The sequence below is a fragment of the Pelosinus fermentans DSM 17108 genome (assembly GCF_000271485.2).
Classification (GTDB): Bacteria; Bacillota; Negativicutes; order DSM-13327; family DSM-13327; genus Pelosinus; species Pelosinus fermentans.
Window position 1 is genome coordinate 4,395,515 of the sequence record NZ_AKVN02000001.1, and the last position, 57,671, is coordinate 4,453,185.

Below are 57,671 nucleotides of genomic sequence, written 5' to 3' on the forward strand. Positions count from 1 at the left end.
ATGTCTACATCCAGACCGCCGCCGCCTACTGCTTCCCCAATGTAGAGCATAGGAGCTTCATCCATCTCGCCTTCACCGATAACAACCTTACCATTGATATTAACACTATCAAAAGCAGTTCTCATTGCATCAACAGCTGCCTGATCTGCTAAATTCTTTTCACCTTTTCCCATCCAGCGTCCTGAAGCAATAGCAGCCGCTTCTGTAACACGAACAAATTCCAATGCAAGTTCACGATCCATTTTGTAGCATCTCCTTTTCCTATAATAATCTATTGTTCTATGAATAAGCAATAAAGAAGACCCGGCTTATGCCAAGTCTTACGAATTGCTGATTGGAACCAAATATCTGCTTCAACGCGTAAATGATTGGTGATATGATGCCAATTATTAATGTTTCCGATGTGAACGCCGGGGAGGAATAATTTCAATGGATTCTAATCCTTCAACATACGCTAAATCTTTTTCACTTTGCGCTGGAATTATAAGATAGCCGCCACATTGCCCACATTCTAGCTCAATACCTTCCGGCAATACTTCAGCACCAATTGCATTACTGCCGCAGCGGCAATACACTTTTCCCTTTTCGGCAATGTCGTGTATTTTATTTAATGTTTCAAACATTACCTGAGGATTTTGAATATAATCATCATATTCATCGATATCCATGCCTAATGACATTTTTTCAAATTCTATTTTATATTTGTCAATGGTTTCAGAAATGACTTGCCGATTTCCAATGAATCCCAATTCAAAATTCTCCTGCACACAATATATTTTATCCATGGTTGCATGCCAAAAACGATTATGTTCAAGACAAATTACATGATTTCTCTGGCACAAGACGCAGGGAATATCCAATAAACACTGACGTTCGCCAACACTTGTAATAGAGGCTTGTATTTGACCACAACTGCAAAACAGCTTTCTGCCAGCCGTATTCTTTAGGTCGAACCTTGAAATATCATGCATGTGCAATTTCCCACAACGCGGACAATATAAAGCCAGTGTTGCGACCGTGTTGATAATCATATACATCCCCCTTTCGATTATTCATTTCGCCAAACAATAAAAAAATCCTGCCTCTATTCAAAAAACCCTCTAACGCAAAGAATACTAAAAACCATGTTTTTCTAGCGAATTTCTTTTTATACTACAGTATAGTCTGTTATTTTCCTAAGAAAAACACCCAAAGAAAATTCTTTGGGTGCATGCTACTATCCAATTTTCAATTCACATTCTTTATTATTTCCAGAAATCAAAGTAGCAATCATAGAACATAAGTCAATAATATCAAAAGGTTTGGTAATATATGCATAGGCTCCTAATTCCTTGGCGATATTAACCAATTCTAACTCACCATATGCAGTCATCATAATCACTTTATTTGCTTGATTTAATCGTTTAAGCTCCCGTAGTGTTTCAATTCCGTCCATGCCTGGCATTTTCATGTCCATCAAAATCAAGACAGGTTTGAGATCTTTCACTTTTTGTATGCCTTCATAGCCATTAGCTGCTGTATGAACTGCATACCCTTCTTCGCTTAGAACTTCCATTAATAATCTTCTAATGCCTGGCTGATCATCAATAACCAATACTGTATGTTTGATATTAGACATTCTTAGCCTCTCCTTATTTACTTTATATCCGTTTATGTTCTATGTTATATGTTTATTCGCACAAATCTAAAAATATCCTCCTATATAATGGGAAAAAATACTTTTTGTCAATTTTTTTTGAATATTTTTTCATTTAGTGAACGAATTTGCGTTATAAACTTGGCAGCAAGTTCATTATGATATATTTTTACAGTATATACAGCGCTTTTATCATCTACTGTAAATATTATATCATTAAAGGGAGTAGGCAGCCCCCAAGTACTATAAATAGTTTGTCCATTTTTTAATATACTGATTCGATAGGCACTATCACGTAAGTACAACGGATATTTCATAGTTACACTATGAATATGATTCGCATCAGCAGGAATATCCCGCCCTAGCATCCGGATGTTATACTCAGCAACACCAAATCGATCGGATTGTTTTGCACCGTATACCGCTAATAACTGAGGTGTATAATAATCCAAATAATCAGCCACCAATTCACTAGCAGTTCCGAAGGTTAATAACCCTTTATTGACATAAGATTCTTTTATATAGGCTAAATGATCATCTAAAGCTTGAAACTGCCCTCCTTCAAGGCTTTGCCAATCTGTCTGCCCCATAATAAACATAGCGTGTGTGAAACCGACAATGGCATGCACCCCCGGCTTTATATTGGAACTGCCCCCAGTAAAATAGTTCATGCCTTGATCTGTTTTTTTATTCATGATGGATGCGCTTTGACTATCATATGCAATAGGTTCTTTTGGTGTGGGGCGAAACTCCACTACCCCTAACTTTAGAAGATCCTTTGCAGGAGCATTAATATCATCAGCAGCCCCAAAATAAATTTCCCGTCCGTATTCACCTGAGGTGATGCCTCCTGCATTTCCATCAGCATCACTTGACCCCCATAGACCAACTTTTTTGTACGCATTCGTACTCATCGCCTCTTGTGCACTGCCATTGCCAAAATCAAAAGAGCCTGCCCGAGCTGTTAGTAATTGTCCTTGGGAAGAATTGGCCGATAATTGATCTACGATTGACTGATACTGATATAAGATGCCAGCTCGGCTGTTATAGTCGCTAAAATTTCCTTCATGTTTTATAGAATGAGCCCAACCATGTTTTAAATGATTGGCCCAAAATCCGTCAACTGCAGCATTATAAGACAGCGCATTGCCAGGCAGATACGGATCATAATCAGAATGCATATGAATTCCATATTCATGACCTTTTCCAGATTCTTGGATGACAGAGTTTTTTATTGCTGCTACTACCTTAGACCACTCACCCAAGGTTGACTGACCTGCAGCCCATTGAGCAGCTTTAACAGCTGGCCAGGCAATATAATGGGTCCACTTTGCCCCATGCTTTTCAGCTATTTCATTGATTTTTTCCGCTTTAAAAACCATTTGTCCCAAAAATTCCTTTGGGTCCAGCCATCCATTGGCATTTCCCCATGCTTTGGCATAACCAGCACCATCAATAGGTTCTAAATCTTCAGTCATTACATAAAAGATTTTTCCTGGTCTTGTATCTGCTACCTTCACACCGATTTTTGACGATAGCAGAACTTCATTTACACAAAAGCCAACGGACCAAGGCTGATTTAAGTTTACGCTATCAGGTCTTTGGGCTTGAATCTGCCAGCTAAGGCATTGTTTCTCCCCTGGGGCTAAACGTGGAATCATCTTTATAACTTGATCTACTGCGACTAGACCGTAACCATAAGGTTCCTGAAGACGCACTGCCACATTTTCCAGAAGTTCTTGACTTTGATTTTCCACATCAGCTTTAATCGTGAACCAATCGCCCTGGTTGACAGCATATTGCAGCGTACTAGGAGTCAGTGCTACAGCTTTCGCAATATCGATGCCCGTCGTAAACTGAGAAATAAGAGCATGCTGCCCTTCACTCACTTCTACACTGAGACGATAAGTCACTGCATCAGATGAAACAGCCTGCGGCAAATCAGCTAACAGTTGGGAGAAATAATGAGTTTCCTCGATCCAGCCTCCTTGATAATTGTTATAATAACGCCGATCCTGCCACTTTTGGCGAGCAGTGTCAGAAGGCAACTGTCCTGTAAAAATAGAGCCCGTTTCTCCGAGAAGATTTCCCTTATTGTCAAAAGCTGCGAATGTAATCCGCCCTCCCCCTTGCGTAGACAAAAATTCTAGTCTTATATCCGCAAAGGCTGCCGCATCGGCCTTAATCTCCACGAAGTATTCAATCTTGCCCTGGTTTCCTGCTGCAAGTTCCAGCATCGTTCCTTGACCTTGTGCTGCCATCACTCGATAGGAATTTCCTGCTCCCTCTTGCTGTAATTGTTGGGAGAGTCCCCACTTCATGCTTTCCTCTGGTGCAGCTGCGCTAAGACCAGCAATTGGCGCTGGCGCCTGACTCGCACATCCTCCAAGCAGGAATGCCAGTACGAGCACAAGGATTGTAAAATTACCTTTCATTTCATCCTACCCTTTTCTATCCATATATTGAAATCAATATGTTACATGGCAATTGTCAGGAATGAAATCCCTGGATTTCATTCCTGACAGATTGACGATCATACGAAACTGTTACTGCTCCCACATCTATCGGTTACAGCCACATGGGCATCTGTGTCACAGCACTGCCGATAAAGGTAAAAGCAATTGCACATACCACCAGAATGACTAAAATCGGAGTGATCATAACCAACATTGCCTTTGCTGTGGAAAATTCATACACTGCTTTAATCGCTGTTATCGTCAAGAAAAATGACCAGCTAAAAATTGTCAAGGCAGCAACCGCCATCATTATGCTTTTCAAACTGACTGGCAATAATGCAGCAATTACCCACAAGGGAACGATAAATACTTGTGGAAACTGAGCAAATCCCAGTGTCGTAAATAGCCCTAATCCTGTACCTCTGCCGCCAAGAAATTCAGCAATCAAATGCCATACAGCAGCTCCCATAAACCACATGAGCATACTGCTGACAATTTTAAACCCGATGACAAAGGGAACCATGGCAGACATGCCAACATCCTGCATGCCAAAATACAAGGCCCATAAGGGTATCACCAGACTCAGAAAAAAGACAATCACAGCCTGTGATATTTTTTTCTGCTCAGCAATCATCTTCATTGCTATTTTAGGTTGGAATAGCACATCATATAAAGCGTCGAAGACATTCCCCATTTATTTCACCTGCCATTTTTCTGGCGCCGCTTCCAAAGGAACACCTAGATTCAATTGATTTCCAGCCTTTTGAAATAAAAATTGTTCTAGCAGCATACTAATTTTCTCACTAGGACCAAACACCATGTTCCAAGGAGATGTCTTGCCAAATTCTTTTATGGTTGGTTTCCCTTCAATACCTGCCAACTGGCCGGCACCATCAATCGCATCATACATATTGCCTAATTCATCTACTAATCCAAGCTGCTTGGCCTGATTACCTGTATAAATACGTCCGTCAGCCAATTTTTTCACTTGTTCTTTGTCCATCTTGCGCCCTTGCGCTACTACGTCTACAAATTGATTATATATATCATCCACCATAACTTGAATAATCTCTCGTTCTGCATCTGTCATCTGCCGTTCAGGAGACAAAATATCCTTATGGGGTCCGCTTTTAATTTTCTCTTGATAGATGCCGACTTTTTTGTATAACTCCTCCCAATTGGCATAAGGCATATAAACTCCAATGCTTCCTGTCATCGTAGTCGGGTTTGCATAAATTTTATCTGTACATGCTGCCAGCCAATATCCGCCAGAAGCAGCAACATCCGCCATGGACGTTACTACGATCTTGCCTTGAGCTCGCAGCTTCTTCAATTCTTCTCCTACTTCCTGAGAAGCGGCCGCGCTGCCTCCCGGACTATTTATCCGCAAAACAACAGCCTTTACGGATGCATCATCTCTAGCCTGGTGTATTTGTTTAATAATTTGATCGGTACCGCCCTGCTCCATGAGCACACTGCTTTGGCCTCGCCCGCCGATAATTACACCATCCACGTAGATGATACCAATCTTATCGGACTGGCTGACTTTCCCCTTATTCTTAGCACCCAATCCATGAAAAGCCAACCCAATTAATGAAAGTACGATCACAATTCCAATCACAATGATCACTGACTTTTTATACATAGACAAACCTCCTTATTTTGCAAAACCATCGACATAAACACACCTATGCCAAGAACGCTTCGCATCCTTTAAAACAGATAAAACATTACCGAACCACAGAGGCACAGAGAACACAGAGAAAAGATGGATAGAATAAAAACATCCCCACATCGTACACCCTCTGTGCTCTCTGTGTTCTCTGTGGTTCAGTATTTTTCAAAAAAACTTATACTTGCTAAGCTTACAAAAAAGCAACTGCCGGAAATAAGTCCAACAGTTGCTTTTTTTTACTACTTGCCGTTCAGAGCAGCCTTAATAAATTCTCTGAATAATGGATGCGGGTTGGTCGGACGTGATTTAAGTTCTGGATGAAATTGAGTACCAACAAACCATGGATGATCCTTAACTTCTATAATTTCTATTAATCGACCATTTGGCAAAATACCACCAATCACAAGACCAGCTTGAGTGAGCTGTTCACGGTAGGCATTATTAAATTCCCAGCGATGACGATGACGTTCATAAATGATTTCATCTTGATAAGCCTGACAGGTTAAAGTATCTTCCGACACCTTACATGGATAAATCCCTAAACGCATAGTACCGCCCTTTTCTTCTACGGCCACTTGCTCGGACATGAGATCAATTACCGGATACGGAGTCTCAGGATTAAACTCTGTACTATGAGCATCTGCCAAGTTGCATACATGACGGGCAAACTCAACAACAGCACATTGCATACCTAAGCATAAACCGAAAAATGGCACTTTGTTTTCCCGGGCATACTGAATGGCTTTGATCTTGCCTTCTACACCCCGATCACCGAAACCGCCTGGTACCAAAATACCATCAACATCTGCAAAACACTTTTTAAGATCCACAGATGCAGCCTCGATTTCTTCTGCATTGATCCAATGAATTTGAATGGCAGTATCATTGGCAATACCTGCATGTCTTAAGGCTTCTGCCACGCTCAAATACGCATCAGGCAAAGCCACATACTTACCGACAATTGCAATTTTCACTGATTTTGAAGGATTAATGATTTTATGAACCATTTCGCGCCAATCTGCCATATCGGCATCACCAGCATCAATTTTAAGCTTCTCTAAGACAATACGATCAAGGCCTTCCTCTTGCATCATCAAAGGCACTTCATAAATGCTGGCTGCCGTTTTATTTTGTATTACAGCATCGGAATCAATATCACAGAAAAGAGCCAATTTATCGCGCATATCAGATGAAATATCATATTCCGTACGACAAACAATAATATCAGGCGTAATACCAATACTTCTCAGTTCTTTTACGCTATGCTGTGTAGGCTTGGTCTTAAGCTCTCCTGCAGCAGCAATATAAGGCAGTAAGGTAACATGAAGATACAGTACATCATTGCGTCCTACTTCTTTTTTTACCTGACGGATCGCTTCCAAAAAGGGAAGGCTTTCAATATCGCCGACAGTACCGCCAATCTCAGTGATGACTACGTCCGCATTATCTTCTTTGCCAACACGATAAACACGCTCTTTTATCTCATTGGTAATATGAGGAATGACCTGCACCGTACTCCCCAAATAATCACCTTTACGTTCTTTATTAATAACAGACAAATATATTTTTCCTGCTGTTACATTGGAGCTTTTACTCAAATTAATATCAATAAAACGCTCATAATGTCCCAAATCCAGATCAGTTTCCGCTCCATCATCGGTAACAAATACTTCACCATGCTGATAAGGACTCATGGTTCCTGGATCAATATTTATGTATGGATCAAACTTCTGGATCGTTACCTTTAGCCCGCGATTTTTTAGCAACCGCCCCAAAGAAGCAGCAGTAATACCTTTACCAAGTGAAGATACAACCCCCCCGGTAACAAATATATATTTTGTCATAGTCCTATTTCCTCCTAAAAATGCCTTTAACAGTGTATGTCATTTAGTACGCTAAATTAGTTCAAGTACGCCAATCATTTTATACTTTACTAAAGGGCAGTGTCAAGTACTTATTCTCGTTCACCAGGCTCTGCCGCGGACGCAACATATTCTTGTTGAATTTCCTCAAAAAGTTTTTCACGGCGGGAAGAAAAAGAACTTGGTGCACTGTCAGTATCCTCACTGGCAGAATGAGCACTCAGCTGCTGCGGCGACCATTCTACAAGACCCCACATGCCTTTTCCCATATGGACAAATCGGCTGTCCATATTGATTTGTGTATGCACTTCCGACATGGCATGAGCTAAAGAATGAATTCTGCGACCTTTCAGTTCTAAAACCTCTGTAATTAACTCTCTAAAATACATGGAGTGTCCTGTTTTTTGCAAAATTTTATAAGCTAATTCTACCTCTGAAACCTGTTTCATCATATCTGTCATATTATTTTATTCCTTCCGCACGCAGCGTTTAATTTCTTTTACTTTTACACACCAACTTGAGCTTGAAATCATTTTTGCTGGTAATGATTCACCATATTTAGGAAAATCCCTTTTTTTAGTAAGAATTTTTCAAAAAAATCCCTACATTTTTTCTGGTACACTAATCCCCAAAATACCTAATGCATGCCTAATGGTTGTTTGCACAGCTTTAGCCAGCCCCATACGCGCCAATTGCAAATCCTGTTCAACCCCTTTAATGCGGCATTGGTTATAAAAGGTGTGAAACTGTCCTGCCAAATCATGAGCATAACGGGCAATACGATGAGGCGCCCTTTCTTTCGCAGCATCTGCGATTTCTTCTTGATATTCACCCAACTTCTTAATTAAATCAACCTCACACTCGCTGGTAAGCAGACTTAATTTCGCAGCATCAACCCCCTCGAGTATAATCCCATCTTCTGCAGCTTGACGAAAAATACTGGCGATGCGCGCATAAGCATATTGTATATAATACACGGGATTCTCATTGGATTTTGACTTTGCTAAATCAAGATCAAAATCTAATTGACTATCAAGAGACCGCATAATGAAGAAAAATCTTGCAGCATCTGTACCAACTTCTTCAATCAACTCCGACAACGTTACACTTTGCCCTGTACGTTTTGACATTTTTACCAACTGGCCGCTTCTATATAAGCTTACCATTTGTACAATCAAAACTTCCAGTTGTTCGGGAGAATATCCTAAGGAACCAATGGCTGCTTTCACACGGCAAATATAACCATGATGATCAGCACCCCATATATTAATTAATTGATCAAATCCTCTTTCCAGCTTGTTTCTATGATAGGCAATATCAGCAGCTAAATAAGTAGGAATTCCATTGTCACGAATTACTACCCGGTCCTTATCATCTCCATAGGCTGTGGATTTTAACCAAAGAGCTCCTTCTTGTTCATAGATAGAACCATTGTCTTTAAGCACTTGACAGGTCTCTTGCAATGCACCGTCTTGATGCAATGTACACTCGCTAAACCAAACATCAAATTGGACATTAAATGCGGCAAGATCCGCTTTTAACGCAGCCAGTTTTTCCTGCAGGGCGATTTCTTTAAAGAATGCTAACCGCTCTGAAACAGGTATGGAAAGGTAACTTTCTCCAGCCTTATCAAGAATACGCTGAGCCGTATCAATAATATCCTGTCCGTGATAGCCATCTCCAGGAAACTCTACCTTTTGACCAAGAAGTTCGAGGTAACGGGCATGAACAGATGCTGCCAGGTTATCAATTTGATTACCCGCATCATTAATATAATATTCACTAGCCACGTCATAGCCTGCTGCTTTTAATAAATTTACCAAAGCACTTCCTACTGCAGCACCACGACCGTGACCTACGTGAAGAGGTCCAGTAGGGTTGGCACTAACATATTCTACCTGTACACGCTCTTTTTGGCCCGCTTCACTATTACCATAATTTTCACCTTGAGATAATATATCGTTTAACATGGTATATAACCAGTCAGTTTTCAAATAAAAATTAATAAAGCCCGGTCCTGCAATCACAGCTTTTTCCAACCATGTTTCTTTCATCCGAGCAACAATCGCTTCGGCAATTACTCTAGGATTTGTTTTCGCAGCTCTGGCAGCCTGCATCGAAAAATTAGTAGCAAAATCTCCAAACTCTTTTTTAGGCGGTACTTCCAGGATCACTTGCGGCAACTCATGACTGGCAAATACACCATCAGCAATGGCTGCTTGAGCTGCTTGATAAATTGCTTTATGTAATAACTCTTTAATGTCCACTTATGCTTTCCTCCTGTATGCTGATCGACAAGGTATTGGCACTTTGCCATTGTCCGTTTATTTCTAATTCATACTCAATCGCGACGGTTCCAGTTGTACTGGCTAAAGCCATCTTTAGGCTGTTTGTCAGGATGCTCATTTGCATAGTACCATAAGGTGTATGGTACATGCTATAGCTTTTTTCTCCCAGAAGAAATTCTTGTTTATGATCTATGCTGCCCGATCGTACCAATACCACATGTCTATCGTACACTTTCAACATCGTAGTAACGTCTTCTAAACCAGAAACCTCACGATCCTTATATACAATATATCGAATGTTATTTCTTTCATAATAACGACCTTTTGTAGTACATTCAATACGAGATTCTTCACCTTTTTCATCTTTTTGAGTACCAATGATTGTAATAACAATATCTATCATATTATCTCCTCTGTCAGCCTGAAATATATTATAGCGTACTCAGCAAATATTGCAACAAAAGGAAGAAAAAATTGCATAAAAAAACATAACGCCTCATGCCTGTGCATAGCAGACAAGCGGCGCGTTTAACGGATCATTCATTATATAATATATGAAAAATTCCCAAAAATATATATTTATTTCCTTTTATTTTTGATCTTAATTTTCAGCTTATTGATTTTTATTGTTGAATGCTGCTACCAAATCAGCTGATGAGGTCTGAACATCTTGAATCACTTTAATAATATCTTGCATTGTTCCGGCTTGTTTATTGGAGATTAGCGCAGACTGATTGATGCCATCGATTACTTTTTGTATGGATTCTTGTATTTCCTGCAATATCTTGTTAATATTTTCCGTAGCATCTGCACTATTTTGCGCTAAATTCTGCATTTCTTGTGCCACTACCGCAAAACCTCTGCCATAATTTCCAGCTCTGGCTGCTTCAATGGAAGCATTCAGACTCAACAGCTTGGTTTGAGTAGCAATTTTACGACTCATGTCAAGAATTTTCCCCGTATCTTTTACTCGTCTAACAGAATCATGAGATACATTCACAACACTTTCCGTATTTGCAGCTAATTCTTGGGAAGAGGCAGAAATACCCTCTATGGCAGCAACTGCCTGACTCACATTTTGTGAAACCGCATGAGCTACTTGCTGAACAATCTCGATTTGCTTTGCCTGTTTTAATCGTGTACTTAACAAAGCCACCACGACCTTAGCAATAGGACGAACATAATCTAATTGACCTGCAATAGCAAAAGTACCAACTCTTTGTCCATCTACCTCAATGGGATAATTCTGTCCTTCTTTTAGGGTTGGGTTTTTTGCCACATCAGCTGGTGTTACTACATATTCATCCAAGTGACCGCTAAGAATGTTTTGTGAACCAAGATGCTTTGTATTAAGACGCTTACCGCCATCTGAATCTCCTACAATCATAGCGTCTTGGTTACAGACAATAATATGATAACCAGTATTTTGATAAATAAACCGTGCCAATGAGCCTGCCATTTCTGATGTAATTGCATACTCTGCCATATTCGCCATCTCCCTTTTGCTGTCGGACTCCATTTTCGCTGAACTAGTATTAATATCCGCTTCTGCTATATATAAGTTCAATGGCAATACAGTAAATCCTGCTAGAATATCGACAATAAAACCAACACTTTTATTCCATCATCCAGCTCCTCAATAAGGACCTAAAAAAGACTCTATATATTTTGTTAATGCATAAAATATATAGAGTCATAAAAAAAAGTAATGGACCGCGAAGGTCACAAAGAAATGCAAAGAACACGAAGGGATACTATGGGAATTTTTAGTCTTCCTAATCCTTGTAGTCTTCGCGTTTTCGCGGTTCAAAATGTTTTATTTTTTAAGGACGCAAAGTGTTTTCTTAAAAACCGTAGCGCCGCAGTCCCTTCTTTGTAAAAGAGAAACCGCGGCGCCTATATGGATGAGGCGTCAAATGACTGCCTCTCCACTATTAGTATATGCAAAACCGTGCAAAAAGATTACTCTGAGCTCTTACTGCCAGAGTTTTGTCACCTCTGTCCCTACATAATAGGTTTTCACAATATCTTCTGCTTTGTGCCCTTCTTGAGCAAAGGTATAAGCCCCCCACTGACACAACCCTACACCATTGCCCCACCCCATTCCTTTAAAAGTAAAGCTTTCTCCATCATAATTCATCTCTGTAATTAATGTAGATCTTAAACGATCATAGCCGACTTTCTTTCTAAAATCAGAACCATATACTTTTTTATCTCCTGCACCAATATATAAAATACGACCCGAAGGACCTTTCTCCAAGATTCGAATATCTTTCGGATTGCCAGAATAACCGACGGCGGCAGCAACCTCTGCTCCCGGTATTTTTACTGTCCAGGATTTTTCTTTCTCAGGTGCATATTGAAAGCACTGGTCTGTTATTGGCTGAAAGTATGGTGTTGGAGTAGGTATCTCTTCTGGAAAGCTTTCTTCCTTCGTAGCAGCAATTTGTCCATTACAAGAGCTGTAAATCGCATTGATCAGGCCTCCTGCATATGTCAGTACTTCACCCCGGGTACGGCGTACCGCTTCTCTAACATTGTCATTTACTAACTCAGGGGCGTAAGCTTGCAGCTCTTCTTTAGCCGTACTCACGTCAGCACGATGCAATCGCATAATCGTACCCGCTTCCATCGCATGAAGGGTTAGTGTACGAGAGGTAATTGCCTGGGCCGCTAAGGCTTCAATCGGCCAATCGTTATGCATTTCCCTCGCGACAACACCTTCTAGATACTTCTCTAACAACATTCTGTCTACATAGCCTTTATCTGCAATCCACACCGTAATTGTCGGCTCAATGTTGTATTTATTAACGTCTAACGTTTCTACCCCAGGAATAGGCTGAACTGTTTCTGGCACCGGCACTTCTGGACTAGGTGCTTCTACCACCTCAGGATCGGGTTTAGGAGCAGGTGATTGCAAAAAAGAACAGGCTCCTGTCATTATCAAAATTCCAATCAGAAACATCAAAATCATAAATTTATGCTTATTTTCCATCAACTCACCTCAATCATAGTATGGAGTAATATTTATCACACTATACTTAAAATAAATGAACCCCAGAGGTGTAAAGGGGAGTCCATTTCCAACTTATTTTTTGTCATTGCGAGTGTAGCGAAGCAATCTCTTCGCAAGTAGGGGATTGCTTCGCTATGCTCGCAATGACAGAATTACGCGCCCTAAGAAAATAAAACATTTTGAAACGCGAAGACTAAAAATTTCTTTACTTATAAAAAATGAGCCTCCATAAAAATGGAGACTCACACTTTTACTTGGCAACGTAAGGTACAACGAGTGGCCCTAGAGGCAATACAGCAATACTTGCATCAGGTCCGTACTTATCAATCAACTTTGCTAATGTTTGTTCAATATTTTCTACAGACTGCAGCATGCAGTCTGCTACAGTTTCTTTATCTAAGGTTGAGTACAAATAACAATCTGCTTTAACCTGTATCATTGCCAGCGCTTGGGCTTCCCACTGATCGAACATCGAAAAAGATGGTTCATTAATCATATCCAGCAGTGCTTGAGGAGTATTGCGCATTTTCAAAATGGGGCCAAAATTACCATGGCTTGGCAGCCCATCGGAACACTCGGCAACACTGATAATACTGCCGCCCTCTTTTACGATTTGCGCACCAGCACTCATTCCTTTTACCGTTTGATACAGATTCTGATCCAAAGGATATCCTGCATTTGTCGTAATAACAATATCAAAAAAATGATCTACAGCAACCATCGCATGATGTTTTACAAATTCGCAGCCTACTCGATGAGCTTGAATCACATCTCCTGCAAACACATTGGTTATTTCTTTATCTCCATTTAATGTCACATTCAACATAAACTGCGGCTTTGCCATTAAACAATTTTGAGTAGCTGCATCCTGCACACCATTGCCTTCAATTACACCCCAAGTACTTTTTGGATTACCGATCATTTCAGCATTATGAAAGTCCTGAATCGTTTTGATTCCGACAATTCCTGGATTTATGCCTTTTGGCCCCCCAGAAAATCCCGCAAAAAAGTGCGGCTCAATAAACCCTGTAACAATTCTAAAATCAGCTTCTACATAGGTTTTATTTAAATACACTTCAGATCCATAACTATTCCGGCCAACATGTACTAATTCCTTATCATCAAAGGCTTCATGATTGATGACTCGAATCGTATCCACGACTTCCTGCCCTAGCATACTAATTAATTCTTCTCTCGTATTATGACGATGGCTCCCTAATCCATTGATCACCACAAAATTCTCTTTAGGAACATGAGACAGCTCTTCGATCAGCCATGGAACTAATTTGTGATTCGGAGTTGGTCTTGTGATGTCAGAAATTACAATGGCAACCGTATCTGATGCTTTTACCATTTCCTTTAAAGGAGGAGTTCCGGTAGGATGACGCAGAGCGTGAACAACAGCTCCCTTCTCATCTGCCAAACTCTCAATATGCGGGGGTTCCACTATTACTGCCTTATCAGGAACTTCAATACTAATACTGCCTTTACCATATGCCAATTGTACTTTTTTCATAGAATCATCTCCTTATTCCTCTTTGCTACCTATTTGTACAAATAGTTGTAATCTTCCTGCTTTTTTAGTCATAACTTTTTATACTACTTTCAATTCCTTTTTACTATCATACCCTGAAAAAGAACCTAGTAGTCCGCCAAGACTAAAGCTATGGGATGAATTGTGCAAGATTTTTCACCCAGCAAGACGGAGGAGCCGCACATATCGGACATATGTAAGGTGACGACAACGAAGCTGGGCGGAAAATACCGCGACAAGAACACCATAGATTTAGGCTTGGTGGACTACTAATTATGCAAAAGATCCCTGGTGCTTACGATCAAAAGAGATCGTAAGCACCAGGGATCTTATACTATTTATATAGTAAGTACGGCTACGATTCAGCTGGAACTCGTCCTCGATCTAAATCGTAGGCGTACTTACTATAATTTTAATCTTACGTTATATTTTTCTATCATTTTAATAGGATGATAGGATTCTTTTGCTTTTCGTAGGCCTTCAATCCCCATATCTTCCTCTCGGTTAATATACATCGCCTGTGAAAAAGTACGAGCACAGAACTCCTGATTAATAATGCTGTATACACCATTGATTCCCATACGACCTTTTTCCACATGAATCACCGCGGTATCGTCATTGCCCATTTCGCCATAACTAAAGGCTAGCATTTTACCATCAACAAAAATAGCTCCTCCTTGAAAACCAAGAACCGTAAAATTATTCATCGCTTCCACAATTGCATTTCTTTCACAGTCCAGATCATCACCTTTTACACAGCCTCGATCATCACACCACTCCTGCATAAACTCAATACAGTCCTTCGCCATTTCTTCCGTCATCGGTACATATTCGTAATTGCTGTACTTTTTTCTAAAACTATTTACATGATTTTTCTTAGTATGAAATTTACGCCCCTTTAGCTCAATTAAATCTTTCGCTAAATACACATAATCGAAATTATCCCGCACAGCTTTGGATGTAAAGTAACCTGGCTTTGCTTCTTCCAGCCACTCGATCATAAAAGCTTCTACGCCTTGCAGGGAAAACGCAAAATCATTCTCTTTTGCATGCTGTATCATACGATCCAATATCTCTGATAAACCTTCCTTTGGACCAAAGGGTGGTAAAAAGAATTTTACCCCTTCCCAGCAAGCTTTCACACATAGATAATTACCTTCAACCGTCCACTGTATTTTATAGGCTTTACGCCACATAAATAGATTCGTAAAATTATAATGGGCATTTTCATAGCGCCGCTCACTAAAGAATCGATCAAATAGCGGCTTATCTTCTAGAGTAAGCTGTTGAAACTTAATAGTAAACCCTCCTCAAACACAACTTTATTCTCCATTATACATGATTAGCCGAAAAAATATAATGGTATTGGCATAAAAAGCATCTGTTATATCGACAGGAATCCTCCTACTCAAGGACGAACTAAGCATAAAAGGATAAAAGTATCGGCTCCTCTTCCTATCATAAAGAAGCAGGAACTATAACAAAAATAATTTTCAGGAGATAATTACATGTTAAATGCCGCCCTAAACATATTAAAGCAACACTATGGTTATACCACCTTTCGCCCTGGTCAGGAGAAAATCATTACCAGCCTATTAGGCAAAAAAGATACCTTAGCCATCATGCCAACAGGTGCTGGTAAGTCCCTGTGTTTTCAAATCCCCGCCCTCTTACTGCCAGGTGTTACCCTCGTTGTCTCACCCTTGATTTCTTTAATGAAGGACCAGGTTGACGCATTAAACGGGGTGGGAATTCCGGCTACCTTTATTAATAGCTCCCTCACCCTCTCCCAGGTCAACGAACGTATTTACAATGCAAAATGCGGTCGCTACAAAATCATCTATATCGCTCCCGAGCGCTTAGAATCGGAAAGTTTTCAAGCTGCCATCAAGGTCCTTACCATCTCTTTATTAGCCATTGATGAGGCCCACTGTGTCTCACAATGGGGACATGATTTTCGTCCAAGCTATCGAGCCGTGGGAACTTTTATTGCCTCACTGCCCAACCGTCCCATTATTGGTGCCTTTACTGCAACCGCTACTACAGATGTAACACAAGACATTATTACCTTATTAGCCTTAAGAAATCCAGATGTTTATATGACTGGCTTTGATCGTGAGAACCTATCCTTTACCGTTATTCGCGGTGAAAACAAGCAAGACTTTACCCTTAAATATATTACCGCCAACAAAGAACAATCCGGAATTATTTATGCGGCTACCCGTAAAGAAGTAGATAATCTTTATAGCCTATTATACAAAAAAGGTTACTCTGTAGGCAAATATCATGCTGGATTGCCTGATAAGGAACGCCAGCACTACCAAGAACAATTCATCTATGACAATATCAGTATCATGGTCGCTACCAATGCCTTTGGAATGGGGATTGATAAATCCAATGTGCGCTATGTGATTCATTACAATATGCCCAAAAATATGGAAGCCTATTACCAAGAAGCAGGTCGTGCAGGACGAGACGGAGAACCAAGCGAATGCATGCTGTTGTTTGGTGCCCAAGATCCTTTGTTGCAACGCTATCTGATTGAGCAAACAACATTTGATACCGACCGGAAAACCAATGAACTTAGCAAACTCCAAACGATGGTAGATTATTGTCATACCCCAGAATGTCTGCGAAAATTTATCTTAAGTTATTTTGGTGAGACAAGTGATACAACAGAATGCGCCAATTGCAGCAATTGTAAGGATGACAATGAACTTACAGATATTACATTAGACGCTCAAAAGATTTTTTCCTGCGTTATGCGCGTCAAAGAACGTTATGGCACAACTTTAATTGCCAGCGTTTTAAAAGGATCTAAGGATAAAAAGGTCCTGCAGCTGGGTTTTGACAGCCTATCTACCTACGGCTTGTTAAAAAACTATACCTTACCAGAAATACGGGATGCCATTAATCGGTTAATTGCTACGGATTATCTAATGTTGACGGACAGTGAATATCCGGTAGTGAAACTGGCACCTAAAGGAGTCGCCGTATTAAAAAATCAAACAAAAGTATGGCAGAAAGTACCAAAACGTACCCAGAAAATAACAGCAGACAATTCCCTCTTTAGTTTGCTGAGAAGCTTACGTAAAACCATTGCCGACAGAGAACAAATACCACCCTATCTTGTATTTGCCGACAGCACCTTAAAGGAAATGAGCGAATATTGCCCAACCAGCTATGATGCTTTATTAACCATAAAAGGGGTGGGAGAAAGCAAACGAAAACGTTATGGTGACGAGTTCCTCGAAGTCTTACAGCAATATGCATTGGCAAATAATATTCAATCCTCTAACCTTTCTATAGAAAGTAAAGAAGCGGCTGTAAAAGTCCAGGAAAGTCCCAGCCATGTTATCAGTCTTGAGCTATACCAAAAAGGACATTCTCTAGAAGAAATCAGCCAAATGCGCAAACTAAAATCCCTTACGATACAAGATCACTTGGTACGCTGCTACCAAGAGGGACATCCTGTAAACTGGGATGCTCTTATCCCGCCTCAATATGAAAAGTTAATTCTTAGTAAAATAGCACAATTGGGCGCAGAAAGATTAAAAATCCTAAAAGACGCCTTGCCAGAAGAAATTGACTATGCTGCCATTAAAGCTGTACTGTGCAAACATAATAGGTAAAACATGGTCCATAACCTATCCCTTTCTATAAAAAGATTGAGTCCTACTTTCAATGAAAGTAGGACTCAATCTTTTTGTAGATTCCCTACGCAAAATGTTGCATTTAGCATCGAATGATATTGTGAAAAAATGGATGCAACGTTAGCAAAAGTCTATCCGCATTTTTAGATTGACACAACGTGGCATTCTTCAAAAGGATAGGATGGCAAAAAGATTTTACGAACTTCATTTTGTTCATGAAATGAATCCCATGGAATCTTGCCTCCTTGGCTCCAATACATGGCAATTTTTTTAAGATTTTTTTCAGCTAAAAGCACTTGAGAAAATTTTTCTCCGGTATTCCCTGAAAAGAGATTTTTCATTTCGTGTTCTTCTTCTAGATTTCCTGCGAAAATTGGTACACAGGCTCTTTCTTTAGGATGTTTTAAGTATTCTTTTAAACCTTGAATCAGCTCTTCTCGATTATTTACGACCATAGCTACTCTAGACTCCATTGCTTCCCGTCCCACTTGAAGAGTATATGCAATGTCCTGTAAGAAAAGCTCTTCCCTACATTCTATAAACGCAAGCATTTGTTGGCAAGCCACTAGTAATCTTTCTTGGTTTTTAGCTGAAAGAACTACGACCTGCGGTGAAATTTGAGAGCGGACATGTATTGTTTCGTTTTGAGAAGGAATATATTCTTCCACAATCAAGTGTACATTCGAACCTCCAGCTCCAAATGAACTCACTGTGGCTCTCCTTGGAACTTCCCGTTCTTCTCCATCAATCCATACCATAGGCCGCTTCCACTCTGTAAGCTTTCGTTGTATATAAAATGGCGTTTTTTCAAAATGTATATTAGGATTTAAAGTTTCTGTTCCAATTGCAGGAACCAATTGCTGATGTTGTAATTGCAAAATTACTTTAGTCAATTGAGACACTCCTGAAGCAGCTTCTGCATGACCAATATTAGCTTTTATAGACCCAATTGCACAAAATTGTTGATCATTTGTAAATTTATGAAATGCTTTATCCAATGCCGAAATCTCGATAAGATCTCCAACGGGAAATCCATTTGCAGCCGCTTCAACATAACTAATTGTCCGGGGATCCATACCAGTTTTTTTAAAATTATCCTCAATCAACTGTATTTGAGCATTAATATTAGGAGTAGCCGCTCCATTAGTATGTCCTCCATGATTAGTTACTGACGATTTAATAACAGCTAGAATACGATCCCCATCTTTTATTGCCTGAGTAAGCGATTTTAATAGTACAGCACCAACCCCTTCCGCCGGCAGATATCCGTCTCCATCCCCAAAACTTCTGCTATGAATATGACTACCAATCATTTTGATTTTACTTAACCTCAAATATTTTTGGAGGTACAAAAGATTCACACCCCCAGCTATTGCAAGCCGGCATTCTCCCCTGATTAGACTTTCACAAGCCATATGAATCGCAATAGCAGAAGAAGAACTCATAGAATCAATAACCACACTAGGTCCCTGGAGATTAAAATACTGAGAAATTCGATTTGCAATAGAAGAACACATAAAGGTTGACAACTCGTTTATGCTACTTGATTTGCTATCATAATCCTGATACATCGAGCCGACATAAACTCCAACCCGGGTCTGGTACTGATGTTTTAAAGACTCCCGTGTATATCCTGCACTCTCAAATAAGTTCCAAACGGTTTCCATAAAAAGACGATCTTGAGGATTCATAAATTTTGCTTCTTCCGGTGAAATGGCAAAAAACAGCGAATCAAATCGGTCGGAATTTTCTAAAAAACCTCCCCATTTACAGTACGTTTTCCCTGACTTATTCTTATCCTCATCATAATAGGTATGATAATCCCACCTTTCTTTAGGAACCTCAGTGATACAATCTCTCCCAGCTTGTAAATTTGTCCAAAGTTCTCCGATATTCTTTGCTCCCGGATAACGTCCTGAAACACCAATGATGGCAATATCTCCGTTGTTCTTCTCTTCTTTTCCCCTGGATTCTTCTCTGCTGGCTATAAAACGTGGGCGACTGCAATTACTGCCCTCATGGGATTTTACAGACTCTATTATAGGTTCAAACTCTCTCAGTACAGTTGTCTCTTCTTCTCTAATGCCCAGCAAATCCAACAATTGCTTGCTATGGAATTCAAAAAAATAAGCTGTTAATTCTTTGATGTTCTGATACTCAAAAAACAAGGTTTTCGGCAGCGAACCAAATATTTCTTCTAAGTTACTGGTTATTTGCATGGCTATAATTGAATCTATCCCATATTCATCCATTGGATCCTCTGCGTCAATTTCTTTCATTGGTACTTTGATTGTAGAAGCAATTATTTTTCTAAAATAATCGCTAATCTTTTCTTGAAATAAATCTTCTTCGATAGTGAAACCTATTTTATATTCTTGTGTTACAGAAGGCGTTGCTTCCTTTGTAGGAGAAAATCCGGTGAAAAATTCTCTAAGGTGCTGACATTCTCCTTCCAGCACCATCACTTGTTCTGCACCAGAAGCTAAGCCGCGATACAAAGCCTGAATACCAGCAGCCGTCTCAAGAGGAAGTATCCCCATTTTTTGCAACATTCTTTTCGCGACCTCTTCATCAACATGCATTCCCCCTTCCTTCCACAGCGGCCAATTAACCGACAGTGTTCTGCCATATCGCTCTTTTAGCCCAACTAACTCATTACGATAGTTCGCATAGCTGTCCATGAAGGCATTCGCCACCGAATAATCACTCTGCCCTGCATTACCTAAGCTTCCTGCGATCGAAGAAAAGAAAATAAAGAAGTCAAGAGGTAACCCCTTGCTCGCTTCATCCAGATTTACAAGTCCGGAAACTTTTGGCGAAATAACTTTTTGCATTTCTTCCTTGCTTTTTTTGAAGATAAAATTATCTTGAATGATTCCAGCCCCATGAATAATACCGTCAAGATTTCCATACTCTTTTGAAATGCTTTGAACTAGATGGATTATCCCTTTCTTATCCGTAACATCGACCTGCTTATATTCAATTTTGCCTCCCTTTGCTTCCAACTCTTTTAGTGTTCCTCGTTTTTCTTCATTGAGTGGTGACCGTCCTGTCAAAATTATGGTCGTATCTTTTGCTTTACTTATAATTTCCCGCGTAAAAATACGTCCAAGTCCTCCAATACCCCCAGTAATTAAATACACTCCTTGATCCTTCCAGGGAATTGACGACTTTTCTTGCGAATCTTCTATTTCCTTCCACTCCATAACATACCGTTTCCCATTTTGATACCGAATCTGAAAATCCAGAGAATAGCTATTTTTCTCTACTTTTTTCACGACTTCGCCAGTCTCTTCTTCCCGGTCTACTTCGATAATTTGTCCCCTCAGTTTTGGATTCTCAAGCTGCGCCGTTTTTAGAAGTCCGGAAAGACCAGAGAAAAGCTGTCCTTCATTTTTCTTAACAACTACAATCTGAATTAGAATATTCTCTTTCCGTTTATTTTTCATCATAATTTGAATCTGCTCAAAAATTTGAATCGCATATGCCTGGAAACGTTCTTCTATCCCCTTCTCTTGGCATTGCAAAACAAGATGCTGAATTTCAGGCTGGCTTCCTTCAATGCTTTCCTGAATCTTTTGATCCGGCTCACACAATATTACCAAACGTTGTTCATATAGAGGAGGGATTGATGGTGTAGAAGCTTTCTCCTTCCAGCATGGATGAAATAGCAGAACACTTTTCTTTGCCGCAGTTTCAAATGCGCCTGCCTTTTCTTCTAATACCCTTGTCGAAAACCCCTTTATTTTTATACATATTTTCCCTGTTTCATTGCATAAGTCTATATCTATTTTTTTTATTTTATCTTTGTTCGCACTGCCAGTATGGTATCGAATCAGCGCCCACATAGCAGGAGTGCAGTGGTCTATGACTTCCACCTCTTGCAATGCAAACGGCAGCATTGTTTTAGTGCCTTCTCCCTGTTCCATCAATAGATAACTTGACGCCTGCAGGGCGGAATCCAACAAACTAGGGTGTACGATATATTGATCTCTTGTATGAGAAACAGTGGAAGGCAAAGATAACTTCGCTAATACTTGGTTTTCTCCAAGATAGACGGTATCAATTCCCCTATGGCCCGGACCGTATTCCATTCCCATTTCCTTAAAGGTCTCATAACATTGGCCGGATGAAAATAGGCTCCGGTTGCATCGGGTTTTCCATGCTTCAATATCTAAGTCTGGAGCTTCCGTACCAGAAATCAGTACAGCATTCCCTTTACTATACACTTCAGCTTCGTCATAAATTTCATAGGTAATTTCCCCAGTGGGTTCGGGATAAAGTCCAATATGTATCTTGGCTGCTTGTGTATCTACGAGGATAGGGCGCATCCACACCATATTGGTAAGCCGTACCCTTGTCTTTTCTTCGTTTCCTCCTCCGGCAGCCTGTTCCACTGCTGCCCGGGCCATTTCAATATAGGCGGCTCCAGGTAAAACTTTTTTTCCTTTCACTACATGGTCCTTCAAAAAAAATTCTTGTCCTGTAAAGGTTGAACTAAACCGTTGTTCGGATAAATCGGAAGTATTTCTCTGCACCAGCGGATGAATGGGCATAAAGGCTCCTGCACCTTCTACCCTACTATGATCGGTAGAGGTAACGTCAGGTATCCAATAACGACTCCTGGCAAAGGGATATGTCGGTAAACTGATCCGGTGCGGCTTGAAATCCCTATAGAAACGATTCCAATCTAAAGACACGCCTTTAACCCAAAGTTCAAGAACCTTATCGTATTTCTCCTTTTTAATCCACGTATCAAGCATTACTGCCGTATCTTCATCAGTCGCAAAAATAGATACCACTTCTTTATTACGTTTTCCCTGACCTCGATATAGCTCTGCAATATCAGCTCGCCCTTTTAAAAAATCTTTTAGTTTTCTTTCCAATTCATGAATTGATCCGGCAATCACAGCCAAGCGTTCTTCCATCGCTTCCCGCCCGACTTGGAGTGTATAAGCTATATCGGCTAAATTACCGTCAGAAAATGGCTCTTTCTCAATGGCATTCAATAATTGCTGCACTTGTTCTTTCAGTCTCTCTTCATTTTTTGCCGACAATACAATAATCATAGGAAACGAATAGGAAGTTGTATGTCGCGGCACCAATTCTTTAGCAGCATATTCTTCTATTACAACATGGGCGTTTGATCCACCCGCGCCAAAAGACGAAACACCCGCAATTCTTGGATATTCAATTTTTTCTCCATTGATTTCAACTATCGGACGCTTCCAATCCTCAAGTGTTTGCTGCACAACAAAGGGTGTATTTTTGAAATCAATGTTGGAATTTAGTCGCTTAGAGTGTAGGGAAGGCACCAGTTGGTGATATTTTAGTTGCAGTAAAACCTTCGTTATCCCTGAAATACCCGCAGCACTCTCACAATGACCGATGTTGGATTTTACTGAGCCAATAGCACAAAATTGTTTATCTTTAGTATTTTTCCGGAAAACTGTAGTCAGCCCCGCAATTTCAATTGGATCTCCCAAGAAAGTTCCCGTACCATGTGCTTCTAGATAGCTAATTGCCCTTGGGCTGATTCCCGCATCCTCAATCGCTTTTCCAATTACACCCGCTTGCGCATGAGGATTAGGAACTGTATATCCGTTAGTTTTTCCTCCATGATTAATTGCTGTTGCCTTAATTACTCCATAAATTTGATCTCCATCTGCAATCGCCTTTGCTAAAGGTTTAAGCAATACGGTGCCTACTCCTTCCCCAGGAACATAGCCGTCGCCTCCTTCTCCAAAACTTTCACACCGGCCTTTGCTTGATATAAAGTTGCCTTGCGCCAGAAACAAATATTTATTCGGATGTATGGATACATTAACCCCGCCTGCAATTGCAAGTTTGCACTCGCCCCGCTGCAGACTTTGGCAAGCCAAATGAATCGCAGTCAACGAAGAAGAACACATAGTATCAACAGCCATACTGGGTCCATTAAAATTGCAAAAATAAGACACCCGATTCGCTATGGATGACGGACTTCCCCATAAAGCAACTGGTCTTCCCTGGATAGTTTCTTGCGCTCCGTAAAGCGGATACTCCTCATACATCACCCCTGCATAAACGCCCACATTACCGCCAAAGTCTGTAGTAAGAGTATTTCGTGTATAACCGGCATCCTCTAACGTTTCGAAAACACATTCTAAAAACAAACGTTCTTGAGGATCTATAAATTCTGCTTCACGCGGAGAAATATTGAAAAATAAAGGATCAAATTGATCTACTCCTTCTAAAAATCCACCCCATTTACTGTATGTTTTTCCAGACTTAGTTTTGTCGTTAGTATAATACAAGCTATGATCCCATCTATCTCCAGGAATTTCAGTAATACAATCCTTACCATTACGTAAAATCTCCCAGAAATCATGAAGGTTTTTTGCTCCGGGATAACGGCCCGCTACCCCGATAACAGCTATATCTAATGTTCCTATCGATTTTTCTTTCTGTGAGTTACTATGAACAGATATAAAGCGTGAATGTCTTTGCCGAATTTCTCCTGGTTTTGATTCAAATATCGGTTCCACTTCTTCCAAATCCTTAGAAGTTGCCGTATTTTCTCCGTAGCCTATTATTTTGACTAGTTGCTTGTAGTATGTTTCCAAAAAATATTCACTCAATTCCCGGATTGTTTGATATTCAAAAAACAAAGTCTTTGGCAATAAACCAAAATCTTTTTCTAAACGATCCGTTAATTGTAATACTAAGATTGAATGAATCCCATATTTTTCAAACGGTACATTCTCTTCCATTTGATACATTGACAGCTTAAGGACAGAGGAAAGTATCATTTTAATATATCTTATTGTTTTTTCCCTTAACACATTAGAGCTTATTCCCGCGATTTCTTCACTTTTTTCAAGAAAATTTAAACCCTCTATAGAAACTTTTACTGGCTGCCCTATGTTTTCAAAATGCAGGTGCTGACACTCGCCTTCCAGCACCATCACTTGTTCTGCACCAGAAGCTAAGCCGCGATACAAAGCCTGAATACCAGCAGCCGTCTCAAGAGGAAGTATCCCCATTTTTTGCAACATTCTTTTCGCGACCTCTTCATCAACATGCATTCCCCCTTCCTTCCACAGCGGCCAATTAACCGACAGTGTTCTGCCATATCGCTCTTTTAGCCCAACTAACTCATTACGATAGTTCGCATAGCTGTCCATGAAGGCATTCGCCACCGAATAATCACTCTGCCCTGCATTACCTAAGCTTCCTGCGATCGAAGAAAAGAAAATAAAGAAGTCAAGAGGTAACCCCTTGCTCGCTTCATCCAGATTTACAAGTCCGGAAACTTTTGGCGAAATAACTTTTTGCATTTCTTCCTTGCTTTTTTTGAAGATAAAATTATCTTGAATGATTCCAGCCCCATGAATAATACCGTCAAGATTTCCATACTCTTTTGAAATGCTTTGAACTAGATGGATTATCCCTTTCTTATCCGTAACATCGACCTGCTTATATTCAATTTTGCCTCCCTTTGCTTCCAACTCTTTTAGTGTTCCTCGTTTTTCTTCATTGAGTGGTGACCGTCCTGTCAAAATTATGGTCGTATCTTTTGCTTTACTTATAATTTCCCGCGTAAAAATACGTCCAAGTCCTCCAATACCCCCAGTAATTAAATACACTCCTTGATCCTTCCAGGGAATTGACGACTTTTCTTGCGAATCTTCTATTTCCTTCCACTCCATAACATACCGTTTCCCATTTTGATACCGAATCTGAAAATCCAGAGAATAGCTATTTTTCTCTACTTTTTTCACGACTTCGCCAGTCTCTTCTTCCCGGTCTACTTCGATAATTTGTCCCCTCAGTTTTGGATTCTCAAGCTGCGCCGTTTTTAGAAGTCCGGAAAGACCAAAGAAAAGCTGTCCTTCATTTTTCTTAACAACTACAATCTGAATTAGAATATTCTCTTTCCGTTTATTTTTCATCATAATTTGAATCTGCTCAAAAATTTGAATCGCATATGCCTGGAAACGTTCTTCTATCCCCTTCTCTTGGCATTGCAAAACAAGATGCTGAATTTCAGGCTGGCTTCCTTCAATGCTTTCCTGAATCTTTTGATCCGGCTCACACAATATTACCAAACGTTGTTCATATAGAGGGGGGATTGATGGTGTAGAAGCTTTCTCCTTCCAACATGGATGAAATAGCAGAACACTTTTCTTTGCCGCAGTTTCAAATGCGCCTGCCTTTTCTTCTAATACCCTTGTCGAAAACCCCTTTATTTTTATACATATTTTCCCTGTTTCATTGCATAAGTCTATATCTATTTTTTTTATTTTATCTTTGTTCGCACTGCCAGTATGGTATCGAATCAGCGCCCACATAGCAGGAGTGCAGTGGTCTATGACTTCCACCTCTTGCAATGCAAACGGCAGCATTGTTTTAGTGCCTTCTCCCTGTTCCATCAATAGATAACTTGACGCCTGCAGGGCGGAATCCAACAAACTAGGGTGTACGATATATTGATCTCTTGTATGAGAAACAGTGGAAGGCAAAGATAACTTCGCTAATACTTGGTTTTCTCCAAGATAGACGGTATCAATTCCCCTATGGCCCGGACCGTATTCCATTCCCATTTCCTTAAAGGTCTCATAACATTGGCCGGATGAAAATAGGCTCCGGTTGCATCGGGTTTTCCATGCTTCAATATCTAAGTCTGGAGCTTCCGTACCAGAAATCAGTACAGCATTCCCTTTACTATACACTTCAGCTTCGTCATAAATTTCATAGGTAATTTCCCCAGTGGGTTCGGGATAAAGTCCAATATGTATCTTGGCTGCTTGTGTATCTACGAGGATAGGGCGCATCCACACCATATTGGTAAGCCGTACCCTTGTCTTTTCTTCGTTTCCTCCTCCGGCAGCCTGTTCCACTGCTGCCCGGGCCATTTCAATATAGGCGGCTCCAGGTAAAACTTTTTTTCCTTTCACTACATGGTCCTTCAAAAAAAATTCTTGTCCTGTAAAGGTTGAACTAAACCGTTGTTCGGATAAATCGGAAGTATTTCTCTGCACCAGCGGATGAATGGGTATAAAGGCTCCTGCACCTTCTACCCTACTATGATCGGTAGAGGTAACGTCAGGTATCCAATAATGTTCCCGGGCAAAGGGATATGTCGGCAATGGAACACGTCGACTCCTATCAAACAAGTTAGCCCAATTTAGAGTATATCCGCTAATGTACAATTCTGACAGAACCGATAATTTTTCTTTATATGTCTCTGCATTTATGCTCCTATCTTCCCGCAGTTCTGCCAACAGCTGCTCTCCATAATCTTTTAGCCCTTTTACTTCCTCTCGAAAACTAAATTCTGCTAAGCCGCTTTTAGCAACTGCTATGAGTTGTTGTTGCAATTCATAGAGATCTTCCGCAATAAATATACACCTAGCTGAGAAATGACTGCGCCCAGCCAATAGCGTATAAGAAATTTCGTCAGCCCGCTCATTTTGTACTTTTTCTTCAAACCAGTGAATCATATCTGCAATTTTACGTTCTAACGCATCTTTTGTTTTTGCTGAGAATGGAAATAAATAACAAGGCTTCGCATTACCGGATGTACGTTTTCTTATTGGCGCTTCCTCAATAATCGCGTGACAATTCGTTCCACTAAAACCAAATGCACTAACTCCCGCCCGCAAAGGACCTCCATCCCTGCTTTTCCATTCCCTAAGCTCCCGGTTTATAAAAAACGGACTTTTATTTAGATCGATATGCTCGTTTACTTCTGTTATATTAATTTGTGGAGGAAGTTTCCTATATTTCATTGCCATCAGAACTTTGAGGACACCAGCGATTCCAGCTGACATGATTGCATGTCCGAAATTTGGCTTATGAGACCCAATGGCACAAAATTGACTTTTATTTGTAAACATTTGAAAGGCTTCCGTCAATGCTTTCACTTCAATTGGATCGCCCAATTTAGTGCCTGTTCCATGTGTTTCTATAAAACTTACTGTTTCAGGATGTATTGCTGCATTTTTATATGCATCATATAGTAAAGCTTTTTGGGAAAGCATACTTGGCGCAGTAATCCCCTTTGTCTTTCCATCCTGGTTGATTGAGGAACCTTTTATCACTCCGTAAATGTAATCTCCATCCGCAACAGCTTGTTCTAGTTTTTTCATTAGCAAAACCCCAACACCTTCGCCTAATGCAATGCCGTTTGCACGATTGTCAAAGGTTTTACATTGTCCATCAGGTGACAACATTTCTGTTTTTGATGCCATTACATAAAATTCCGGAGAACTTAAAACAAACACTCCACCCGCTAAAGCCATTTCCGACCGCCCGCTATGAATACTTTCACAAGCTAGATGGATGGCCACCAACGAAGAAGAACATGCAGTATCTATTGCTATATTAGGTCCTTTTAAATTTAAGAAATAGGAAATCCGCGCAGCTAAAATTGACATATCATTTCCTAAAAAAGTTTGCGAATTACGCTCCTGTGTTAATAATGTTTTTTCTTTGTAATCCGAGGTTCGCCCTCCAACAAAGACCCCCACTTTTCTCCCCGACAATTCTTCAGCAGAATATCCTGCATCTTCAAACACCCTATATGCTTCTTGTAACAACAACCGTTGCTGGGGATCCATCCGTTCTGCTTCAAGCGGTGAAATATTAAAAAATAAAGCATCAAATTCTTCTATATTGTTTAGTAATCCCCCCCATTTACTAACGGCTCGATCCACTTGTCCGGGGTCAGGGCTATAATATTTGCTTTCATCCCAGCCTTTGCGATTAATCTCCTCTATGCAATTATCTCCAGCTTGCAAATGATTCCAAAATTCTTCAACATTTTCCGCTCCAGCAAACCTGCCGGAAATTCCAATTATCGCTATATCAGAACCACGCTCACCTACAGAAATACTACTTTCTTTTTTTTCAGGAACCGCTTTTGGGTCATGAGAAACTTGATATTGTTCCGGTTCAATAACCCTCAACTTGTCCACCGTCGGAAAGTCTTCCAGCAGGCATTCAGCATTCTCCATACAGTTTAAGTTATTTTCCCTAAAGCCTTCTTCCGTATCTCCAACCATGCTGATTCGCTTGTCGCAGTGACCTATCCGAAATTGGTCAAAAATGTATCCTGCTAACTCGTTTATATTCGTATAATCAAACACTGCGTCAATCCCTAATTTTTGACCTAATTTTTGATTAATTGACTCTACTAACTCTACAGACTGAATTGAATTAATGCCTATTTCCAAAAAGCTTTTCTCTGCATCAAGAAAATCATTTGAACATTTCAGTAAATCCATAAGGATCTCTTTTATCCCCATTTTTATATTATCAACATTAATATCCATTCCTCCGCCTCCTATGATAATTTCTCACCAACAGCCATATATAGCTGCCGCAGAATAGCGTGTTTTTTACTCTTAAACATGTTTCTCCAACCAACAGAAATATTAGCTAAAACCTTACTAGACAAAAAGCCATCACATACCAGTTTTGCCGGAATGCTCATTCCTTCCGATTTTAAAAATATTTCCTCCCCCACTATTTCGCTATGGGCGCTGATGACTTCAAAATCCACTTTTGAAAATCCGCCTTCCTTTAATATGCCAGGCAGTTCCCTGCCTATGCGGGGATTGCCCCCCTCAGCAAAACGGGATTGGCAATAAGCATCATAAAGTTCGCTTAACTCTGGCACATGCGGATGCGTCATGATATGCATATTAAAATCATTGTCAACAAATACAGCTCTGCCTCCAGGTTTCAATATTCTGTATACTTCACGAACAGCATTAACTGGATCAGGTAAATGTTCCAAAACCAAACGGATAATTGCAAAATCAAACATATTTTCAGCTAAACCCGTATCCATAATGGATTTTTCTAGTACTTCATACCGATTCTTGTTCTTTTTGGATAAATATTTTTGGGCATATTCAACCAAAAATGGGTCAATTTCTACAGCGGTAATATATGCTTCAGGCAATTTATCCAAAACCTTTTCAGTAATAAATCCGGGACCTGAACCAAGCTCTACAATGCGTATTCCATCCCTTAGGCCGTATTCAATATAATGCTTCAATTCTTTGTCCCAGAATAAGTCCACCTGCGCTTTCAAACGCTTTATTTCTGTTTCTACATGACTTGTAATGGTCTTGATTTGATAAGATCCCTGTTGATCCATTCTTTTTCCCTCTCTCTACATTCGGGTATTTCTTTACCCAAAAAACTGACTATCTGATCCGCGACTATCTTCCAATTAGGATCTAACATCATGTCATGGCTCATATTGGAAAAAACAACAGGCGTTGTGCTATATGCACAGCCAATAGAAATAGCTCTTTTTTCCGAAAAAACACCATCTGTTTTTGAACCAATCACTAAAGTAGGAATCGAAGCAGTTATTGACTTAGGAACAATTCTGCCGCGTAACTCCTTACGGGCTTTAGTTGATTCTTCTTGCAAACATTTCATAAACTCCTCTTTTTCTTCATCTGGTAATTGATTAGAAAAAAACAATTTTGCCAAAAAGTTTGTATTGCTGTTGCGATCAAACATCCTCTTTAGTGTCATCTGCAATGACTCTTTTAGCATCCCCTTAGGCGGAACAGATGCCATTAAAACCGCTGCTCTTATTTTTTCTGGATGCAAATACAAGATTTTCTGAACTAACGCCCCTCCCATCGAATGCCCTATCAAAACTGGCTTTCTTTTAAAAAGCAACATGGTTTCCAGTATATCCTCAACATAATCGGTTAATGAACTGGTATGAAGCTGTTCAGAGCCTTGGCTTTTACCATGTCCCCGGAGACTAAGAGCATAAGAAGAAAATCCTCTTGAAGAAAAATAAGGAAGGAAATATTTCTCCCAGCACCAAGCCCCATGATAGGCTCCATGTATGAACAGCAGTGGTGGTATTTTATCGTTTATCTCTTTCGCTAAGCATTCTAAAACTTCTAATTTCATGCCATACTCACATCCTTCGAATATGAAATAAAAAATTCTTCTCAAATTTCATTCTAATTCTAAGCAATTTCCTTCAACTAACCAATTTCGCATTTCATTAACAGCAATTTTGCCGCTGCTAGTTTTCAAAAACGAATGTACAATAAATATTTTTTTAGGAAGCTTAAATTTTGAAATTTTCTTAGATAACCTTGTCAGCAATTCTTTGCGGGAAAGATTTTTCCCCTCATTCCAGCTAACAGCCACACAAACTATATGCCCCCAATATGAATCAGGCAATCCAAAAACACAACATTCACTGATTTCCGACAAACTGTATAAAGCGGATTCAACTTCGACAGGATAAATATTTAACCCCCCTGAAATAATAACTTGATTGCGGCGGGAAATAATATAAATATAACCTTGGCTGTCCCTGTAACCTTGATCTTCTACTGTTGCCCATCCATTTTTCAAATGAAAACCAACACCATCTCCCCCCGAATAATAACAATGAATAACAAACTTACTTCTAACCCATAAAGTCCCTATTTCTCCAACACCAACAGGACGGTCATTATCATCTCTAAATTCCACTTCAACACCATAAAAAGGTCTTCCAACCGAATCAGCAGGCTGTGGGGAAAAAACATCGTGCACAGTCACAAAGCCTAATTCTGAGGCACCATAATACTCATATAATTTTGCATTAGGAAATATAACACGAATCTCATGTAACATGGATGATTCCAGTTTTGATCCCGATGTAATAATTTTTTTTACCGCTGAAAAACTCTCTTTATTCAGAAGAGTTTTTGTTATTTTTTTTAACATCGTCGGTACAAGAATAAGGGTTGAAATATTCTCGTTTCTCAAAAAATAAACCATAGCCGGCATTTCAAAATTATCCAATAAAAAAATACTAGCTCCCAGTTTTAGGCCTTCCAATACGCTATATAATGTTAAACCATGACATAAAGCCCCCGGTGCCAAAATATGTTCTGCAGCACTGATCTTAAACTCTTGACTGCTGGCAATAAAACTTTCCAACCAAGTTTGATGCGTCCTCATAAATGCCTTTGGAAAAGAAGTAGTACCTGAAGTAAAGCCAATAAATAAATCTGGATTATCAATTACAGAGTGTATTAAATCTAAGTCTACTTCCTCACAATATAATTGCTTGCAATTATTGGTTAGATCAATTTTGATGCTATTTTTCAAAATAATATCTTCTAAGTCTTTTGGATCATCCACAACTAAGACATCTATTTGATACCACTCAACAATATCTTCTATTTGTTTACGAGGCCACTTTTTATCCAAAATTACTGCTGTACAGCCGGCAATAGAAGCAGCAAGAAAAAGTTCTACAAACTCACACCTATTATTTAATAACAACCCTAGTAATAAAGGCCTATTATCGCTTCTTCTTCTTTTTTTTGATAGGTTGGCCAGCTTTGTTGCAATCAGTAAGGCGTTTTTTACTAATTGACCAAACGTTCTTTTATTCGCCTTACTAGTTAGCGCGATCTTATCGGGATGACAGTCAGCATACATGATAATGTCATCTGTAATTCGCATACCGAAATCTCCTCGCTTATATTTTGTTATAACAGCTTGCTTTCACTACATATCTGCACATATGTTTCGCAAATGACACAGATATTTTTATCATTACCCATCCGCTACAATATGAACTCATAAAAAACAAACGCAACATGCACTTTAACATGATGCGTGTTATATTATTAAATTTGCTTCTTCACTAAAAATATGCAGCACCGCTTATGCTACTCATAACATTATCATCACTGGTAGCTTCTTCTACTGACTTTTTAAGAATTTCCAGCATGCAAACTATATCTTCTATACTACTGGATAAAGGCGGCATAAATACTACCACATCACCTACCGGCCGGATAAAAAGACCATGCTGCCGCGCTTTTATACAAACCGCCCCGCCCATAGTCTGCTCCCAAGGATACGGTATTTTATTTTCCTTATCTTTTACAAGTTCGATCCCGGCGATCATACCGCACTGCCTTGCATCGCCAACATGCCTCAGTTGCCGTATATCCAGCAATTTATCTTCAATCGCCTTTACTTTAGTAGCAAGTCCATCGATTACATTTTCATCACGGAATATTTTTAAATTAGCCAAGGCCGCCGCACAAGCTAACTGATTTCCTGTATAGGAATGCCCATGATAAAAAGTCTTTTTTTCATGAAGATCGCCTAAAAATTGATTATAAATTTCATCGGTAGTAAGTGTTACTGCTAACGCTAAATATCCGCCAGTAATGCCTTTAGACAATATCATAATATCTGGATTAACATTCTCATGTTCGCATGCAAACATCTTTCCGGTGCGCCCCCAGCCTGTCGCAACTTCATCAACAATGAGAAGTACATTATATTTTTTCGTCAGTTCACGCACTTTAGACAGATAACCTGGCGGTGATACGAGTATACCCGCCGTAGCCTGAACCATTGGTTCTAAAATAACAGCAGCAATTTCTTCATTGTTTTCCTGCAAGACTTTTTCTAGAGCTTCTACACAAGCCATACTGCACGTATCCGACCCGACAGACAGCGTACAATGATAACATGAGGGAGAAGGTATTTGGATTGGTTCAAAAAGTAAAGGCTTAAAAACACGATGAAATAAATCAATTCCACCAACACTCACTGTACCAATTGTATCACCATGATAAGCCTGGTTAAGTGAAACAAATCGGCTTTTTTTCGCTAAACCGCAATGCTGCCAGTACTGAAATGCAATTTTAATGGCTACCTCTACAGCAGTCGAACCATCATCGGAATAAAACACCTTATTTAAACCAGAAGGGGTAATTTCCACTAATTTTTCTGCCAACTGCGTTGCGGGAATATTAGCCAAACCGATCATTGTGCTATGGGCAACTTTGCCAAGCTGCTCAATAATTGCTTGGTCAATTTCGGCCTTACGATGACCATGGATATTCACCCACAAAGAAGATACACCATCAAAATACTCCTTGCCTTCCGTATCAATAATTTTGTTACCCTTAGCTTCCGCTATCACCGTTTGCTCATTACTTACCCAGCTCTTCATTTGAGTAAAAGGATGCCAAACATATTTTTTATTTTGCAGTTCAATTTCACTCATTCCCATTGCTCCCTTCTATAATATGAATGATACGTTCTATATTCAAATTTAACTTTGCCAACTCAGCCAGGCTTTCCGTTTGTCCCATGGAGACACTCACGGAATCTGCAACAGGAAACTTGCCTAAGATTGGAACTCCCGTCAGACGCTCAATATACTCCATATTGCTCTCTTCTAAAACACCCTTTGCATTCTCATTCCATTTGTTCATAATGATTCCGGCCACATTAATGTTACGCGCCTTGGCATAAGCTACAGTCAGCACAGTATGATTAATAGTACCTAATTGTGGTCCGGTTACAACAACTACCGGCAAATTCAATTCGGACACCATATCAGCAACAAGATACTCTTTCCACAAAGGAGCCGCAATGCCACCGACCCCTTCAATTAGTACGGACTCATAAAACTGGCTTGTATTACGGCAGGCAGCAATCAGGTTGGGAATATCAATATCAATACCCATTTGATCTGCTGCCGCTGCCGGTGTTAGCGCAGGTGTTAAACAGAATGAATTTACCTGCGCCCACTTCTCAACTGGAATGCCCGCTGCTTTCGCCAAAAAAACAGCATCTTCTGATTGTATGTGACCATCAGCATTTACTACCCCGCCAGATGCCAGGGGTTTAATAACACCGACGTGAATTCCACAGTCCCTAAGAGCGGCTGCAATTGCCCCGGTGATTACTGTTTTTCCTATATCAGTATCCGTTGCCGTAATAAATAAACCTTTCATTTATTATCCACCCCGTTATCTTAAAATTCATTTCAGCTTTTAACTAAACTACTATTCGCAATCGTTTAGCAGCTGCAGCAATCTTTTCTGCAGCTACAGCTAATTCTGCTTCTTCATGGGCAGCCGATACCGTAATTCGTAACCGACTCGTTCCTGCTGGTACGGTTGGAGGACGAATTGCACTGACAATTACCCCTTCACGCCTTAATTCTTGCACTAAAGCGATCGTCGCTCCCGCCGAACCCACGATAACCGGAATAATGGGAGTTAATCCCTCGCCCACTGGCAGACCAGCATCACGAAGCGAGCGGCGCATAAAACAGGCATTCCTTGATAACTTTTGAACGAGCTCCGGTCTAGATGTAAGTTGCTGAATCGCAGCACGTGCGGCAGCAATTGTTGCTGGAGACAAGGCTGTCGAATAAATAAAACTTCGTGCTTTATTTATTAAAAATTCTATTATTGTTTTACGACCAGCTACAAATCCGCCTTCGGATCCTAATGCCTTACTAAAAGTACCCATCTGAATATGGATACGTTCCTTTAATCCAAAATGGGCTGCTGTGCCGTGCCCGCCAGGACCAATGACCCCGGTTGCATGCGCATCGTCAACCATGACAAGCGCATTATACTTTTCCGCTATATCCACTATATCGTCTACTGGGGCAATATCACCATCCATACTAAAAACCCCATCTACGACAATCAGCTTTTGTCCATTAGATGAACTTTGCGCTAATAGCGAAGATAAATGATTCACATCCGAATGCTGGAATATGGTAACCCGTGCCCGTGATAGCCGGCATCCGTCAACAATGCTGGCGTGATTTAACTCATCGCTGTAGATAGTATCACCAGTACCCACAAGTGAACTAATAACTCCCACATTAGCCATATAACCAGTATTAAATGCTACTGCCGCTTCAGCACCTTTAAATTCCGCTAATTCTTGTTCCAATAACGCATAGTGAGGATGACTTCCTATTGTTAGCCGTGCACCTCCGGATCCCGTACCGTACTCATTTATTGCTGCCATCGCAGCCTGTTTTATAGCCGGATCATGAGTTAACCCCAAATAATTATTTGATGCAAGTATTAGATACTCTTTTCCATCCATTTGCGCGTGCACCGCATCCCGAAAACTGTATGTATAAAGTTCCCGGTGCAATTCTAATTGTTTGATCTCAGTCAAATATTTTGACAAAAAATCCATTATAAATCTTCTCCTTCAGTTGGAACCGTAACCAGCACTGGTTGTTTCTCAAGATACTTGCAGAGCTCTGCAACATTGCTATTTTCGCGTATAAAAAACACCCGTCCTCCCAGTGAACTGCCGTACGGTTTTAGTTTTGTAAACCGGATATACCCCTTTGCTGAGGCTACATACCCTGTAACATATTCTGGATCATCAGACCAACAGAGTTCTGCAATCACACCTGGAGCGGAAACAACCTTAGTGGCAAGAATCATACCTTCCCGCGCATGAATCCCTTGCAATCCCTGGCACTCCATCCATTGATTGAGAACATCTTCATCATTGCTATCCATACGTGATACCCTGATACCACGCATGCCGGTATTATCTAACCGCTCTCCAGTCTTGGCACATACTAACATAGCTCCACGCATACTATCCGTTAATTTCACCAATTGCTCCATACCGCGTTCCACCGCTTGATTGCTCACTCCAATAGATAGTAACTCGGATTTTGCTGCAGCACGACCGGCCGTAAAATCCAAAACATCAACAGTCCGCGCAGGTAACAAGCGTACTGGTTTAACGATTTCCCTGGGGACAGCTTCTATTGTAATATTCACGAAATCTGCACTCCCCCGCGTATGCGAAAAAGCTCTTTCCAACATATCCTGCGTAATTTTTCCGAGCCGCTGCAAAACCACCAATCGTTCCGCACCCGATATATGCCGCCCACCCATTTCATGAGCGCCCCCTTGCGCCGATCTCATTCTAACGCTATAAAGCACTTAATGACCCCTTTTCTTTTGGTTTCGTTGATGAATAATAGTAGTATCATTACAATACAGCATGAACAGCTTGTTTAGCAGAAAGCGGACTCAGTTCTAAATCATAAATCATCCTTAAATCGGTAGAATAATCCCGTCCATGGGTTGTTAAATATCCGCCAATCATCATACCATTGATACCGCTTCTTAGGCTCAATGCCTGCAAATCACGTAGATTCTCTTCCCGCCCTCCCGCGGTACGCAAGCCGCGGTCCGGCAGAATAAATCGGAATAAAGCAAAGCTTTTTAAGACTTCCAAAGGTGTTATCGGTTGCAGATTCTCCAGTGGTGTCCCTTTCATTCTATGCAGTATATTAAGCGGCACGGAATCCACGTTCATTGCTTTCAAAGCAAACGCCATCTCTAGACGCTGTGACATACTTTCCCCCATGCCAAGAATGCCCCCCGAACAAACTTCAAGTCCTGCTTCTTTAACAACCTTGATCGTTTGCACACGATCCTTGTATGTATGTGTATTGCAAATAGAAGAATAATGACTCTCGCTCGTTTCAATATTATGATGATAGCGTGAAACACCTGCCGCTTTTAACGCCTTGGCATTTTCAAAGGATAATAACCCCAGAGAACAGCATACATGCAGCTTTGTTTCCTGTTTGATGCGTTTTAATGCTCTTAGAATTTTAGTAAACTCTCCCTCATCCCCCATGCCTCGCCCGCTAGTCACTATTGCAAAACGTAATGCCCCTCCATCTTCAGCCTGCTTTGCAGCAGACAGCAATTCTTCTTCAGTCATAAGCGGATACACGTTTACCTGGGTATGATGATGAGCCGATTGAGCACAAAAAGCACAGTCCTCAGAACACATCCCTGAACGCCCATTAACGATAGAGCATAAATCTACATCTTTGCCAACGTACTTTTGCCGTATAGCATCAGCCATCGCAAGTAAAAATGGCAAATCTTCTTCATTTATATCCGCTAATGATTGTGCATCCTCCATTGTTATTTGCCCGCCGGCTACTATCCGATTTCCCAATTCCATTATCAATTGCACATTTCTCATTTAATATTTCCTCCTCATTTATTTAACAAAAAATTCAACTTTGTCAATAGAATAAATTTAATTCATTTACTTTATATTAACATAATTTCCAGTTAATTTCCAGTTAAATTTCCAAATAACCCCAATGACATCCTTTGGTAAAATGTTTTCTTGTCTTAATAATGAGTAAATAAACATAATATAAAAAGGATTGTCTCAAAAATTGAGACAATCCTAAAGATCGAGAAAGCAAAATAATAAATCTATCATTCCTATATTAAGATGATAAAAAATCTGAAAATTTTGGAGAAACCCTGGCAAGAAGTTCCCACTGCCTTATCATATACTGTCTTTCCTGCAAAACATATTTTTCATACGTCTTTATTAGTTGTTGTGCGTTGACAATATGTCCTTTTGTATAGACAGATTGAATTGCTTCTGCAACCTTACATCCGCTTACTAAAGCACTAGATATTCCTTCCCCCATAGGATTAAGAAAATTAGCGGCTTCACCTGCAAACAATACTCTGCCTTTTCCTAATGTAACCGAATGTCCAGGGGTGATATATGGTATAATCCAGCGTTCTTCTTTAACCTGTGGTTGTATTCTTGCATTATAATAAGACTGAAGGAAAGAAAGAAATCGAGAATGATAGTGCTTTATTTTATTGGGATCTTTCACTCCTACTCCAATAATAAGAAAATCATCTTTGACATTAAACCATGCATCATATTCGGATAATTCAGGGCTCAAATATGCATGAAAAAACTGACTATCCAAATCAATACTTCCCTTGGAAAACGTCTGGTAAGTAGCAATATAACTGTTTCGTTCCTGTAATAAATTCTTTTTAATAAGACTGCCAGCACCGTCACATACGATAACAACAGCCGCCTGTTCATAATATGTTTTGCGCCCTTGTAGTTCAACCGATACATGATCGGATCCTTCTTCACAAGAAATAGCGACTGTTGACGTTCTAATCTCAGCACCACTATCTTTTGCCGCTAGAGCTAGCCAATGGTCAAATAAACTTCGCCATATATTTAACCCACTACTTTCAAATGTAAACGCTTGATTTTCTTCATTGGTAATAATAATACCCCGGCTTACATTCGGTCTGCATAGAACCGAATCCGGTATTTTACCAAATTCATTTTCCACTATTTCCACAGATTTTGGTATCAAAATACCCGAACATGACTTTTCGCGCGGCATTTCCAGCTTTTCAATCAATAACACTTTATATCCAGCAGCCGCTGTCCGTTTAGCAGCCATACACCCCGCAGGTCCAGCTCCTATTACTATAACATCATACATATTAAACGCTCCTCTTCTGCAAGTAATAAAATCAAGCTATCATAAATGCTGCATTAAAACTTTTAAAACCAAAGCATTTTTATCCAATCTTACTTAATGTTTCATTGTACTATATATGCTGGAACATAACCCTACCAAGAAGTATGATGGGCTTGCTCCCACCTAGCCTTTGAACCGTAACAGAGAACGATTTACAAGTGCCCCTATCCATGTTGCAATAAAAGCCTTAACCAAATCCCCTAGTAAAAAAGGCAACACTCCAGCTATCAAAGCATTTCCCAAGCTTATATCGGTAATAAAACTTAGCCATACGACTCCAAACAAGTCAACTACCATAACCCCACCAGTCACATTAGCTAGCGCCAGTCGCCAAATCCGGTTCTGCCTCCCTCTCAGCCAGGCAATCAGCATCACTCCGATGAGAAAACCAAAATAATAGCCGCCGCGCGGTCCCAATAGAATGCCAATGCCACCACTCATACCTGCGAAAACTGGCAATCCTGCCGCTCCCATCAGAATGAGTGTAATCACGCTAAAAGCTGCTTGTCTGACAGTTAAAATACTGCCTGTTAACATGATGCCTAAGCTCATTGCAGAAATAGGACTCGGGCTCATGGGAATCGGAATCGAAATTAAGCCCAGCACAGCGGTCAGGGCGGCAAAAAATGCCGAATGAACCAAGTCTGTTGGTCGGTTTTTCGTGTCCATTTTCCCCCTCCTACTTTTTGTTTTAAATGGTAATTTTTTCATAAATCAGCACTTTAAATAGTATAAAAGAAAATATACAAATGGTCAACTATAATTTCCACAACCCCTTTATAAAACACAAGGCGACCACAGCAGGAAATAGTTGAAACAGGGATTATCTGTTGAAGAAACAGCTAGACAAACTATGTATTCCTATTGAATTAGTGAAAAAATACTTGTAAACCAAAGAGTAAATGAAACCCTGCAAAATTCCATTAAGAATTTTGCAGGGTTTCTTCAAAAAGGGAGAATTTTGAATTGCTTTTTTCTACTTCTACACCTAGCCTATTTACTGTTGTCCAATTTCTTCAGCCAATTCATTCAAATAGGTCCAGCGCTCTAGCAGCTCTTCCAGTTTTTTCTCAAGTTGCTGCTGCACTTCTGTTAACTCCTGAAGCAAGGCAAAATTACTACCAGTATTATTGATACGTGCCCCAACAATCTGAATCTCCTTTTCCACACTAGCAATTACATCATCAATTTCTTCATACTCTTTTTGCTCTTTAAACGTAAACTTCCGAGAACGCTCTTTTGGTCTCTCACTTTGCGTTTGCTCACTGCTCGTCTCTTTTCCCTGATTCTGCTTTTCCTCGTCATATGCCAAGGCACTTTGGTAATCTGAATAACCGCCTACATATTGCCGAATGCTCCCATCCTTTTCAAAAGCAAAAACTTTTTCTACAACTCGATCTAAGAAATATCGATCATGAGAAACGGCAATGACTGCACCAGGAAAATCATCCAAATAATCTTCTAATATGGTCAGCGTCTGAATATCCAAATCATTGGTAGGCTCATCTAATAACAATACATTCGGTGATCCCATTAAAATACGAAGCAAGTACAAGCGGCGTTTCTCCCCGCCAGACAATTTGCGAATGGGTGTCCACTGCATCTCTGGAGAAAAGAGAAATCTCTCCAACATCTGAGAAGCTGTAATAATACCACCATCGGCAGAAGGTATGAAATTGGCCTCTTCTTTGATATATTCAATCACCCGCAACTCTTCATCCATGTCCGTATTTTCCTGGGAGAAATAACCGATTTTTACGGTCTGTCCGATTTCAATCACACCACTATCAGGATTTAATTTTTGCGTTACCAGGTTCAGTAAGGTTGATTTTCCGCTGCCATTGGATCCTACAATTCCCATCCGATCATTGCGCAGTACAATATAACTAAAGTTCTGGATGACGGCACGTTCTCCAAAAGATTTACACACATTGTCTATTTCAATAATCTTCCGTCCTAGACGACTGGCACCTGCTGTAATTTCCACTCGATCCTGGCTTAAATCAACCTTCTCATCTGATAGCTTCTCAAAGCGTTCAATCCGAGCCTTTTGCTTGGTAGTGCGAGCTCTGGCACCTCTTCTCATCCATGCCAATTCATTACGCAGTAAATTCTGGCGTTTATTTTCACTTGCCTCTTGGTCGGCTTCCCGCTGCATTTTTAGTTCCAAGAACAGACTGTAATTTCCCGTGTAACTATATAAATTGCCCTTATCTAGCTCAATGATACGATTCACTACACGATCTAAAAAATAACGATCATGAGTAATCATCAGCAATGCGCCCTTGCGTTTATGTAGATACTCCTCCAACCAAGCTACCGTATCATTATCGATATGATTGGTAGGCTCATCTAAAATTAATAGATCCGCCGGATGAATCAGAGCACTTGCCAAAGCGATGCGTTTACGCTGCCCACCAGATAAAGTGCCTACCTTTGCTGTAAAATCGGTTATACCTAATTGCGTTAAAATGATTTTGGCTTCACTCTCAAGCTGCCAGCCATTCATACCATCCATTTGCTGACTGAGTGCAATAAGTTGTTTTTGTAAACCTTGATCTTTCGGGTTATCCTCAGCGGCCAGCAGCACCTGTTGGTATTCCCTCAGCAATTTCATGATCGGTGAATACCCCTGAAACACCTGATCCAGAACCGTATCTGAAGGATTAAAAGAAGGATTCTGGGCTAGATATTGTACTTCTATGGTGTTGCCAATCATCACCTTCCCATCATCCGCTTCTTCCAATCCAGCGATGACTTTCAAAAAAGTAGATTTCCCTGTGCCATTCACACCAATCAAGCCAATTTTATCATTTTCATCAATACCAAAAGAAACATTACTAAATAAATTTTTCATACCATAACTTTTGGATAACTTTTCAATCGAAACTATATTCATAACGATACCTCTCACCAACAAAATCTTACTATACCTATTATACCTAATGATGGCAAGTATGCAAAATCAAATGGTGAGTTTAACTTCTAACTACAGCACGCTATACAACAATACGCTTACATCCTTGTACTTCATAGACTTTTTATCAGATTTTCAAATCTTGATCCCCATAATCTCATCGCGGAAGATACGTTCATCCATCATTTTAATATTTGGCGAAATAATTGGTTTGAAATCCATAAGTGCCAGAATATCTTTATCAATATCTACACCTGGTGCTATTTCTGTCAGCATTACGCCTTTTGCTGTCAGCTCAAATACTGCACGTTCGGTAATATACATGACCGATTGTTGTGTTTTTTGTGCATATGTACCACTAAAGGTAATTTGCTCAACATGGTCAAGAAATTTCTTAACTTTCCCCTCATTAACAATTTTCAATTTTCCATCGGCAATGTTAACCTTCAGTCCACCTGCAGTAAAGGAACCACAATATATAACCCGCTTTGTATTTTGTGTAATATTGATGAAACCGCCGCACCCCGCTACGCGGCCCTTAAATTTACTAACATTAATATTTCCATATTGATCGGTTTGTGCTAACCCGAGGAAGGCCAAATCCAGACCACCGCCGTCATAAAAGTCAAATTGATATGGCTGGTCAAGAATGGCTTCAGCATTCATTGCAGCTCCAAATCCCAAGCCGCCTGCCGGGAGACCACCGACAGGACCAGACTCTACCGTAAGCGTCATTGTATCACCAATGCCTTCTTCATTTGCCACCATAGCAATGCCTTCAGGAACACCAATTCCCAGATTTACCGCTGCGTTAGGGATAAGTTCCATAGCCCCCCGCCGTGCAATTACTTTACGCTCATCAAGAACCATAGGGGCAATTGTAAAGAGCGGCGCACGGGCCTCCCCGCAATATGCAGGATTGTAGCTGCATGGTTCAGCATAGATCTGTACATGATTATCTGGATTTTCATTCACTACAACATAGTCCACGTTAATACCGGGAACTTTTACATTCATAGGATGCATGCTGCCATTTTCCACAATGCGTTCTACTTGTACGATAACAATACCGCCTGAGTTTTTGGCAGCTTGCGCCAGAGAGAGAAGCTCTAAGGATACTGCTTCATGTTCAATCGTAATATTACCTTTCTTATCCGCACTAGTGCCGCGAAGCAATGCCACATCAATGGGAAAGGGTTTATACCAAAGCCACTCTTCACCTCCTAACTCAATCACCTCGACCAAGTCTTCCTTAGTAACGTCATTGATCTTACCGCCTTCCACCCGGGGATCTACAAAAGTATTCAGACCCACCTTCGCAATAACCCCTGGTTTTCGTCCGGCAACATTACGAAACCAATGGGTAAGAGTGCCTTGGGGGAAATTATAGGCTTCAATTTTATTTTCCACGGCAAGTTTACCGAGTTTTGGTGCCAGATTCCAGTGTCCGCCGATTACCCGTTTCACCAGCCCTTCATGTCCAAAGTGGTTTGCGCCACGATCCTTACCGTCCCCCTGCCCGGCACAGTATATCAACGTAAGGTCAATTGGAAGTCTTTCCTTTAGAAAGCTTTCTTCAATTGCTCCAGTCAATGCATCTGGATTACCACAGCCTACAAATCCGCTTGTTGCAACAGTGGCACCGCTTTTAACCAATTTGGCAGCTTCTTGTGCACTAATGATTTTAACCATATCCTTCACCTCAGTACGTGTCTTTCGACACAAATTTTTAATTAATATAATCCAGTAAGTAAGTGGAAAAAAACCACTATAAATGCGACACTCGTTTTCATTAGGGTTAATGCGAAAATATCTTTGTATGCCTGTTTATGAGTCAATCCACAGACCACCAATAACGTAATGATGGCACCATTATGTGGAAGGGTATCCATGCCGCCTGATGCCATCGATGCAACTCTATGTAGAATTTCAGGAGACATACCGATGGATTGAGCCCATGCCAGCCAATCTTTTGACATTAAATCTAATGCAATGGACATGCCTCCTGATGCTGATCCGGTAACACCCGCGAGAGTAGTAACCGTCACCGCTTCAGAGACTAAAGGTGTACCTCCTATTTTTATACTCATTAACGCACTCGAAATGGCTTTAAAACCCGGTAATGCTGCAATAACGTTACCGTAACCTACCTCAGAGGCAGTATTCATGATGGCAAGTAATGAGCCGATAGCCCCGGCATTCATGGCTTTTGCCAAGCTGCCGCCTTTTGGTATCGATTTGTACCCTAAGCCCATGGCAAGTAAAATACCGATGACCAAAGCAATAATGAGTGACCAAATACTAATGACATTTTTAATATTGGCTGCTACCATTGGTAATTTCATTGCTTGAAATGGTTCAAGCATCGCCGGATTCCAGGCAAAGAAGTTGATCATCACAAAATTAATAATCAGTACTGCCAAGAGAGGAATAACCCCAATATACCAGGAAGGTAGTTTAACCTCTGTATCTAAGCGTATGTCAGGCTCATTGATCGTATGCTCGCCATACCCTTCACCACTAGTAATAGCCGTTTTATATCGGTGATTTAAATAGAAAAGACCCGAACCGATTAAAATCGTGCCGCCAAAAATACCGCATATGGGAGCTGCATAGATCGTCGTGCCGAAAAAGCTAGTGGGTATAATATTTTGTATTTGAGGAGTACCAGGGAAAGAATCCATCGTTGCAGTAAATGCACCAAGAACGATAGCTGCAGGGATAAGCCGTTTTGGTATATTCGCTTCTCTAAATAGTGCGGCGGCAAAAGGATACACCGCAAATACCACCACAAACATACTTACACCACCATACGTTAAAACCGCTCCAGCTAACGTAACAGCAAGAATAGCACGTTCCCTTCCTAATCCTTTTATAATTGCGTGAGCAATACCTTGAGCCAGTCCAGTGTCCTCCATAATTTTTCCAAAGATGGCTCCCAACAAGAATACAGGAAAAAAAGACTTTATATAGGTCACACCTTTTGCCATAAAAAGTTCGGTATAAGCCGGCATGATTGGCAGACTAGACATACTGGCAGCAAGCAAGGCAAATATCGGAGCAAATATAATAACTGAATACCCACGGTAAGCAAAGCAAATTAACAAAATCAGACTTGCTATAATACTGATCACTTCCATAACCTTAAACCCCCAATACTTTTTTACTTGGTACTACAACGTCCAAACCTCCCTTCTTTGCATGACGCCACTTTCACATTTATAGTAAGTTGCAAGATGTATGCCAAAGTGAAAATAATAACAAACATAGACAAGTAACCGCCTTTAAGCAGAAAAGATAGCATTGATATTGTCTGAAAATACAGACAATTATGTATGGTTTTCAGACACAACAAAACAACTCATGACGAATCCGCTTTGTAATGTTACATAATAACATCAACGGAAGTTAGCCATGAGTCAGAAATAGTCTATAGCAACCAGTAAACACATTGCCTTTTAACGTTTTTTCCCAGGAGAGTTATACCCGATACCATATTTTTTTAATTTTTCATAAAAAACAGACCGATTTACGTGTAGCAATAGTGCAGCTTTACTTTTATTACCACCAGTATCCTCTAGTGCTTTTAGAATTGCATTTTTTTCTGCCTCATATCGTATTTCAACTAATTCAGCTCTAGTTGATTCCTTTTCTACGTGCTGGGGTTTCAGTATTTTTCTCATGATAGGGGCTAAATGCTCTGGTAAAATACAGATTCCTTCCTCCATGATGTTGACAGATCGCTCCAAGATATTCTCCAATTCACGGATATTGCCTGGCCAAGAATAGGCTTTAAGCACCTTCATAGCTTCTGGCGATATACAGTCAACAAAGCGTTCCAATTTCAAACTAATCTTTCTGAGCAAGACCTCACACAATAAAGGAATATCCTCCTTATGATCCCTCAGCGGCGGAATCTGGATGGAAACGATGTTCAAACGATAGTACAAGTCTTGCCGGAAATGCCCACTAGCCGCCAACGCTTCCAAATCTTTGTTCGTAGCAGTAATCACCCGTATATCCAGCTTAATGGTCTTAGTTCCGCCAATTCTTTCAATTTCCCATTCTTGCAGCACCCGCAATAATTTCACTTGCATACCAAGGGGCATATCACCAACTTCATCCAAAAAGAGCGTGCCTCCGTTGGCAAGTTCCATCTTGCCAGGCTTACCACCTTTTCTCGCTCCAGAAAACGCACCTTCTTCGTAACCAAACAACTCTGATTCCAACAAATTTTCTGGTATTGCCGCACAATTCACTTTAATAAATGGCCCTTGGCAGCGAGAACTCCCATTATGAATGGCATGTGCAAAGAGCTCCTTCCCCGTGCCGCTTTCTCCCAAAATCAGTACAGTTGAACCGCCTTTAGCCGTTCTTTGAGCAATATGCTTAACCTCTTCAATCTTTTTAGTTTCTCCAATAATATCTCCAAATGTATACTTGCCACCTAACGTCTTTCGCAGTCTTTCCTTATAATATTCAAGCTCATGCTGGAGATGGCTGATTTCATTAGCCAGTCGCTTCAAATCCTTGATATCTTTAAATACGACATGACCAACAGCACAAATAATTTCATCATTTTTTACAATGGGAATGCGGGAAACAATACAGTTATTACCATTCATTTTCTGTATTACATTCATTTCCCCTTTTCCATTTTCGATAACCTCATGCAATTGGGTATTGGGAATCACTTCTGTTACCTTTTTGCCAATCACCTCATGGGGCTTTTTATCCAAAACAGCATAATACGCCGGATTCATCATAGTAATAATTCCCTGCTTATCTACCACCACAATCCCTTCTTCAATGCTTTCCAAAACATATTGCAGCGTACATTTTAGCTTTGTTACTTCTTCTAACTCAGCAGCCACTTTACTAAGCTCAGTAATTTCCTGAAAGACTGCGATTGCACCGATAATCCGCTTTTCTTTCCATATTGGCGTCGAGTTCATCAAGACATGAGTCATACCGATTTGAAACCGTTGATTGAATTCGGCAGCCCCCGTTTCTATTACTCTTACTAATCGATTATCCGGAAGAATATTATCCACTATACATCCAATAGCCGCAGTACTTTTAAGGCCAATAATCATTTCTGCCCATTGATTCATGAAGATTATGATTCCTTTTTTATCAACCACGACAATCCCATTGTTTATCGAATTTAGAGTTGCATGAAAGTCTTCAATCATGAACTGCATATTCACACTCCTCTCACCTTTTTCAATCGTCATCATGCTATTTTTGCAATATTATGATAATAATTGAAATTCGTAGGGTTTATTTAACATGCAATGCATGTATACGTAATTTTTTTCACAATGAAAGGCAATCTTTATCGTCTAGTTACAAGAATACGTTTGAAACCATTATAGCAAATTAAATTCAATTTTTCTACGCAGTTCATGATTCTATCTATACCCCCCTCTGATCCGATATTATATCTAGGATCAGAGGGGGGTATCCAGCATTAAACTCTACATTTTTAGTATCCCAATGGCATTCAAGAAGACTACAATCAGTAATACGGGAGTTACATAACGAATCAGCAAGAAGTATACATTGACCAATCCTGCAATTTTTAACTTTCCATGATTGGATAATTCAGCGACTACGTCTTCACGCTTTATCGAATATCCCATTAATAAGGCAATCAATAATCCGCCCAATGGCATAAAAACATTAGAAGAAATATAGTCAAATAAATCAAAAAAACCGAGCCCAAAGAAGGTAATATGCCCCAACATACTGGTCTTGTCAACCGATAAGGTTGCTAAAATACCTACTATAAACATAATTACTGCTGTCAGAATTGCTGCGCCTTTTCGCGACATGCCCTTCTCCTCAGATAAATACGCCACAGGCACTTCTACCAATGATAACATGGCAGTCGTCGCGGCAATAGCCGTTAAAAAGAAAAAGGCAATTAATAATAGATTGCCAAAAGGCATTTGAGAAAATACCAAAGGTATGGTCATAAAGAGCAATCCAGGCCCAGCCGTAGGCTCCATACCAAAAGAAAATACAGTTGGGAATATCGCTAAACCTGCTAACATGGATACTAATGTATCAGATAAAGCCACTTTAACTGCCATACTAAACATATTGTTCTCTTCTGTAAAATAACTGCTATAAGTCATCATCGTGCCCATACCAAGGGATAATTTAAAGAAAGCCAGTCCTAAGGCTGCTAATATAGCCGCAGCTGATAATTGTCCAAAATCAACATGAAATAAAAATTGAATCCCCTCTGCAGCTCCCGGTAAGGTCAAAGCACGAATATCACAAATAATAATCAGAATAAATAATAATGGCATTAATGTCTTGGTAATCTTTTCAATCCCTTTTTTTACACCCATTGTTAAAATACCGGCTACTACAGCAATTACAATGAACTGCCATAAAATAGGTGACAATGGCCCCATAATCACATCACCAAATTGGGTCTTAGCTGTCTCCATGGTAACGTTAACAAAATCTCCCGAAATTGCTTTAAATAAATAATAATATACCCATCCAGCTACACAGCTGTAAAAAAACATAATCAGATAAGAGGACGCAACGCCCATAATCCCAATGTTCTTCCAAGGGGTACCGGGTTTTAACTCTTCCAAGGCACCTACAGCATTCTTCCTAGTTTTCCTTCCAATGTAAAACTCACTGAGCATAATCGGTAAACCAACAAATAAAATACAGCAAAAATAGACTAATAAGAAAGCGCCGCCGCCATTTTGTCCTGTTAAGTAAGGAAACTTCCAAATATTACCTAACCCTACTGCTGATCCTAGTGTTGCAAAAAACACTGCTAACCCTGAAGAAAATGTTTCTCTTTTTTTAACTACACCCATGACTTCACTCCTATTTTTTATTTGCTCTAATCATTAGTCCTTTCGTTATGACTGCAAGTTTACAAAACAAGAAAATTTCACACTCTTTTAAGTTATTTTTGTAATATTCACACATTACAAACGACTCTATTGCTAAGTCTCTTTGTGTAGTTATTTACGAGCATAACAGTATATATAATAACATACATTTTTCATTTTGAAACTTACTTTTGATTTCCAGACTAAATAAAAATAGGTTAACATATTCCTCCTCTTCACAAAGAATATGTTAACCTCTATGAACATTACGCTGATCTTCCCTTTCATGCTAACTTATTTGTTTAGCTCCTCTAATCCTTCGAACTGCATATTATAATACTTGGCATAAAGTCCATCTTGCAGCAGCAGCGTTTCATGATTTCCCCGTTCCTGAATGCCCCGATCATTAATCACAATAATTTCATCCGCATTTCGTATTGTGCTTAACCTGTGGGCAATGACAATGGTCGTTCGATCCTTGGAAAGCTGCTCTAATGATGCTTGAATATGACGCTCGCTCTCATTATCTAAAGCGGAAGTAGCCTCATCCAAAATTAAAATTTTAGGATTCTTTAAAAAGACACGTGCAATCGCCAGGCGCTGCTTCTGTCCACCGGAAAGACGAACTCCTCGTTCTCCTACATAGGTGTCATAGCCATAATCAAGACTCATAATAAAATCGTGAATGTTGGCATTCTTGGCTGCCTTAATAATTTCCTCCTCAGCAGCCTTAGGCTTGCCATAAGAGATATTGTCCCGCACACTGCCAGCAAACATATACACGTCCTGTTGGACAATTCCGATGTTACTTCGCAGAGACTTCAGCGTAACGTCACGAACATCCTTGCCGTCAATTGTCACAGAACCCTCTGTCACATCGTAAAAGCGGGGCAGCAAAGAACAAAGGGTCGTCTTACCTCCTCCAGATGGACCAACTAAAGCTACGGTTTTTCCAGCTTCTATCGATATTGTCACCTTTTCCAGCACTTCAGTAGTTTTGTCATAATAAAAAGAAACATCCTTGAATGCGATCTCACCACGTACATTGGTAAGAGATATTGCATCCTCTTTATCCACAATTTCCGGTTCCGTCTGCAGTACATCAACAAAACGCTTAAAACCAGCGTAGCCTTTTTGAAACTGTTCGGTAAAATTAATAAGTACATCAAGAGGATTAATAAAGATGCCAATGTATAGAGCATAAACCGCCAGGTCCGTGAGCTGCATCGTACCATTGGCAATAAAGACACCGCCAAAGACCAGTACTGTTACATAAAGCAATCCTTCAAAGAAATTGTTTCCTGCATGAAAACTGCCCATTATTTTGTAACCAGTTTCTTTAGAATCTAAAAACTCAACGTTGCTGCTTTTAAACTTTTCGCTTTCGATCTCCTCATTGGCAAAGGATTTGACTACACGAATACCAGAGAGACTATCTTGTACCCGAGAGTTCACATTGGCAATTTTCTTTCGATTATCCATAAAAATAGCCTTCAGCTTTCGGTTTTGATAAACACTGAAAACTACCATGATCATCGTAACGCATAGGAGAATCAATGTCATTTTCACATGAATCAGCATTAGCAGCGCGAAAGAACCAATTATCTTTAATATGGAAATAAATAAGTTTTCCGGTCCATGGTGTGCCAGCTCTGAGATATCAAACAAATCTGAAACCAGTTTGGACATCATTTCCCCTGTATTATTTTTATCGTAATAAGAAAATGGAAGACGCTGCAAATGATCGAATAAATCCTGTCTCATATCGCTCTCCATTCGAGCCCCCATTACATGTCCCCAGGAGGTAATATAGTATTGGCAGCCATAGCGAATGAGGTACATCACAATTAACCCCCCACCAACATAACCAATCCCATGCAAAATCTCGGCTGAACTTTGGGTAAATAAACCTTTGGTAAGGAGGTTTAAAATTTGCGGAAATGCAAGATCAATCATGGACATGGTTAATGCACAAACCATATCCATATAGAATAAGAACTGATAGGGCTTATAATATTGAATAAACTTCTTTAAAATGAACATCTGAAAAATCTCCTTTAATCGACGAGGCTACAATCAAATTGCTGTTGACCTGTTATATTTCTCCATATAGTATAACATCTTTTAAATCAATCTTTCCAATGAATACGTGAGTGAATCATGCTATATTATATTGTTAGTGCTAATATTTCAAAATAAACGTCTCAACCCTAGATAGAAGTATTTTATAATTTACATAAAGTACTTCTTATCTAGGGTTGAGATTTGTTTACCTTAGGGATTCTTATATTTTACATATTCGGAATTAGACTCGGAATTTTGCAACCCCCTCTTGCAGCGTACTGGCCAAAGAGGCTAAACTGTGACTGGCAGAAGCAATTTCCTGCATGGATGCAGATTGCTCTTCTGTTGCAGCGGAAATCGTCTGGGTTTCTGCCGCATTCTCTTTGCTTACAATTTCAATTTCCTGAATCGATCCTACCAAGGTCTGGCTGCCATCAACGATCTGCTGAATGGCCTCGGATATTTCTTTTATCTGCTGAGAAAATTGAATAATAGACTCCACGATAATGGTAAACATCTCTCCCGCAGAGTTAATAACGACAATTCCATCCTTTACCCGTTCCAAGCCAGATTGAGAAGCAGCAACAGCCTGCTCCATGTTAACTTGATTTTTTTGAATCACAGCTCCAATCTGCTGAGTGGCTTGATTAGACTGCTCTGCCAGCTTTCGAACTTCTTCTGCCACCACAGCGAAGCCTCTTCCGTGCTCCCCTGCTCTTGCAGCTTCAATGGCAGCATTTAATGCTAATAGATTCGTTTGACTGGCGATAGTTGAAATCAGATTTACCATCTCACTAATTTCCTGGGATCCTGCGGCAAGCTCCGTAATTGCACTTTGCACCGCTGCCGAACCATGACTGATATCTTGCATTTGAACAATTGCTTGCTCAACAGACTGTTTTCCTTTCTCTGCCTCTTGAGAAGCATGTATAGCAATCTCAGATACGCCTTGGGTCGTTGTTAATATCTGTTCTGTGTTAGTCGACATTTGCCGTGCCACAGCAGCAATACGATCTGCTGAATTTACCTGTTTTTCCGTACCATGAGCAATATCAGTAATTGAAGCCGCTATTTGATTAGCGGCATCTGCTGAATGACTCGCACTGGCGGTTAGTTCTTCACTTGAAGCCGCTACGTGCTCCGCCTGGGATTTTACATTGGTAACCAAAACACGTAAATTACCCCGCATATCTCGAAAGCCTTTTGCTAACTGACCAATTTCATCATGGGAAAAGACTTGAATCTCTTGTTCACTAAGATCTCCATCTGTTAATATCAAACATTCATCTCGAATGACCTGAATAGGTTTTGCAAAACGCTTGCTTAAAAATATGATAAATAAGATGGCGATAATAATACTTGCAATTGAAATAGCAATCATCATGTACGCCAATGTAGTAATTTCTTGGTTCACTTCTGTCTCTGGCGCTGCCACTGTCATAACCCATTTGGATCCATCAGGCAATAAAACAGGCGTAAAAACTCCCATCTTTGTAACATTATCAATAAAACTATACAATCCCTCCATCTGCGTACCCTTTTCGTTTACGGTTTTAAACAAGGATAGTAAGCGTTCATCTAATTCTTTCACCGGCAAATTAAGTTGGGGATTAATTTGCTTTTCATTCAATTTTAGTTTACCAATCATTTCTGGGTTTTTCGGATATGCAATAACAGTACCTAAATGATCTGTCAGAAATCCATAACCAGTGTCTTTAAACCTTATATCTTTTACTAACTCTGTTAGTCTGTCTAATGAATAGGTCCCTCCTATAACTCCTGCCAATTGACCATTATTAAGAACAGGTGTAGCTATAACTACAGATAGTTTGCCCGTTGTACGGGAGACTAAGGGGTCTGAAATAACAGGCTTTTGGGTAGAAAGTACCTTCTTATAATAATCCCGGTCACCATATTGAGCTGTAGAGCTGTCAGAAAGAACCCCTGATCCGTCTAGTGAAACAAAAAAGACAACATCAAAATAACCTATGCGCTTTTGGGTTTCTGCCAATGCTTGAACAATCTCGGTCTTATTCGTCCCATTTTTAATACGCTGGGTATTGGCAAGATCATCTAATCGAATTAACTTTTCTTGTAAGTCGAATTGTATCTTATTAGCATAATCCGTTCCAATTGAAGCTGCCGTTTCATTTACACTATGAATCAAATATTTGTTTGATAAATAATAACTAACACTAGATAATAATCCAAATGACAAAATAAATAAGGGAAGCAGCATAATTAAAAATCGAGTTTGAATACTGGTTACTTTCATAAGCTGAGCCTCACTTTACACATAATAATATTTTGTTTCTCAAAATTTACAGCATAGCCTGATCACAGTAATTCTTAGGTATCACCAGTATTATGCATTTGATATATAACCTTGACCAATCACCCCCATTTCTTTGTAGATGATGAATGTAATATAATAAACATTTAGGACTTCACATTCATACTATGTACACAGGAAATGACCTAAAAACGCATATGAAAAAGTTGGTAATGTAACATAATAGAATTATGTTACATTACCAACTCTTATGTAAATCTAATAAATACTAACAATATATAAGGATGTTTATATCATAATGAATTAAAAACCTCAATAATTTCTCTAAGTGAACTGCAATCTAACACATTAAATGAGTGAGCTAACTTTACTGATTACATTATTCGCCATATTCTTTAAAAATATTTGTAAATTATTATAAAATTTGTAAGAAAAAAGGATTTATCTAGAAAAAAGCGTATTTATATTATTGTTTGTAACACAATTCTATTATGTTACATCTTTAACATATGAAACGCTCTGCTCTTTTAGAGCAAGGGTTTAGCCCCATTTTCTATCACAGGAAACTGACTTTATACTACATTAACATAAATATCTTTTAAATAAGACGAAAGCATTTGAATCCTTTTAGAGATCTGTAAACAGAGCGAAGCAATCCCCTTCTTGCTAGGAGATTGCTTCGCTCTGTTTTATTACTATTTATCAAGCATTAAGACCAATGGCCATTTCTATGGGGCAATTGTCTACAATCATTTCAACCGCAATATACGTACTATTACACACTGCAACTTTCCCATTCCCTTGAAGAAATGAGGGCGGATTGATTTTCACGGTAAATCCAATCTGATTTAAAGACGTAGATGCATGAGAAACAATCATGTTGACCAGCTCACAAATTGCACTTTCAGCCATCTCATCAAGCTCCCCCGTCGTAGCCCGCCTCAACATCACTGATGAAATCGTTTTAGCCGTTTGTTCAGTCATATTAAAAATGATATTTCCATCACTTTGACTGTTCATACCAACTTGTACACTAACACCTAGATTATCAACAAATTGTTCTTTCGTAAAGATTTTTCCTCTCACAATGTTTGTAAATCCGACTTTAGGCACCACGCCTATAAAAGCACTTAAAAAAGGGTTAATAAATTTAGCATCCAAACTACCGTCCTCCCATTATGTAGTACATTTATATTAGATTTTTCAACTTTATAAACAGCTCTATATTATTTACGAGCAAACATATTAAACCTAAAAACTAACAATAGAGGGATATAAAATCATCCTTACTGTTAGAATAACTCATTTGAAAAATTATTACCTCTTCTAAAAGGTATAGATCTTCAAAATAGGTTGAATAAATAACAAAAAATATCCGCCTGTACCCTACTATTTGGGGCATATAGACGGATATTTTTGAACTCCCTCGAGTAAAAAGAGTTATATTCTTGGCACTACACTCGTACAATACATTATGCGGTTAGAACTATCTTAATTATTTTTATCATTAAAATCCGATATTCATAAGGAGGACTCTAAATGCTTAGCGCTGTCTGTGGTTGTTTGACAAATTCACCAAATACTACGAAAGCATGCATAGGCCACATCCCTAAGAGTTCTATTTTTCTTAGTCGTACATTAAAGGGCCTAACTCCTGATGGCAGATATATACATCTGATAAAAAACGGCAGAGTAACGTATCATCCAGGTTACTACACAATAGACGGAAGATTATTGCAACCCCATACATAAAGCAGTAACTCTGGGAATTGCCACCTTTGAGTAAAACAGCGATATATTTACCAATCCAATATCCACCGTCCAATAGAATGCCATAAGGTACCGATCCTTTCGTACTGTGCCAAAAACTTTCAAAAAAGATACCCCGAAGTCCGGTAAAACTTCGGGGTATCTTTTACTTAGGAACTGTCCCTTTATCTTGTTTTTCAGATCATTCTTTATAAAATAAAAGCAGTTTTGAGATTATTTTATTTCATTTAGAATTCTTACAATTTCATCTGCGCCTATATCAGCAGGGCAAGGCTGCACGATCGCTTGCTCGCCAAGTCTTATTACACCATTGTCATTACGAGCTTGCGCGAGAGATTCATTATTATGATAAGCAGCAGCCAGATTGCCAGCGATCAGATAGCTGCGTTCAATCCCACTCATATTGGCGAATGCAGCTGGTTTCATAAAGGATTTGTTGTTTATTTTGATTTCACCAGTAACAGCATTGACAGTGACTTTCTTATTGCTGTACTCAGTCAGCTTTTTAGAATAATTATCACGTCTTTCTTTTTCCCCTGGATGGGTGGAAGGATTTAGAAGATCATCAAAAAGACCTTTTGAACCACCACTACTCATTTTATCGATTACACGCTGCCATACTGCTGCCGGAGCGCCAGGATTGTAACCAGCATCAGTGATATAGGAAAAAGCGATATTATCAGATTCCCATTCATTCGGCTTGGTTATGCCAACCGCCTTGGTATTGGTAGCCACTACATCAACAGCTAATTTGCTGCCGCCACTCACTTGTGAACCAGCAACCTTTTGGACAAAATCGACTGTCAATTTCTTTTTAGCACCATTTATAGGATGGTTCTTTTGTCCGTGGACCAGTTCGTGAGCAACAACAGCTGCTATCTTATCTTCGTTATTATCGAAAAAGGAAAATACACCAACATTGACAGAAACATTATGCCCCAGGCTGCAAAATGCATTGAATGCCGTTTGGGGGTTAATAAAATAATTGTATGGCTTGTCTTGTATTGATGGCTCAGTTTTAGCAATCGTACTTGTCAGTCTTGTCATAATGCTGGCAAGTGTTGCATTAAAATCAGGATCTTCGTTTACACCTTCCGATGCTTTAAGTTGTTCAAAAAGTTCATTTCGTCCATCATTTTCATAGTGGTCAAGAGATTTTTTTATCTCGTCTTGTTGCTTAGCAGTACTAACCACTGTGCCTCCGAGTTTACCAATATTAATGGCTTCAGTTTTTGTTGGATGAAACAAACCTGTAGCCAGTGAAAAACAAAGAGTCAAAATCCCTGTCCCCAACACTGCCTTACGAAAAAAAGTTCTTATATCCAATTGAATAACACCTCTTTTTATTTTTTTGCTAAATTAAACAATAGCCGCAGCTGCTTCCTTTATCTAGGATAAAACATTTTGCGAATTATTGCCTCTGCTAAAAGGTATAGATTCCCAGCATTTTTAAAGAAAAGCAATAGAAATCTATTTTTTTAGTCATCAAAAAACAACTAGCTATACCAAACTTATCAGTCTTTCTTTTCTTCCACTTCGATTTGGATGATAGAATACTTAAAGCCTTCATAAATTGCTAACCCATAAAACAATAAATCCATAGGGCTAAATGTTTTTTCTATTATATTTATCAAAACTTGAACATTCATTTGGGAAATTACAGATAGTATGGGAGTACCATGATTGCTAGAAATATCAAAAGCCACGGTAAGAATATTTCCCCCGAGACATCCTATTAATGCCAAAATTGCACCAACCACGCCAAAAACTATATCAACACCTTTACCCATTATTCTTACACTATAGCCAACAAGAAGACCGACACCCACGGCCATCCAGCCTATCTGATAGCCCGTCATCTCCGTAATCACTGCCCATGTAATAGCCCCAACAAAAGCTGCAATACCTCCCCCTATAATGCCTTTGTAAATATCTTGCTTTTCTCTCATTTCCTATTTATATGACTGAATCGTAGCCTCGTTTAATGATCGACGCTCTATTTCCAGTACTCCATCTTGATTAGTTGTTTCAGAATCCATTTTATCTCCTCCGTACAATATGATGATTTCATTGCATATAACTTACGTTATTTGATTGTCCTCTTATTCAGATATACTATTATTATATTCATCAACAAGCTGCCCCAAGCGGCGTCTGAATTCGCCTACAGGATAGCTGCGTCCGCCAGTGGTAAATTTTCCGGTATTTTCATTTTTAACTTCAGTAGTCCCTGCTTTAATCATGTTCAGGGTGTCTGTCGCCGCTGTTTGCATTCCTTCGGTAGTTTTTACAAATTGGTTTAAAAATGGGACTTGGTCTGCCGAATACCCCTCTTTTTTCAGTTGATCTTTGTCTTTATAGATCTTTTTCAATTCTGATACATTTGAGTTGAATTTATTGTACACTTCTTCATATTGTGCCAAATCAGCCTCTAAGAAGTCTTTTCCTCCGCTTTCT

37 protein-coding genes (2 of these 37 running past the window's edge) are annotated in these 57,671 nt (G+C 39.7%); 1 reads left to right on the forward strand and 36 read right to left on the reverse strand.

All coding sequences use genetic code 11. The features are described 5' to 3' along the window. The 14 genes from glpX to FR7_RS20340 form a co-directional block, all read right to left on the reverse strand. A protein-coding gene (glpX, locus tag FR7_RS20275) for a class II fructose-bisphosphatase (protein WP_007932508.1) crosses the window boundary here: on the reverse strand, positions 1-242 show its 5' portion. 724 nt of this gene lie to the left of the window's left edge; only the first 242 of its 966 coding nucleotides appear in the window; its start codon is at positions 240-242; its stop codon lies beyond the left edge, outside the window. 147 nt (positions 243-389) lie between these two features. Continuing rightward, a complete protein-coding gene (locus FR7_RS20280) occupies positions 390-1,031 on the reverse strand; it encodes a hypothetical protein (protein WP_007932509.1) in 642 nt (213 codons plus the stop codon). Positions 1,032-1,216: 185 nt separating this feature from the next. Further along, complete coding sequence (locus tag FR7_RS20285) at positions 1,217-1,618, reverse strand: response regulator (RefSeq protein WP_007932511.1); 402 nt, start codon at positions 1,616-1,618, stop codon at positions 1,217-1,219. 107 nt (positions 1,619-1,725) lie between these two features. After that, on the reverse strand, positions 1,726-4,071 hold the full coding sequence (locus tag FR7_RS20290; protein ID WP_007932512.1) for a hypothetical protein: 2,346 nt from the start codon (positions 4,069-4,071) through the stop codon (positions 1,726-1,728). A 133-nt stretch (positions 4,072-4,204) separates the two neighbouring features. Further along, positions 4,205-4,786, reverse strand: a complete 582-nt coding sequence (locus FR7_RS20295) for a YIP1 family protein (RefSeq protein ID WP_007932513.1) — start codon at positions 4,784-4,786, stop codon at positions 4,205-4,207. Further along, a complete protein-coding gene (gene sppA / locus FR7_RS20300) occupies positions 4,787-5,737 on the reverse strand; it encodes a signal peptide peptidase SppA (RefSeq protein WP_007932514.1) in 951 nt (316 codons plus the stop codon). Positions 5,738-6,006: 269 nt separating this feature from the next. Further along, positions 6,007-7,611 (reverse strand): CTP synthase, encoded by a 1,605-nt coding sequence (locus FR7_RS20305; RefSeq protein WP_007932515.1) that lies wholly within the window; start codon positions 7,609-7,611, stop codon positions 6,007-6,009. Positions 7,612-7,721: 110 nt separating this feature from the next. Next, positions 7,722-8,090, reverse strand: a complete 369-nt coding sequence (rpoE, locus tag FR7_RS20310) for a DNA-directed RNA polymerase subunit delta (protein ID WP_007932516.1) — start codon at positions 8,088-8,090, stop codon at positions 7,722-7,724. A 141-nt stretch (positions 8,091-8,231) separates the two neighbouring features. Continuing rightward, entirely contained in the window at positions 8,232-9,896 is a 1,665-nt protein-coding gene (gene argS, locus FR7_RS20315; protein WP_007932517.1) for an arginine--tRNA ligase, read from the reverse strand. Further along, positions 9,886-10,320 (reverse strand): YwiB family protein, encoded by a 435-nt coding sequence (locus FR7_RS20320; RefSeq protein WP_007932518.1) that lies wholly within the window; start codon positions 10,318-10,320, stop codon positions 9,886-9,888. Before FR7_RS20320 ends, argS begins: the two co-directional genes overlap by 11 nt. 210 nt (positions 10,321-10,530) lie before the next feature. Continuing rightward, positions 10,531-11,490, reverse strand: a complete 960-nt coding sequence (locus tag FR7_RS20325; protein WP_007932520.1) for a methyl-accepting chemotaxis protein — start codon at positions 11,488-11,490, stop codon at positions 10,531-10,533. 402 nt (positions 11,491-11,892) lie between these two features. Then, complete coding sequence (locus FR7_RS20330) at positions 11,893-12,912, reverse strand: SpoIID/LytB domain-containing protein (protein ID WP_007932522.1); 1,020 nt, start codon at positions 12,910-12,912, stop codon at positions 11,893-11,895. Positions 12,913-13,183: 271 nt separating this feature from the next. Continuing rightward, positions 13,184-14,449, reverse strand: a complete 1,266-nt coding sequence (gene larA / locus FR7_RS20335) for a nickel-dependent lactate racemase (protein ID WP_007932524.1) — start codon at positions 14,447-14,449, stop codon at positions 13,184-13,186. Positions 14,450-14,871: 422 nt separating this feature from the next. Continuing rightward, positions 14,872-15,765: a DUF2156 domain-containing protein gene (locus tag FR7_RS20340; RefSeq protein ID WP_071524646.1), complete on the reverse strand. Its 894-nt coding sequence runs from the start codon at positions 15,763-15,765 to the stop codon at positions 14,872-14,874. 210 nt (positions 15,766-15,975) lie between these two features. Between FR7_RS20340 and recQ the strand changes: the two genes are divergently transcribed. After that, a complete protein-coding gene (gene recQ, locus FR7_RS20345) occupies positions 15,976-18,099 on the forward strand; it encodes a DNA helicase RecQ (RefSeq protein WP_007932527.1) in 2,124 nt (707 codons plus the stop codon). A gap of 164 nt (positions 18,100-18,263) precedes the next feature. Here the strand turns inward: recQ and FR7_RS20350 are convergent, their stop codons facing one another. The 22 genes from FR7_RS20350 to FR7_RS20455 form a co-directional block, all read right to left on the reverse strand. Continuing rightward, a complete protein-coding gene (locus tag FR7_RS20350) occupies positions 18,264-29,438 on the reverse strand; it encodes an SDR family NAD(P)-dependent oxidoreductase (protein ID WP_064448916.1) in 11,175 nt (3,724 codons plus the stop codon). An 11-nt stretch (positions 29,439-29,449) separates the two neighbouring features. Continuing rightward, positions 29,450-30,271: a class I SAM-dependent methyltransferase gene (locus FR7_RS20355; RefSeq protein WP_007932545.1), complete on the reverse strand. Its 822-nt coding sequence runs from the start codon at positions 30,269-30,271 to the stop codon at positions 29,450-29,452. Then, on the reverse strand, positions 30,223-31,053 hold the full coding sequence (locus tag FR7_RS20360; protein WP_007932546.1) for an alpha/beta hydrolase: 831 nt from the start codon (positions 31,051-31,053) through the stop codon (positions 30,223-30,225). Before FR7_RS20360 ends, FR7_RS20355 begins: the two co-directional genes overlap by 49 nt. A 48-nt stretch (positions 31,054-31,101) precedes the next feature. Continuing rightward, on the reverse strand, positions 31,102-32,613 hold the full coding sequence (locus FR7_RS20365) for an AMP-binding protein (RefSeq protein ID WP_007943052.1): 1,512 nt from the start codon (positions 32,611-32,613) through the stop codon (positions 31,102-31,104). A 184-nt stretch (positions 32,614-32,797) separates the two neighbouring features. Further along, entirely contained in the window at positions 32,798-34,186 is a 1,389-nt protein-coding gene (gene bioA, locus FR7_RS20370; RefSeq protein WP_007932548.1) for an adenosylmethionine--8-amino-7-oxononanoate transaminase, read from the reverse strand. Then, positions 34,173-34,916, reverse strand: a complete 744-nt coding sequence (gene bioD, locus FR7_RS20375) for a dethiobiotin synthase (protein ID WP_007932549.1) — start codon at positions 34,914-34,916, stop codon at positions 34,173-34,175. The genes bioA and bioD overlap by 14 nt, the downstream gene beginning before the upstream one ends. Before the next feature lie 43 nt (positions 34,917-34,959). Further along, positions 34,960-36,129: an 8-amino-7-oxononanoate synthase gene (bioF, locus tag FR7_RS20380; RefSeq protein WP_007932550.1), complete on the reverse strand. Its 1,170-nt coding sequence runs from the start codon at positions 36,127-36,129 to the stop codon at positions 34,960-34,962. Continuing rightward, a complete protein-coding gene (locus tag FR7_RS20385; RefSeq protein WP_026084509.1) occupies positions 36,129-36,899 on the reverse strand; it encodes a 6-carboxyhexanoate--CoA ligase in 771 nt (256 codons plus the stop codon). Before FR7_RS20385 ends, bioF begins: the two co-directional genes overlap by 1 nt. A gap of 49 nt (positions 36,900-36,948) precedes the next feature. Further along, positions 36,949-37,962 carry a biotin synthase BioB gene (gene bioB, locus FR7_RS20390; protein WP_007932552.1) on the reverse strand — a complete coding sequence of 338 codons (1,014 nt, stop codon included), beginning with the start codon at positions 37,960-37,962 and terminating at the stop codon, positions 36,949-36,951. A 256-nt stretch (positions 37,963-38,218) separates the two neighbouring features. Next, on the reverse strand, positions 38,219-39,262 hold the full coding sequence (locus FR7_RS20395; RefSeq protein WP_007932553.1) for an NAD(P)/FAD-dependent oxidoreductase: 1,044 nt from the start codon (positions 39,260-39,262) through the stop codon (positions 38,219-38,221). Between the two features lie 162 nt (positions 39,263-39,424). Beyond that, a complete protein-coding gene (locus FR7_RS20400; protein WP_007932554.1) occupies positions 39,425-39,970 on the reverse strand; it encodes a biotin transporter BioY in 546 nt (181 codons plus the stop codon). A gap of 328 nt (positions 39,971-40,298) precedes the next feature. After that, entirely contained in the window at positions 40,299-42,200 is a 1,902-nt protein-coding gene (locus FR7_RS20405) for an ABC-F family ATP-binding cassette domain-containing protein (protein ID WP_007932555.1), read from the reverse strand. Between the two features lie 153 nt (positions 42,201-42,353). Then, complete coding sequence (locus FR7_RS20410) at positions 42,354-43,910, reverse strand: acyl CoA:acetate/3-ketoacid CoA transferase (RefSeq protein ID WP_007932556.1); 1,557 nt, start codon at positions 43,908-43,910, stop codon at positions 42,354-42,356. Positions 43,911-43,951: 41 nt separating this feature from the next. Then, positions 43,952-45,358: a GntP family permease gene (locus tag FR7_RS20415; protein WP_007932557.1), complete on the reverse strand. Its 1,407-nt coding sequence runs from the start codon at positions 45,356-45,358 to the stop codon at positions 43,952-43,954. A gap of 318 nt (positions 45,359-45,676) precedes the next feature. After that, positions 45,677-47,422, reverse strand: coding sequence for a sigma-54-dependent Fis family transcriptional regulator (locus FR7_RS20420; protein ID WP_007932559.1), 1,746 nt, complete (start codon positions 47,420-47,422; stop codon positions 45,677-45,679). A 276-nt stretch (positions 47,423-47,698) separates the two neighbouring features. Then, complete coding sequence (locus tag FR7_RS20425) at positions 47,699-49,069, reverse strand: sodium-dependent transporter (RefSeq protein WP_007932560.1); 1,371 nt, start codon at positions 49,067-49,069, stop codon at positions 47,699-47,701. 312 nt (positions 49,070-49,381) lie between these two features. Then, positions 49,382-51,130 carry an ABC transporter ATP-binding protein gene (locus tag FR7_RS20430; protein ID WP_007932561.1) on the reverse strand — a complete coding sequence of 583 codons (1,749 nt, stop codon included), beginning with the start codon at positions 51,128-51,130 and terminating at the stop codon, positions 49,382-49,384. A gap of 262 nt (positions 51,131-51,392) precedes the next feature. Continuing rightward, on the reverse strand, positions 51,393-53,426 hold the full coding sequence (locus FR7_RS20435; RefSeq protein WP_007932562.1) for a methyl-accepting chemotaxis protein: 2,034 nt from the start codon (positions 53,424-53,426) through the stop codon (positions 51,393-51,395). Positions 53,427-54,146: 720 nt separating this feature from the next. Continuing rightward, entirely contained in the window at positions 54,147-54,605 is a 459-nt protein-coding gene (locus FR7_RS20440) for a chemotaxis protein CheX (protein ID WP_007932563.1), read from the reverse strand. A gap of 822 nt (positions 54,606-55,427) precedes the next feature. After that, the gene (locus FR7_RS20445) at positions 55,428-56,540 is read right to left on the reverse strand and encodes a M48 family metallopeptidase (protein ID WP_007932565.1); all 1,113 of its coding nucleotides are present in this window, start codon (positions 56,538-56,540) and stop codon (positions 55,428-55,430) included. 188 nt (positions 56,541-56,728) lie between these two features. Beyond that, the gene (locus FR7_RS20450) at positions 56,729-57,163 is read right to left on the reverse strand and encodes a hypothetical protein (RefSeq protein WP_007932566.1); all 435 of its coding nucleotides are present in this window, start codon (positions 57,161-57,163) and stop codon (positions 56,729-56,731) included. A 153-nt stretch (positions 57,164-57,316) separates the two neighbouring features. Continuing rightward, positions 57,317-57,671: the 3' portion of a DUF3829 domain-containing protein gene (locus FR7_RS20455; protein ID WP_007932575.1), read on the reverse strand. 674 nt of this gene lie beyond the right edge of the window; only the last 355 of its 1,029 coding nucleotides appear in the window; its start codon lies beyond the right edge, outside the window; its stop codon occupies positions 57,317-57,319.

Excerpts from the sequence above, each read along its gene's own strand:
- FR7_RS20305 (WP_007932515.1), bottom strand. The coding sequence starts at position 7,611 with ATGACAAAATATATATTTGTTACCGGGGGGGTTGTATCTTCACTTGGT.
- FR7_RS20285 (WP_007932511.1), bottom strand. The coding sequence starts at position 1,618 with ATGTCTAATATCAAACATACAGTATTGGTTATTGATGATCAGCCAGGC.
- FR7_RS20360 (WP_007932546.1), bottom strand. The coding sequence starts at position 31,053 with ATGAAATTAGAAGTTTTAGAATGCTTAGCGAAAGAGATAAACGATAAA.
- FR7_RS20450 (WP_007932566.1), bottom strand. The coding sequence starts at position 57,163 with ATGAGAGAAAAGCAAGATATTTACAAAGGCATTATAGGGGGAGGTATT.
- FR7_RS20280 (WP_007932509.1), bottom strand. The coding sequence starts at position 1,031 with ATGATTATCAACACGGTCGCAACACTGGCTTTATATTGTCCGCGTTGT.
- FR7_RS20365 (WP_007943052.1), bottom strand. The coding sequence starts at position 32,613 with ATGCGAATTACAGATGACATTATCATGTATGCTGACTGTCATCCCGAT.
- FR7_RS20355 (WP_007932545.1), bottom strand. The coding sequence starts at position 30,271 with ATGGATCAACAGGGATCTTATCAAATCAAGACCATTACAAGTCATGTA.
- FR7_RS20415 (WP_007932557.1), bottom strand. The coding sequence starts at position 45,358 with ATGGAAGTGATCAGTATTATAGCAAGTCTGATTTTGTTAATTTGCTTT.
- FR7_RS20330 (WP_007932522.1), bottom strand. The coding sequence starts at position 12,912 with ATGGAAAATAAGCATAAATTTATGATTTTGATGTTTCTGATTGGAATT.
- FR7_RS20290 (WP_007932512.1), bottom strand. The coding sequence starts at position 4,071 with ATGAAAGGTAATTTTACAATCCTTGTGCTCGTACTGGCATTCCTGCTT.
- FR7_RS20420 (WP_007932559.1), bottom strand. The coding sequence starts at position 47,422 with ATGCAGTTCATGATTGAAGACTTTCATGCAACTCTAAATTCGATAAAC.
- FR7_RS20400 (WP_007932554.1), bottom strand. The coding sequence starts at position 39,970 with ATGGACACGAAAAACCGACCAACAGACTTGGTTCATTCGGCATTTTTT.
- bioB (WP_007932552.1), bottom strand. The coding sequence starts at position 37,962 with ATGAGAAATGTGCAATTGATAATGGAATTGGGAAATCGGATAGTAGCC.
- FR7_RS20435 (WP_007932562.1), bottom strand. The coding sequence starts at position 53,426 with ATGAAAGTAACCAGTATTCAAACTCGATTTTTAATTATGCTGCTTCCC.
- sppA (WP_007932514.1), bottom strand. The coding sequence starts at position 5,737 with ATGTATAAAAAGTCAGTGATCATTGTGATTGGAATTGTGATCGTACTT.
- FR7_RS20320 (WP_007932518.1), bottom strand. The coding sequence starts at position 10,320 with ATGATAGATATTGTTATTACAATCATTGGTACTCAAAAAGATGAAAAA.
- FR7_RS20425 (WP_007932560.1), bottom strand. The coding sequence starts at position 49,069 with ATGGGTGTAGTTAAAAAAAGAGAAACATTTTCTTCAGGGTTAGCAGTG.
- recQ (WP_007932527.1), top strand. The coding sequence starts at position 15,976 with ATGTTAAATGCCGCCCTAAACATATTAAAGCAACACTATGGTTATACC.
- FR7_RS20405 (WP_007932555.1), bottom strand. The coding sequence starts at position 42,200 with ATGAATATAGTTTCGATTGAAAAGTTATCCAAAAGTTATGGTATGAAA.
- FR7_RS20395 (WP_007932553.1), bottom strand. The coding sequence starts at position 39,262 with ATGTATGATGTTATAGTAATAGGAGCTGGACCTGCGGGGTGTATGGCT.
- bioF (WP_007932550.1), bottom strand. The coding sequence starts at position 36,129 with ATGGATTTTTTGTCAAAATATTTGACTGAGATCAAACAATTAGAATTG.
- bioA (WP_007932548.1), bottom strand. The coding sequence starts at position 34,186 with ATGGGAATGAGTGAAATTGAACTGCAAAATAAAAAATATGTTTGGCAT.
- FR7_RS20295 (WP_007932513.1), bottom strand. The coding sequence starts at position 4,786 with ATGGGGAATGTCTTCGACGCTTTATATGATGTGCTATTCCAACCTAAA.
- FR7_RS20350 (WP_064448916.1), bottom strand. The coding sequence starts at position 29,438 with ATGGATATTAATGTTGATAATATAAAAATGGGGATAAAAGAGATCCTT.
- larA (WP_007932524.1), bottom strand. The coding sequence starts at position 14,449 with ATGAAAAAAGTACAATTGGCATATGGTAAAGGCAGTATTAGTATTGAA.
- rpoE (WP_007932516.1), bottom strand. The coding sequence starts at position 8,090 with ATGACAGATATGATGAAACAGGTTTCAGAGGTAGAATTAGCTTATAAA.
- bioD (WP_007932549.1), bottom strand. The coding sequence starts at position 34,916 with ATGAAAGGTTTATTTATTACGGCAACGGATACTGATATAGGAAAAACA.
- FR7_RS20410 (WP_007932556.1), bottom strand. The coding sequence starts at position 43,910 with ATGGTTAAAATCATTAGTGCACAAGAAGCTGCCAAATTGGTTAAAAGC.
- FR7_RS20430 (WP_007932561.1), bottom strand. The coding sequence starts at position 51,130 with ATGTTCATTTTAAAGAAGTTTATTCAATATTATAAGCCCTATCAGTTC.